Below are 56,627 nucleotides of genomic sequence, written 5' to 3' on the forward strand. Positions count from 1 at the left end.
GCCCGCCGATCCCGCCGCCCGGGCGACGCGGGGCCCACCGGGTAGCCGGCCGGACCCCGCGCCGAACCCGGTCAGCAGTCGCGCAGCTCCGGGGACTGGTTGCGGACCTGGGCGAGCGGCGAGACGAACGACCGGTACGTCGTCCCGCCCACCGCCCCCAGCCGGAACGCCGCCACCCGGTGGCAGTTCTGGAACGCGAGGCGTACCCCGAAGTGGCGTTCCAGCCCGCCCCGGATGGCGTCGCTGGCCAGTGCGCGGAGCAGTTGGCCCCGCTCCGCCTCACTCGGCGGCGGTACGGCGTGGTCGGCGTAGTCGGCCGTGGTCGCGTGGACCCGGGCCGAGACCTCGGCGACCACCGCCCAGGCGTACGGCAGGGACCGCCGGACACAGTCGACGAACTCCTCGTCGTCGACTCGGCCGGCCTCGGCCCGCTCCAGCAGTGCGGCGGGTACGTCCAGGGACATCTCTCTCCTCCTGTCGTGGATTCGATCCGGTCCGGGCCGAGCGACCCGGACCGGCGACACATCTCGACCGGCCCCGACGGCGGGACCGACCAGCGGACCAGCCAGCAGCGCAGTCAGCGGACCGGCGCCTGTGGACCGGGTACGAAGTCGGGGTCCACCTGCCCGGCCAGGTCCTCGCCGACCCGGTCGTTCGCCCAGGCGACCGCGTTGCGCAGGTGGAACTCCACCGCGTGCCGCTGGAAGGTCGCCCAGTCCTGCACCTGCTCGTCGACGGTGACCCGGAGCAGGTCGAGCGCGGCCCGGTTGCCCGGCTCCAGGGCGTGCGCCGGCCCCGGTACGCCCCGTTCGGCGCTCTTCACGTAGTCGGAGCGGGTCAGCCAGGTGAGCAGGTCGGCCCCGACGTGCTGGCGCAGGAACTCCACGTCACCGTGGTCGTCGACCTTGTTGCCGACCACGTGCACCCGGACGCCGTACTCCCGGGCGTAGCCGACGTACTGCCGGTAGACGCCCATGCTGCGCAGGGTCGGCTCGCAGACGAGGAAGGTGGCGTCGAACCGGGTGAACAGTCCGGAGGCGAACGAGTCGGCCCCGGCGGTCATGTCCACCACCACGTACTCCCCCGGGCCGTCGACCAGGTGGTTTAGCAGCAGTTCCACCGCACCGACCTTGGCGTGGTAGCAGGACACCCCGAGGTCGTCGGCGCCGAACGGCCCGGTCACCGCGAGCCGGACGCCGGCCACCTCGCGGACCACCGCCGGGTAGAGCGGGTTGTCGCCGTCGACCGGCAACAGCCGGGAGCCACGGCCCGGCGGGGTGGTCTTGACCATCGCCGCGGCCGAGGAGATCCGGGGGTTCTCGCCGCGCAGGTACTCCTTGATCTGCGGCAGGTGGTCGCCGAGCGTCGGCAGCCGGGCCGCCTCCTCCTCGGTGGCGCCGAGCGCGGTCCCGAGGTGCTGGTTGATGTCGGCGTCGATGGCGAGCAGCGGCGGCGGGCCGCCGTCGGCCGGGCCGGCGGCGGCGAGATGCCGGGCGAAGAGGGCTGCCAGCGTGGTCTTGCCACTGCCGCCCTTGCCGACGAACGAGATTTTCACTGTACGGGTCCTCCGGTGCAGTCTGCGACGTTAATCCAATTGGAAATCATTTCCATCAGATTCGTCAAGCTGCCCGCTTCCTCGGCGTGTCGGAGCGGGGTTGGTAACCTCCGGCCCGTGCCGCTCTCCCCGCCCGCGCTCGCCGGGCCGACCTCGCCGCCGCCCGCGCCCCCGGCCGCCCGACGGAGCCGCCGGACCGACCTGCTCGTCGCGCTGGTCGCGATCGTCGGAGCAGGCTGGGTCACCAGCGGACTCTGGCTCGACCCGGACGGGCGGGCGATCACCGTCAACTCCAGCGACCAGGCCCTCTTCGAGTGGCTGCTCGCGTACGGCGCGCACGCGCTCACCCACGGGCAGAACCCGTTCTTCACCGACCTGGTGAACGTGCCGGACGGGGTCAACCTCGCGGTCAACACCTCGGTCACGGTGTACGCCGTCGTCTTCGCCCCGCTCACCTACCTGATCGGCGCCCCGGCCACCTTCCTGGTGGTGCTCACCGGCAACATCGCCGGCACGGTCTTCGGCTGGTACTGGCTGCTCTCCCGGAAACTCGTCCGGAGCACCCCGGCCGCGGTCCTCGGCGGGCTCTTCATCGGCTTCGCGCCGGGCCTCGTCGCGCACGCCAACGCCCACCTGAACTGGAGCGCCGGCTGGGTGGTCCCGATGCTGCTCTGGGGGGTACTCCGGCTGCGCCAGCCCGGCCGCTGGCTGCGCAACGGGCTGCTGCTCGGGGTGCTGGTCGCGGTCGCCTTCTCGATCGCCGCCGAGGGGCTCTTCTTCACCGCGCTGGCCTGCGGCGTCTTCCTCGGCACCTGGGCACTGGACCGGGGCCGCCGAGCCGAGACGCGGGCCGCGCTGCCGGACTTCCTGCGCGGGCTCGGGGTCACCGCGCTGGTGGCGTTCGTACTGCTGGCGTACCCGCTGTGGCTGCACTTCCTGGGCCCGCAACGGTTCCACGGCACCGGCTTCGACCCGGTGATCCACGCCGAGGACATCGCCGCGTACGGGGCGTACCCGCAGCGGACCCTGGCCGGGGAGGCCGGGCTGGGCAGCTCGCTGGCACCGAACCCGACCGAGGAGAACTCCTTCCTCGGGCTGCCGCTGCTGGTGCTGGCCGTACTCTGCTTCGTCGTGCTGTGGCGGCGGGCCGCCCCGGAGCGCCGGGCCACCCTACGGGCGATCGGGGTGACCGCGCTGGTCTTCGCCGTACTCTCCTGGGGCCCCCGGGTGAAGATCTTCGGGATGCACACCGACATCCCGCTCCCGTACGCCCTGCTCGGCCACCTGCCGGTGTTCAACGCCGCCCTGCCGTCCCGGTTGGCCCTGGTGGTGGCGCCGCTGGTCGGGCTGCTGCTGGCGCACACCGTCGACCTGCTCCGGGCCAGTCCGCTCTCCCGACGGGCCAGGGCCGGCTGGACGGCCGGGTTCGCCGTGGCACTCCTGCCGCTGGTGCCGGTACCACTGCTCAGCACGGCTCGGGAACCGATCCCGGAGTTCGTCACCGCCGGCACCTGGCGGCAGTACGTCTCCCCCGGCGGGGTGCTGACCCCGCTGCCGCTCACCCTCGACCTGGCCCCGGACGGGCAACGCTGGCAGGCGTACGCGCTGAGCCACCGGCAGGGCGAGTTCCGGATCCCGTCCGGCTTCTTCCTCGGCCCCGGCGGCCCGGACGGACGGGGCCGGATCGGGCCGGTGCCCCGGGCCACCGACGCGCTGCTGATGCGGGTGGCCGAAACCGGCGAGCGGCCGGTGATCACCGACGCCGACCGGGCCGCCGCCCGGGCCGACCTGCGCTACTGGCGGGTCGAGGCGGTGGTACTGGCCGACCGGGCGCACGGGGCGAAGTTCCCGCTGCACATCGACGCGCTCCGCGAGGTCACCACCGCCCTCCTCGGACCACCGGAGCGGGTGTCCGACGTCTGGCTCTGGCGCCTCACCCCGTGACGCCTTCGTGATCCCGTGGCGTCCGGCTCGCCCCGACCGGCCGGACGCCACCGGATCATGTGGAGTCAGCGTGCGTGGTGAGGATGCCGAGCGCGTAGGCGGTGGCGACCAGGGCGAGCATCAGCACGGCGACGCGGCGGAACCTGCGGGTCAGCCCCGGCAACTCGGCCGGTAGGGCGAAGACCCGGCGCGGCCAGCCCCGCCAGGAGACCCAGCAGAACAGGCCGGTCGCGGCGGCCAGCAGCACCGCCTTGCCAGCGACCACCGCCCACCACCCGGCCGTCCGCTCGGGAGCCAGCAACACCAGGGCGAGCCCGGTCGCCCAGAGCACCCCGACCAGCCCCACCACCGGCCACCGGTTGCCGTGCGCCAGCACCCGCTGCGCGTCCTCCACCCGCTCGGGGTCGTCGAACATCCGGGTCAGCTTCGGTTGCACCACGAAGAGGCTGTACGCCATCGAGCCCAGCCAGAGGGCCGCGACCCCGGCGTGCACCAGGACGATCCCGATCGGCAGCGCATCCATCCGGGCATCATGCCCGCTCGCGCCCCCACCCGGCTGACCCGCGACTCCGACGGCCGCCCTGACGGTCTGACCCGCGACCCGGGCGGCCCGGCGGGGGCCGAGGCCGTCGCCCCGGTGCAGCGTGCCTTCGCCTGGTGACTCCGGCCACGAACCGGAGCGACTGGCCGGTAGCGCACTAGGCTGGAGCGGTGACCAGCACTGTTGCCGCGTTGACCAGCGTCCGGCTCGGGACGGTGGACTATCTGGCGGCCTGGGACGAACAGCGTCGGGTGCACGAGGCGGTGGTCGCCGGAGAGCTTCCGGACAGCGTGCTGCTGCTGGAACACCCGAGCGTCTACACGGCCGGCAAGCGCACCGAGCCCTGGGACCGGCCGATGGACGGTACGCCGGTGATCGACGTGGACCGGGGCGGCAAGATCACCTGGCACGGCCCCGGCCAGCTCGTCGGCTATCCGATCCTCACGCTCCCCGGGGCGGACACCGGACTGCCGGTGGACGTCGTCGCCTTCGTCCGGCGTACCGAGCAGTTGCTGCTCGACGTCTGCGCCGAACTGGGACTGGGCACGGTCATGCTGGTCGAGGGACGCAGCGGCGTCTGGGTACCAGCCGACGAGCGCGGGCCGGAACGCAAGGTGGCCGCGATCGGCATCCGGGTGGCCCGGGGCGTGACCCAACACGGCTTCTCGATCAACTGTGACTGCGACCTCGCCGCGTACGACCGGATCGTCGCCTGCGGGCTGCGCGACGTCGGCGTCACCTCACTCACCGCCGAACTGGCCCGCCCGGTCACCGTCGCCGAGGTCCTTCCGATCGTCGAACGCCACCTCCCAACCCTCCTCCCCTGACGCCACTCGCCGAGATCTTGACGACTTGGTGCGGTCGGGACTACTGCGGTCGGGACTACAAGACGTCGTCAAGGTCTGGCTTACCTCCGGCAGCGTAGGTGGCCGGGCGGGTGGTGTTCACGGGGTGAGGCGGTGCAGGTCGCGCGGGAACGCGGTGACCTCGCGGACGTTCGTCGCTCCGAGCAGCCTGGCCACCATCCGCTCCAGGCCGATGGCGAAACCGCCGTGCGGTGGCATGCCGTGCCGGAACGCGTCCAGATAGCCGGCGTACGGCTCGACCGGCTCGCCCCGCTGCGCGAGCGCGGCGAGGTAGTCGGCGTACCGGTGCAGCCGCTGGCCGCCGGTGACCAGCTCCACGCCCCGGAACAGCAGGTCGAACCCGTTCGAGTACGCCCGCGCCGGACCGCCCGACGGGGTGTCCTCGGTCGCCGGGTGGGTGTAGAAGGGGCGCTTGGCCAGCGGATAGCCGGTGACGAAGAGGAAGTCCGAGCCGTGCTCGGCCCGGGCCCAGTCGCCGAGCGCCCGCTCGTGTGCCGGGGCGAGGTCGGGCTCGTCCGGCGGTGCTCCGGCGATCGCCAACGCCTCGGTGAAGTGCACCGCCGGAATCTCCGGCGCCGGCAGGTCGAGCCGGCCCGCCCCGGCCCCGGTCACCCGGCCGGCGAGCCGCCCGAGCCGACCCTCGACCTCGCCGTGCCGACCCTCGACCTCGCCGAGCCGGCCCTCGACCTCGCCGAGCCGACCCTCGACCTCGCCGAGCATTCCGGCCAGCACGTCGCGGAGCAGCCGCATCACGTCCCGGTGGTCGGTGACGAAGCCGAACTCGACGTCCAGCGAGGTGTACTGGGCCAGGTGCCGGGTGGTGTCGTGCGGCTCGGCCCGGAACACCGGCCCCACCTCGTAGACCCGCTCCAGCACCCCGACCAGCATCTGCTTGTAGAACTGCGGCGACTGGGCCAGATAGCCGGGCCGGCCGAAGTAGTCGAGGGCGAAGACGTTCGCGCCGCTCTCGGTGGCGGCGGCGACGATCTTCGGGGTGTGCACCTCGACGAAGCCGAGCCGGTCGAGGGCGGCCCGGAAGCCGGCCACCAGGGCGGCCGAGATCCGCAGCGCGGCGGCCCGACCGGGGTGCCGCAACGCCACCGCCGCATGGTCGAGCTGGGTGGGTAGCGCCGCGGTCAGCTCCGGGCGGTACACGTCGAACGGTGGCGGCACGGCCGGGTCGCCGAGCGGTCGTACCGTCGGATCGACCAGCTCGACCCCGGCGGGCGCGGCGGGGTTGCCGACCACCCGGCCGGTCACCTCCAGCACCGACTCCTCGGGCAGGTCGGCCAGCCGGGCCCGCAGGTCGGCAGCGGTCACCACCACCTGGGCCAGCCCGGCGGCGTCCCGCAGGATCAGGAACGTCACCGACTTGAGTTGCCGGCGGCGGTGCACCCAGCCGGCGGTGGTCACGGTCGCGCCGACGTGCGCGGAGAGGGAGGCGGAGAGGACACGTGGCACCTGGACTGCTCCTCGGTGTGGTCGCGGCGCGCTCGACCCGAACGCGCCGGTGGCCCCGGGGAGTGTGGGCGAGCGGGTACTCGCGGTGCCACCACACCTTCACCGCCGACGCCACGGCCGGCGGCCTCGTTCGTGGCCCGTGACGCGGGCCGGGTCGGCGGGTTCTAATGGGCGCCGAGACGCCGTTCTTCCCGCAGCTCGGGAGGGTCTTCCCAGCCCGGCCGGAGATCACCTTCCAGCGACGGTGACTCTCTGGACTCCGGTTGTCGGGCTGGTACTCGGCTCCGTCCACGCTCTGCCCGGAGGGTAGCCGGGCCGGTCGGCGTTCTGACACCGAATATCCCATCCGGCGTGAGTGGTATCACCTGGTCCGGCACGTGAGGCCGGTCGCCTCCGGTCGATCGGCCGACCCGTGACGCGTAGGCTCGGATTCGTGACCATCGAGCAAGCCGCGCCATCCACCGCCGCCGAAGCCGGAGGGGTGAGCGTCGTGACCGCACCGGAGATCCGTACCGGCCATCCCGTCGCGCCGGAGGGGCGCCGGCTGCTGCGGGTCGAGGCCCGCAACGCGGCGACGCCGATCGAGCGCAAGCCGCCGTGGATCAAGGTCAAGGCGAAGATGGGTCCCGAATACACGCAGCTCCGTGGACTGGTCTCCCGGGAGGGTCTGCACACGGTCTGCCAGGAGGCCGGCTGTCCCAACATCTACGAATGCTGGGAAGACCGGGAGGCGACCTTCCTGATCGGCGGTGACCAGTGCACCCGCCGGTGCGACTTCTGCCAGATCGACACCGGCAAGCCGGCCGACTTCGACGCGGACGAGCCGCGCCGGGTCGCCGAGTCGGTGGTCGCGATGGGCCTGCGGTACGCCACCGTGACCGGCGTGGCCCGGGACGACCTGCCGGACGGCGGCGCCTGGCTCTACGCCGAGACGGTCCGGCAGATCCACGGGCTGACCCGCCGGGAGCAGCAGCCCGGTGCCGAGCAGGCCGGCGCCGCCGAGCGTGCCGGCGGTACTCGCGAGCGTGCCGGCGCTGCCGAGGAGGCCAGCGGGACCCTGGACGGCCTGCCGCACTGCGGGGTGGAGTTGCTGGTCCCCGACTTCAACGGCAACCCGGAGCAGCTCGCCGAGGTCTTCGGCGCCCGCCCCGAGGTGCTCGCGCACAACGTCGAGACGGTACCCCGGATCTTCAAGCGGATCCGGCCGGCGTTCCGCTACGAGCGCTCGCTCGACGTACTCACCCAGGCTCGGGCCGCCGGGCTGGTGACCAAGTCCAACCTGATCCTCGGGCTCGGCGAGGATCGTGCCGAGATCTCCCAGGCGCTACGCGACCTGCACGCGGCCGGCTGCGAGCTGGTCACCATCACGCAATACCTCCGCCCGACGCCCCGGCACCACCCCGTCGAGCGGTGGGTCCGGCCGGAGGAGTTCGTCGAGCTGCGCGAGGAGGCCGAGGAGATCGGCTTCGCCGGGGTACTGAGCGGGCCGCTGGTCCGCTCGTCCTACCGGGCCGGCCGGCTCTATCAGCAGGCCGTCGAGGCCCGGACGGCACCGACCGCCAGCTAACCCCGACGGCCACCGCGCGGTGACTCCGGTTGCCACCGCCCGATAACTCCAACGGCCACCGCCCGGCAACTCCAGTGGCCTTACTCCAGTGGCGGTTTCGGCCAGCTCTCTGCCACCTTCAGCCGGCTCGTCCACCCCCGAGGGCGAGCCGGATCGGACGTGTCGCACCGTGTTAGATTCCGGCCGCCAGCCGGGAGGTGCTTGCCGGCAACACGTCGAAGGTGATGAATAGAAGTATGACAGCACCCCACACCGTCATCATCGGCGCCGGCCCCGCCGGACTGACCGCGGCGTACGAGCTGACCAAGCGGAACGCCACCGTCGACGTGTTCGAGGCCGACGACGTGGTGGGCGGGATCAGCCGTACCGTCGAGCGCGACGGCTGGCGGTTCGACATCGGCGGGCACCGCTTCTTCACCAAGGTCCCCCAGGTCGAGGCGCTCTGGCATGAGATCCTGCCCGCCGAGGACTTCCTGCTCCGGCCCCGGATGAGCCGGATCTACTACCGGGGGAAGCTGTACGACTATCCACTCAAGGCCGGCAACGCGCTGCGCAACCTCGGCATCGTCGAGGCGCTGCGCTGCGTCGGCTCGTACCTCTGGGCCAAGGTGGTGCCGCCGAGGGACCAGTCCCACCTCGCCGGCTGGGTGACCGCCCGGTTCGGCCGGCGACTCTTCGCGCACTTCTTCAAGACGTACAACGAGAAGCTCTGGGGCGTACCGGCGACCGAACTCTCCGCCGACTGGGCGGCGCAGCGGATCAAGAACCTGTCGCTCTCCAACGCGGTCCTCAACGCGCTGCTGCCGAAACGCAACCAGAAGGACATCACCAGCCTGATCGAGGAGTTCAACTATCCGAAGCACGGCCCGGGGATGATGTGGGAACGCTGTGCCGAACTCGTCGAGAAGCGCGGTGGCCGGGTCACCCTGAACACCGGGGTCACCGCCGTGCATCGGGCCGGCGGCCGGGCGGTCGCGGTCACCGTGGACGGGCCGGACGGTCCGCGCCGCGTCGACGCCGACCACGTGGTGTCGTCGATGCCGATCTCGCACCTGGTACTGGCGATGGACCCGCCCGCCCCACCGGCCGTACGCGCCGCCGCGCAGGAGCTGTTCTACCGCGACTTCCTGACCGTCGCGCTGGTGGTACCGGCCGAGTTCAGCTTCCCGGACAACTGGATCTACATCCACGCCCCGGAGGTGCAGGTCGGCCGGATCCAGAACTTCGGCTCCTGGTCGCCATACCTGGTCAAGGACGGGCGGACCTGCCTCGGGCTCGAATACTTCCTCAGCATCGGCGACGAGTTGTGGAACAGCCCGGACGCCGACCTGGTCGCCCTCGGTACCGCCGAGTTGGAGCGGCTCGGCCTGGTCCGCCCCGGCTCGGTCGAGGCCGGCTACGTCGTCCGGATGCCCCGGGCCTATCCGTTCTACGACTTCGCCTACAAGGAGAACGTCGCGACGATCCGCGACTGGCTCGCCGCCGAGGTGCCGAACGTGCACCCGGTCGGCCGCAACGGGATGCACCGCTACAACAACGCGGACCACTCGATGATGACCGCGCTGCTCTCGGTGTCGAACATCCTGGACGGCACCGATCATGACGTGTGGACGGTCAACGTGGAAGAGGAATACCACGAGGAGAAGGGCCCGGGCGAGCACGGCACCGGCCGGGCCGCCCCGGTGCTGCCCCGCGACCCCGTCCCGAGCTGACCCCGTCCCAAGCTGCCCCGTCCCGAGCTGACCCCGCCCCGAGCTGACCCGCCCGATCAGCCGAAGCCGCTCGCGACACCGCCGCTCAGCCCGCTGCCGTCCCGCCGCCGTGCCGCCAGTCAGTCTGCAGGGACGCCGGTTCAGGTCGGAGGACGCCGGTCAGGGGTCGAGACGTCGCCGTCCCTCGGAGGACGCCGGTCAGGGGGTCGAGGCGTCGCCGTCCCGGGGCTGCCGGTCGAGCAGGCCCAGCCGGTGCGCGACCGCCGCCGCCTCGATCCGGTTCGCCACGTCCAGCTTGGCGATGATCCGGGACACGTGCACGCTCGCCGTCTTCGGCGAGATGTAGAGCCGCTCGGCGATCCGGCTGTTGCTGTGCCCCTCCGCGACCAGCCGCAGCACCTCCTGCTCCCGAGCGGTGAGCAGGTCGGTGCCGGGCGCCGCGCCGGGCCCGGCCCGCAACCCGAGCCGCCGGGCCAGCGTCGCCGCCTGCTCCCCCAGCGGTACGGCCGCCAGCTCACCCGCGATCGCCGCCGCCTCCTCGAGCGCGCTCGCCGCCAGCGTCCGGTCCCCGCTCGCTGCCGACGCCTCGGCCAGCCAGAACAGTGCCCGGCCGAGCGGATACCGCTGACCGTCCACCCGCCACGCCGCCACCGTCTCCTGCCAGCGCGACACCGCCTCGGCCGGGTCGGCGAGCGTCGCCGACACCTGGGCCGCGTACGCCAGCTCGGCCGGATAGCGGGCGGGGATCCCGTCGGCCGCCGACCGTACCCGCTCGGCGAGTTCCCGGTCTCCGGCCGCTCCGGCGGCCCGGGCGGCGGCGGCGAGCGCCGGCCAGGCGCACCGGGGGTCGGTGTCGAGCTGCCGGCCGAGCAGGGACCGGACGGTCTCCACCGCCACCGCGACGTCCCCGGCGACCAGCGCCGCCTCCAGCCGCAGCTCGTAGAGGGGCAACTCCAGCGGCAGGTACGGCCGGCGGAGGAAGCCCAGCGCCCGGGCGACCAGGTCGTCGGCACCCGCCTGGCCCCGGGCCAGCCGCAGCCCGGCCCGCAACTGCAACCAGTGGTAGCCGGTGATGCCGGGCAGGTCGAGCCGAGCCGCCTGGCCACACAGCTCGTCGGCCTCGTCCCAGCGACCGAGCGCGATCAGTGCCTCGGCCTGGTTGGAGAGCAGGAAGGCGCCGGTGGAGCGGCTGATCCCGACCCGCCTCGCCTCGGCGTACCCGGCGGCAGCCGCCTCGGCCGACTCGGCGTACCGGCCGACCTCGCAGAGCGCGTCGGAGCTGACCACCAGCGCGGTCACCAGCGCGGACGGGTCACCCGCGGCCCGGGCCAGGTCGACGGCGCGGCGCAGGTCGGCCAGCCCGGCGTCGGGCGAGACCTGGCGGCTGCACACCCAGCCGGTGGCGAGCGTCGCGCTCAGCATGGCGTCCTCGTCAGCCAACGCGGTCGCCGCGGCCAGCGCCTCGGTGGCCATCCGCCCTCCCTCGGCCCGGTCCACCCGGGCGACCTGGAAGGCGATGTCGGCGAGCAACCGCACCCGCTGCGGATCGCCGTTGATCTCGGCGACCAGCGCGTACGCCGCACGCAGATCCTCGGCGCCGTCGGACTTGCCGAGGATCCGGAGCAGCCGGCCGCGCAGCAGTCGAACCCGGGCTGTCCTGACCGGCTCGGCGGCACCGTCCAGTTCGGTCAGCATGGCGCGGGTCAGCGCCAGCGCCCGGCTGTAGTCGCCGGCGGTCGAGGTCGCCGAGAGGATCGCCTCCAGCAGGGCCAGATGGTCCCGGCCGAGCCGCTGCTCCGCGTCCGGCACCTGCTCCCAGAGTTCGAGGACCCGCTCCAGCAGCCGCGCCTGCTCGGCGTACGCGTACCGGGAACCGGCCGCCTCCGCGGCGGCCCAGGCCGCGGTGAGCGCCCGGGGATAGTCGTGTGCCGCGTACCAGTGGTGGGCCAGTTCGGCCGGGGCCCGACCGTCGGCGGCGAGCTGCGGCTGCGCCTCGATCGCGGCCGCGTACCGGGCGTGCAGCCGCGCGTGCTCGCCGGGCAGCAGATCCTCGTGTACGGCCTCCCGGACCAGCGCGTGCCGGAACTCGTAGCCGCCGTCCGGATCGGCGACCACGAGTTGGGCGGCGACGGCGGCCCGGAGCGCCTCCTCCAGCTCGGTCTCCGGCACCCCGGCAACCTCGGCGAGCAGTTCGTGGGCGATCCGGGTACCGCCGGCACCGGCGATCCGGAGCACCCGCTGGGCCGGCTCGGGCAGCCGGTCGACCCGGGCCAGCAGCAGATCGCGCAGCGTGTCCGGCAGGTCGGCACAGCCGCTCGGGTCGCTCGCCGCGGCGAGTTCCTCGACGAAGAACGGGTTGCCCTGGGTCCGGTCGTGGATGGTGTCGATGGCCCGGTCGCTGGGCTCGAAGCCGAACAGGTCGGCCAGCACCTGCCCGGTACCCTCCCGGTCCAGCCGGTCCAGTTCCAACCGCTCGACGCCCCGGGCCCGGTCCAGTTCGGCCAGGAACGGGCGGAGCGGATGCCCCCGGTGCAGCTCGTCCGAGCGGTAGGTGCAGATCAGCAGTACCCGGGCCGGCCGGACCGCGCGGGTCAGGAAGGCGATCAGGTCCCGGGTCGACCGGTCGGCCCAGTGCAGGTCCTCGATCACCAGCACCAGTGGGCACTGCGCGGCGAGCCGGGTGAAGAGCCCGGCGACCAGCTCGAAGAGGTAGCCCCGGTGCGGGTCCAGGGAGAGACCCGGACCGTCCGAGGCGGTCCGGGTGTCGGCGCCGGCCGGTACCGCCCCGAGTCGGTCCAGCTCCGGCAGCAGGCGGGCGAACTCCCGCTCGTACCCCTCGAAGGCCGCCGGCCCGTCGCGGCGCAGTACCTGGCGGAGCGCGGCGGCGAACGGTGCGAACGGCAGGCCCTGCTCACCGAGTTCCAGGCACTGGCCGACGAGGAGCTGGTTGCCGCCAGCGACGGCGTACCGGCCGAACTCCTCGATCAGCCGGCTCTTGCCGACGCCGGCCTCGCCGCCCACCAGCAGCGCGGCCGGCTCGTCGGCCCGGACCCGCTTGAGCGCGTCGCGCAGGACGGCGAGTTCGGACTGACGGCCGACGAGGACGCTGCTGGCGGCACGAGTGGTCACGGGATCGAGAATGCCACGTCGGGCGGGATCCTCGAAGATCCGAACTCCCGCCCCACCGCCGACCGGCGGCCCGGGGCGGCCGGCGGGTGGTGCTGCCGGCCGCCCGGGCGGCCCGGTGGGCCCGACGCCGCCGCCGGTCGTCGGGTCGGGGCCGCCCGTCGGGGTGCCGGTGACGCCGGTGGTCGGGGCTGCGGGCCGCCCGTCGACCCGGTCGGGTCGCGGGGTGGCGAGGGTCGTGCCCCGGCTCACTTGGCGGCCCGAACGCCGGAGGCGGCGGAGTCGTGCCGCCGTCCCCACGCGGCCCGGGTCCGGTTCCGGCGGGAACCGCGGCTCACCGAGCGGGCCAGCCGTGCCGAGTCGGCCTCGGCCCGGAGTTCGTCGGCGTGGTCACGGTGCAGGGCGAGCAGGAAGTGCGCGTCGGTGCTGAACATCACTGAGCTCCATTTCGATCCGGTTCTCGTTGCTGATGTCCACTCTTCGTCGGAAGGCACCCCGGGCACATTGGTGCGCCGCCTCATCTCCGCCCGCCCGGCCTCCTTAGTTCCGTCCTCCCCGGGGGTCCTACCCCGGTAAGGTCCTTACCCGCCCACCCGGGCTTCTGCTGGGGATCGGGCCGGCGGCCCCAGCCGAGGATCGGGCGGGCGGCCTCAGCCGGGGGGATGGGGCGGGCGCCCCCGGCCGGCGATCGACCATGCGGCGCCGGCCGGGGATCTGGCGGGCGGGGCCGGCCCACTAGACTCCGTTGCATGGCAAAGGCGCAGGAGAAGGTGTCGTTCGGCCAGCGGCTGAAGCAGATCGGGATGGTGTTCTCGTTCACCGCCAAACGCGACAAGTGGTTCGTGCCGCTCGCCGTCGTCGCGGTACTGGTCCCGATCGCGCTCACCGTGGTCGCGGTCCTGCGCTGGGGCTGGCTCTGGCTGCCGATCGGCATCCTGCTCGCCCTGCTCGGCCTGCTGATCGTGCTCAACCTGCGTTCCAACCGGGCGATGATGAACGCGGCCGAGGGGCAGCCGGGTGCGGCGGCCTCGATCCTGGAGAGCATGCGGGGTGACTGGCGGGTCACCCCGGCGGTCAGCTCCACCACCCAGATGGACATGGTGCACCTGGTCGTCGGCAAGCCCGGGGTGATCCTGCTCGGCGAGGGGAACCCGCAGCGGACCCGCAGCCTGCTCGGCCAGGAGAAGCGGCGGCTCGCCAAGGTGATCGGCACCGCCCCGCTCTACGACTACCTGATCGGCCAGGGCGACGACGAACTGTCGATCCGCAAGCTGCGTACGACTCTGCTGCGGCTGCCGCCGAACCTCAAGGGCAAGGACGTGAACGCCCTGGACAAGCGGCTCAAGGCGCTCTCCGCGGCCCGGCCGCAGCTGCCGAAGGGCGCGATTCCGAAGAACATGCGCCCGCCCAAGGGGGCCTTCCGGCAGATGCGCGGCCGGTAGTCCGCGTCACGAGGTGTCGTCCTAAGCCACGAGGTGCAGTCCTAAGTCACGACGTGCAGGTCCGGGTCACGAGGTGCAGGTCCGGGTGGTCGAGGACGGCAACACCGGCGGGGCCGGGGCGAGCCGGTCCGCGGCCTGCCGCAGCATCGCCGCGGTGCTCCGCCGGAGCCGGCCCGGCCCGGCGCCCGGAATCGACTCCCGGTCCGGCCGGACCGGTGCGTGTGGGCGGGCGGACCGGACGTGCCGCTCGGTCGCACCCAGCGCGAGGTGGTAACCCACGAGATCCATGGTCACTTCCTTTCGACGGGACCGGTCGAGGCGCGGACGACCAGGTCGGTGGGGAGTAGCACCTGACGGGCGGCGGGGTCCTCGGGTGGCTCCAACAGCAGCCGGCCGGCGATCGCGCCCTTCTCCACCGCCGGTTGCCGGATCGTGGTGAGCCCGGCGGCGGTGGCCTCCGGGATGTCGTCGAAGCCGGTGACCGAGACGTCCCGGCCGGGTCGCAGGCCCCGGGCGGCGAGCGCGTCGAGCACCCCGAGCGCCAGCAGGTCGGTCACGGCCAGCACCGCCGTGGGCCGGTCCACGCGATCCAGCGCGTACTCCGCCGCGCGCGCCCCCTCGGCCCGGCTGTTCGTACCCGCGTTGCACAGCAGCAGGTCGCTCCAGCCGACACCGCCCTCGGCCAGCCCCTCGGCGAAGCCGCGCAGCCGCTCGCGGGTGACGTCGTAGCGGATCTCGGCCGGGTCGGCGACGCTGACCGGACCGGTCCGGCGCTGGGCGACCAGGAAGTCGGAGACCACCGCGACCCGGCGGTGCCCCAGCCGGGCAAGGTGACCGCCGACGGTACGGGCGGCGGCGACCTCGTCGATCCCCACGTACATGGTCTCCGGTCCCACCTCGGCGGGCCGTTCGGCGGCGACCGTCGGCAGGCCACGGGACCGGGTCACGTCCAGCGCCCCGTGCCAGGCCGGTACGCAGTAGACGCAGAAACCGTCGACCGCCGCGTTCCGGACCGCCTGGATGCCGGCCTCCTCCTCCGACTCGGAGAGCGGGACCAGTAGCAGACCGCTGCCGTGCCGCTCGGCGGTCTCGGCGATGCCCCGGAGGAACTGCACCGCGTACGGGTCGGTGAAGGCGTAGGAGAGCGCCGAGGTGAAGAGCACGCCGATCGCACCCACCCGGCCCCGTCGCAGCGACCGCGCGGTCGGGTCCGGTCCCGGGTAGCCCAACCGGCGGGCCGCCTCGTGGATCTTCTCCCGCAACGCCGGTGACAACTGGTCCGGCCGGCTGTACGCGTTGGAGACCGTGCTGCGGGACACGCCCACGGCGTCGGCCACGGTCTGCAATGTCGGCTTCACCGATCCGCCTTCTGTATCGATCCAGTAGCCCTTCTGGATCGATACAGTACGCCGGTCCAGCGCGATGCGCCAGGGGAATCCGGGCGAGGGTCAGCGGGATCCGGGCGCGTGCGCCGGGGACACCCTCAGCGGGGCGGTTCGGAGCCCTCAGCGGGGCGGTTCGGAGCCTTCAGCGGGGCGGGTGAGCCCTCAGCGGGGCGATTCGGAGCCGGCGGGGCGGGTCGACGGCACCGACACCACGATCGAGCCGGCGGCCCGGTCGTGCAGGCCACGGTTGCGGTCGTCCATGATCAGTGCCGGGATCACCAGCCCGAGCAGGGCACCCCGGAGCAGCGCGCGAAGGACGCCGATCCGGCCGCCGTCGGCGTATCCGACACAGCTCAGTCGGCACACCCACATGCCGGGGGTCTGCGCGAAGAGGCCGATGAAGAAGCCGTACACGACGATCAGCGTGAGGACCGGCGCCCAACTGTCGGCGATCGGGTCGGCATAGAGGTTGGTGGCCAGCAGGCAGAGGATCCAGTCGATGCTCAGCGCACCGAACCGGCGCGCCAGACTCGGCGGCGGGCTGGTCGGGTCGGCCGCCGGTACGGGCGGAGCGGCGCCGTTCTGCTGTGCTGCCACAGTCGACCAGGGTATCCGCCGACGGCGATCGCGTCCTGGCCGGCTCCGCCGACCGGGACGCCGGTCACTCCGGACGCCGACCGGCGACGCCTCGCCCGCCTCGCCGCCATGTCTCGCCGGCACCCCTGCGAGCCGTACGACGGCACGCGAAAGAAGATCGAAACGCGGCAAACTCGGCTAACCGACCAAACCGGAGTATCATCCCGGAGTAGACCCGAGCCGACCACCTGCGGGGATCACGCTCCGCAGACGACGTAACACGGCAGAAACATCAGAGACATGCTCGGGCAATCGCATGGCCATAGCGTCGCCACCAGCCTAGCCATCAGTGGACGTGCCAGGAGGACGTGTGTTCGCCAACCCCGAGGAACTCCTGCGATACCTCAAGAACGAGGACGTAAGGTTCGTCGATGTTCGTTTTTGTGACCTGCCCGGCGTGATGCAGCACTTCAACCTGCCGGTCGAGTCGTTCGACGAATCGGTCTTCACCGACGGCCTCGCCTTCGACGGATCGTCGATCCGTGGCTTCCAGGCGATCCACGAGTCGGACATGCTGCTGCTCCCCGACGTCGCCAGCGCCTTCATCGACCCCTTCCGGGCACAGAAGACACTGGCACTGAACTTCTTCATCCACGACCCGTTCACCCGCGAGGCATACTCCCGGGACCCGCGGAACGTGGCGAAGAAGGCGGAGGCATACCTCGCCGCCAGCGGCATCGCCGACACGGCATACTTCGGCCCGGAGGCCGAGTTCTACATCTTCGACTCCGTCCGGCACGAGACCTCGGCACACCAGGCGTTCTACTACATCGACTCGATCGAGGGTGCCTGGAACACCGGCCGCGAGGAAGAGGGCGGCAACCGCGGTTACAAGACCCCGTACAAGGGTGGCTACTTCCCGGTCCCGCCGGTCGACCACTACGCCGACCTGCGCGACCAGATCGTCCAGCGGCTGCTCGGCGCCGGCTTCACCGTCGAGCGCTCGCACCACGAGGTGGGCACCGCCGGCCAGGCCGAGATCAACTACAAGTTCTCTACTTTGCTGCACGCGGGCGACCAGCTCCAGCTCTTCAAGTACATCGTGAAGAACACCGCCTGGGCGAACGGCAAGACCGCGACCTTCATGCCCAAGCCGCTCTTCGGCGACAACGGCTCCGGCATGCACACCCACCAGAGCCTCTGGCTGAACGGCGAGCCGCTGTTCTACGACGAGACCGGCTACGCCGGGCTCTCCGACACCGCCCGCTGGTACATCGGCGGTCTGCTGCACCACGCGCCGTCGCTGCTGGCGTTCACCAACCCGACGGTCAACTCGTACCGCCGACTGGTGCCGGGCTTCGAGGCCCCGGTCAACCTGGTCTACTCGCAGCGGAACCGGTCCGCCTGCACGCGTATCCCGGTCACCGGCAGCAACGCCAAGGCGAAGCGGGTCGAGTTCCGGGTGCCGGACCCGTCGGCCAACGTCTACCTGGCGTTCTCCGCGATGATGATGGCCGGTCTGGACGGCATCAAGAGCAAGATCGAGCCGCCGGAGCCGATCGACAAGGACCTCTACGACCTCCCGCCGGAGGAGTGGGGCTCGGTCAAGCAGGTGCCCGGCTCGCTGTCCGAGGTGCTCGACTCGCTGGAGGCCGACCACGACTTCCTGCTCGAAGGCGGCGTCTTCACCCCCGACCTGATCTCCACCTGGGTCGAGTGGAAGCGCACGAACGAGGTCGACCCGGTCCGGCTGCGGCCGACCCCGCACGAGTTCGCGATGTACTTCGACGTCTAGGACCAACCGCCGGCTCGGAGTCGTGCCACCCGCACGGCCCCAGGCACAGGCGACACAGGCACGTCGGGCGCGCCGTCGACCAACCCCACCAGGGGCTCGGTCGGCGGCGCGCCGCACTGTATCCAGGGCCGGGTTCAGATCACCTTGATCGACGCGATCGCCGGGGGCGGCGGAGTGCCGGACACAGTGGATGGGTCGGTACCAGCCCGGCCGGACACGATCCTTCGATAACTTTGTCACCGTTATAGCTTGGTCACCGATATACTCGCCGCATGACCACACCCGTTCCGCTGCGGGAACCCACGTTCCTGATCCTTACCGCCCTCGCCCGGGAGCCGATGCACGGCTACGGCATCGTCACCGAGGTCGCCGCACTCTCCGACGGCCGGCTGACGCTACGGCCCGGCACCCTCTACGGCGCACTCGACCGGCTCACCGACGAGGGCCTGGTCGAGCCGGACCGGGAGGAGATCGTCGGCGGGCGACTCCGCCGCTACTACCGGCTCACCGACACCGGCGGCAGCGTGCTTGCCGCCGAGACCGAGCGACTGCGCCGCAACGTCGAGGCGGCCAGCCAACGCCTGCGAGCCCGTACCGCCCGAGCGTCGGAGGGCTCAGCCGCCCGTCCGGCGCCGGCAGTCCGCCCCGCCGTCCGGCTCGCGGGAGGCCCGGCATGACTGACGAAGCTCGCCGAGGCGAAACGGGCGAGCAGCCCGGCATGACCGAACAACCCGACGGAACCGGCCAGGGCAGTCCGACCGCCGAGGTGGGTCCGCTGGAGCGGCGGTACCGGCGACTGCTGTACGCGTACCCGAATCGCTACCGGTCGAGCCGGGGCGACGAACTGGTCGGGACGTACCTCGATCTGGTGGAACAGGATCGGCGCTGGCCCTCCCGGCACGACGCCGTCGACGTGCTACGTGGCGGGCTGCGGCAACGGCTGCGCGAGCAGGGCGCGCTCGGGCTCGCCGCCGGCCTGCCGATCGCCGCGACAATCGCGGTGAGCACGCTGGCGGCGCTCGCGGCGTTCCTGCTCATCCAGGTCGAGTTCACAAAACTGCCGGCCGACGTGCTGCCGGCGCAGGTCGGCCCGGCGCAGACCCTCGGCGTGTTCCTCTGGGTCGGCTGGCTGTTGGCCGCGCTCGCCACGACGGTACTGCCGGCACACTGGGCACGCCGGAGCGTCGCCGCCGCGATCCTGCTGACGCTGATGGTGATCCCGGCTGCACCGCTGTCCGGGCTGGCCCGGCCCCCGCTCTACGTGCTCGTCCCGGTGTTGGCGTTCGGCCTGACGGCGCTGGCGCTGCCCACCCGTCCTGGCTGGGCTGGCCGGATCCCACCGTTGCTCGGGGCGCTCACCGGCACGGCCGTGGCCGCGCTCTTCGAGGTCGCCGAGGGCGGCGGGAACTGGTTCACCAGCTACGGCTCCACGATCGAGGTCCTGGGAATGGCGGGGGTGGGATTGGTCGGGCTGACTCTGACCCTCGGTCTCGTGCGCGCGGTCACCGGTGACAGCAGTGCACTGTGGTCGGTCGTACTGCTGGTGACCCCGGCCGGTCTGCTCGGGATCCGACCGATCGCCGACTGGTACTGGGGCGGCGCCTCGACCTGGCACGAACTCGCCGCCACCGCCGTCGTGCTCCCGCTGGTCGGCGCGGGCCTGCTCTTGGTCGTGGTCGCCTGGCACGGCGCCCGGTACCGGGCGATCCGGGCACGCTCGTCCGGCAACCCGTGCCCGACCTGCGGACACGTCTCCGCTGTCGCACAGCGGGCCGACGCCGGGAGAGGCCGGACAGCGCCCTGATCAGCCCGGCGGCCCTCGCCACTGCTGGCCTGCCTCATCACCCGCCGGGGCGGGGTGCCGGGGCGAGCTGGGCGAGGAGTTCGCGTACCACCTCGACCAGCAGGTCGATCTCCGCCTCGGTGGTCCGCCAGTTCACGATCGCCGGGCGGAGTGCGACCCGGCCGTCGTAGACGGTGGTGCCGACGAAGACCCTGCCGTCATCGAGCAGGGCCGCACCGAGCCGCCGGTTGAGGTCGTCGAGTTCGTCCGGCGGTACGTGCCCGGGAGCGGCCCGGAAGCAGACGATGCAGAGCGGTACCTCGGCCAGCCGCTCCAGGTCGGGCGCCTCGTCCACCAGCCGGGCGAGACGCTGGGCCAGGTCGAGCTGCCGCTCCACCATCGCCCGGTGGCCCTCCCGCCCGTACGCGGCCAGCGTCGCCCAGATCGGCATCGACCGCGCCCGGCGGGACGACTCCGGCCCGTACAGGGCGTAGTCGACCGGCCCCGGTTGTCCCGACCACAGTGGACTCCCCGGCCCCGGCAGGTACGCCGTGCCGGGCATCCCGAACGCGACCGGCAGCCGGGCCGGCTCGCGGAGGAACGCGAACCCGCTCTCGTACGGCACGTTGAGCCACTTGTGCCCGTCACAGGCGATCGAGTCGGCCCGCTCGATCCCGCGTAGCAGCCCGGCGGTCCGGGGCGAGAGCGCGGCGAAGATCCCGAACGCGGCGTCCACGTGCAGCCAGGCGCCGTACCGCTCGGCGAGGTCGGCGAGCGCCTCGATCGGGTCGAAGTCGCCCGCGTTCACCTCACCGGCGTTGGCGATCAGCACCGCCGGCCCGTCCAGCTCGGCGAGGCGCCGCTCGATCGCCGGCAGGTCGACCCGGCCCACCCGGTCCCGGGCGTACACCTCGACGGTGTCCCGGCCGTGGCCGAGCATCTGCAACGCCTTGCGGGCGCTGGCATGCACGTACCCGCCGGAGAGCACCGGCATCCGGGGCAGCGTGACCAGCCCGTCCGCCGCCACGTCCACGCCGTGCTGCTCGGCCCACCAGTGCGTGGCGACGGCCAGCGAGGTGAAGTTCGCGAAGGTGGCGCTGGCGACGAGCGCCCCGCCGTACCGGTCGGGGAGCCCGAACAGCTCGCGCAGCCAGCGCAGCGCGACCGCCTCCAGCTCGGCGGCGAGCGGCGAGGAGGCCCGGAAGGCGGCGTTCTGGTCCAGCAGCGCGGCGGTCCAGTCACCGGCGAGCGCGGCCGGGGTCGCGCCGCCGATGACGAAGTGGAAAAAGCGTGGCCCGCTGGAGTGGGTCGCGGCGGTGGTGCCGATCCGGAGCAGCCGGTCCACGGCCGCCACCGATCCGACGCCCCGCTCCGGCAGCCCACCTTCCAGGCCCGCACCGTCGGCCGGGCCGCCGTCACCCGGCCCGCCGCCGGGCGTCGTACCTCCAGGGAGCCCACCGTCGGCGGTCGGCTGGTCGGGCGCGCCCAGTTTGGAAAGCTCGGCCAGCAGCGCCTCGGTGGCCGCGTCGTGCACCGGACGGTCGGCGAGCGAATCCAGGTAGGGACCGGCCGCCGCGTACACCTGGCGCAGCACCGCCGCCGCAGAGTCCCGATCGTGCAACGGGTCGCCCACGCGCTCCTCCTCCGCTCCGGGCACGCCTGTCCTCCGGCGCGCCGTCCCCCGGGACGCCGCCCGGGACCGGTCCCACCCTGCCACCATCAGGTCCGGCGGTGGCAGGGCCAATCGCCCCGCAGTGGTCGCGCCCCGGCCGCTACGCCGGCATCTCCGGGTACGCCGCGACTCGATCAGTCGGCGGCGCAGACCGGGCCCGCGTCGGTCAGGCTGGAGGTGATCCGGTACCGGCCCGGCTGCGGTGCCCTGAGCACGGTCCAGTCGGCGTACGGAGCCAGGCAGGTGCCGGCGCCACCCTCGACCCGGAGCCACCTCGACCAGCGGAGCCGGACCAGGGTCTCCCCGGCGGCCGGTACGTCGACCGTCAACTCCGCCGAGGTCGCCCGCACCAGTTCCACACCCGGAGTCCCGGGCGCCGGCCCCTCGGCACCGTCCGGCGGATCGCCCCCACCCGGCGGCTGCCCCGACCCGATCGCCTCCACTATGGACGGCGAGCCGGTCACCGAATACAGGGTCCAGTCCGGGTGCTGCCAGATGGGTGTCAGGTACGTCAACCCGCCCCGGATCAGTTCCGCCTCCCGCCGGCCGACCCAGGACGGCTCCGCCCCGGCCAGCGCGACGTATCGCACGCCGTTCTCCCGCAACCAGTGGCCGTACGACTCCGCGTCGACGCTGCCGTCCAGGAAGAGCCGGTTGTGTGCCTGGTCGGCCTGGCGCAGCCAACCCCGGGCCAGCGGCGCGGCCTCCGGCACGTACGCCGCCTCCCAGTAGTTCGCCGTCGGCACCACCTCGATCCGGCCGGGTGGCCGGTGGGTCAGCTCGGTCAGCAGCGGCTGGAAGTAGCTCCGGGAGGCCGTCGGGTCCCCGGCCGCCCGCAGGTCCGCCACCGACACCGGCGGTTCCACGACGGCGACCAGCGCCACCACCGTCGCCAGCGCGAATCCACCCGCCCGGCGGGACCAGCGCCGGGCGAGTCCGGCCGGCAGTGCCCCGTAGCCCGCCAGCACCGGCAGCGCGAACATCACGGCCAGCCGGGTGGCGTTCAACCCGACCGGTGTCCGGACCGCGAACGCCGCCAGCACCCCGAGGGTGGCCAGCACGGCACCGATCCGCAGCACGCGCCCCGGCACCAGCAGAGCGACCAGCACACTCGCCAGCGCCGCCGTCAGCGTGTCGGTGAGGCTGATGTTCATCCAGCCACCCGCCCCGAACACCAGCCCCAGCCCGGCCACCGGCACCCCGGCGCCCACCGCCAGCACCGCCCCGTCGACCGTCCCCGGCCGCCACAGCCGCTCGCCCACGCCCTCCGCACCCCGCACCCCGCCCGGCTCCGGCACCACCGGGAGAACGCCATCCCGCTCCGGTGCCGCCGGCCGGACACCCTCCTGCTCAGGCACCGCCGGGAGGACACCGCCCCGCTCCGGTGCCGCCGGAGAGCGGGCCGCCACCACCAGGGCGACGCCGGCGAGCCCGACGAAGAGTCCGGCCACCGGGCTCGCCGCGCCGGCCAGCACGGCCGCGCTCCCGGCCGCCAGCCAGCGCAGCCCAGGCCGGACCAGGCTGGTCAGGAGCAGCAGGGCGAGCAGTCCGAATGCGACCCCGATCGCGTAGGTGATCCGGCCGGAGACGAGGTTGCCGGCGATGCAGGCGGCGCCGACCAGCCCGCCGAGCAGCGGCCGGCGGGCACCGGTCCGTACCATCAGCAGCGCCAGTGCCGCCGCCGAGCCGAGCAGCGCGAGCACACCGGCCAGCCGAGGGCCGAGCGCGTCGGCGCCGAGCCAGTGCATCAGCGGCGGGGTGAAGAGGCTGTAGCCGTACGGGGAGATGCCCGCGTACCAGCCGAGGTCCAGTGGGGCGAAGCCGTGCCGGTCGAAGAAGTTGGCCCGGGCGACCTGCGCGGAGAGGTCGGTGCCGAGCGGCGGGGCGAGCAGGAACGCGACCGCCAGCACGCCGGCCGGGCCGATCGCGCCGGACAGTACCCGGGTGACCCGACGCCGGTCAGGCATTCAGCACGCGCTCCGCCGCCGCCCGGGACCGCCGCGCCGTCCGCAGGTACTGGTCCAGGAACTCGCCCGGGTCGTGGCCGCCGAGCAGGCGTACCACGCCGGCCAGTTCCACGCCGTGCCGGGGCAACTGGTCGCCGGCCCGGCCGCGTACCAGCATCAACGCGTTGCGCACCTGGGCGGCCATGCTCCACCCGGCGGCCATCGCGGCGGCGTCGGCGCCGTCGATCAGCCCGGCCTCCCCGGCGGCGGCCAGCGCGTCGAGGGTACGCGTGCAGCGCAGCTCGGGAAGCCGGCCGGCGTGCCGGAGCTGGGTGAGCTGCACCGCCCACTCCACGTCGGCCAGCCCGCCCCGGCCCAGTTTGGTGTGCGTGGCCGGATCGGCACCCCGGGGCAGCCGTTCGGTCTCCACCCGGGCCTTGATCCGGCGGATCTCCACCACCTGTTCCCGGCTCAGCCCCTGCTCCGGGTAGCGCACCGGATCGGCGACCGCCTCGAACTCGCGCCCGAGGTCGGCGTCGCCGCAGACGTACCGGGCCCGCAGCAGTGCCTGCGCCTCCCAGACCTTCGACCAGCGGGCATAGTACTGCGCGTACGCGCCGAGGCTGCGGACCAGCGGCCCCTGCCGGCCCTCCGGGCGCAGGTCGGCGTCGACCCCGAGCGGTGGGTCGGCGGCCGGCATGCCGAGCAGCCGGCGCAGCTCCTCGGCGATCGCCCGGGCCGCCGCGCTGGCCGCGTCCTCGGCCACCCCGGTCGGCGGGTCGTAGACGAAGAGCACGTCGGCGTCGGAGAGGTAGTTCATCTCGTACCCGCCGAGCCGGCCCACGCCGATCACCGCGAACCGCAGTCCGGGCATTGCCGGCTGGGTCGCCCGGGCCACCCGCAGCGCCGCCCCCAGGGTGGCGTCGGTGACGGCGGAGAGCGCCGCGCCGACGGTGTGCACGTCGGAGTCGCCGATCACGCCGGCCGGGGCCGCCTCCGGCGCGACGGTCGCGGCCATCCCGGTCGGGCCGGCCGGGGCCAGCGAGCCCGCCCGGTAGAGCACGTCGGCGCAGGCGATCCGGACCAGTTCCCGGCCGCGCAGCGCCCGGACCGACCGGATCGCCTCGGTCGGGTCGGCCGGCCGCGGCCCCCGGCCGACGAGATAGCGGTCGGCGGCGGCCACGAACCCGTCCCGGAGTACCTCGGTGTCCCGGGGGGTCAGCTCGGCGTCGTCGGCGAGCAGCCGGAGCGCCTCCGGATCCCGGGCCAGCAGGTCCGCGACATAGCGGGAGACTGCCAGGGTACGGGCCAGCCGGCGGGCCACCGGCCCCTCGTCGCGGAGCAGCCGCAGATACCACGGGGTGCCGCCGAGCTTGTCGGAGACCTGCCGGTAGTTGAGCAGCCCCCGGTCCGGCTCGGGCGCGTCGGCGAACTCCTGGAGCAGTACCGGCAGCAGGGTGCGCTGGATCGCCGACGTCCGGGTCACCCCGCCGGTCAGCGCCTCCAGGTGCCGCAGCGCCCGGCTCGGGTCGGCGAAGCCGAGGATCTCCAGCCGGTTCCGGGCCGCCTCCGGGGTCAGCCGCAGCCCGTCGGCCGGTACCCGGGCAACCGCCTCCAGCAGCGGGCGGTAGAGCAGTTTGGCGTGCAGCCGGCGTACCTCGGTGGCGTGGCCGACCCAGTCGGCCCGGAACGACTCGACGGCGTCCCGGCCGGGCAGCGCGGTGTAGCCGAGCGCGTGGGCCAGCCAGCGCAGCACCGACCGCTCCGCCGGCACGGTGTGGGTACGCCGGAGCCCCTGCAACTGGAGCCGGTGCTCGACACCCCGCAGGAAGCGGTACCCGCGCAGCAGCGCCTCGCCGTCCGCCCGCCCGACGTAGCCGCCGGCGACCAGGGCACGCAGCGCCGGGATGGTGCCCCGGGCCCGAAGCGACTCGTCGACCCGGCCGTGCACGAGTTGGAGGAGCTGCACCGCGAACTCGATGTCCCGCAGCCCGCCCGGCCCTCGCTTGATCTCCCGCTCCAGCTCGCGCGGCGGTACGTTGTCGATGATCTTCCGGCGCATCGCCCGGACGTCCTCGACCGCCTCCGGCCGTTCGGCCGCCCGCCACACCAGCGGGGCGAGCGCGTCGATCCACTCCTGGGCCAGCGCGCCGTCTCCGGTCGCCGGGCGGGCCTTGAGCAGCGCCTGGAACTCCCAGGTCCGGGCCCAGCGGCGGTAGTAGGCGAGGTGGCTGGCGAGGGTACGCACCAGCGGCCCCCGGTTGCCCTCCGGCCGCAGCGCCGCGTCCACCGGCCAGGCCACCAGTCCACAGATATGGATCAGCCGGGTCGCCACCTGGGTTGCCGCCGGCAGGTCCTCGTCGGTGGCGGCCACGAAGATGACGTCGACGTCGGAGACGTAGTTCAGCTCGTTGCCGCCGCACTTGCCCATCGCCACCACCGCCAGCCGGGGTTCCGGGGTCCCCTCGGGCAACTCGCCGACCGCGATGGCGTACGCGTCGGCCAGGGTGGCGTCGGCCAGCGCGGAGAGCGCCGCCATGGTCTGCTCCAGGCCGCGCCCGCCGGTCAGGTCGGCCGCCGCGATCCGCAGCAGGGCCAGCCGGTACGCCTGGCGCAGCGCCGCCACCACCGACGGCGAGCCGAAGCCGGCCTCCGGTCCGGTGGAGTCCGGGTGCAGCAGCCCTTCGGCGTTCGGCGGCAGCCCGTCGACCCCGGTACGCAGCGCCCGCCACTGCTCCGGGTTGGCCACCAAGTGGTCGCCGAGCGCCGACGAAGCGCCCAGGACGGCGATCATCCGCCGACGCAGCCCCGGATCGGCGTGCAGGGCGGCGAGCAGCGTCTCCCCGCCGTCGTCGGCCTCCCCACCGTCGCCCGTCGCCGGCACGGCATCCACCGCTGCCGTCGAGCCGGCCAGGGCTGCCGACGAGCCGGCCGGGGTGGCTGAGCGGCGTTCCGCCTCGACGATCCGGTGCAGTTGGCGCAGCGCCAGGTCCGGATCGGCGGCCCGGGATAGCGCGGTGAGCAGTTCGCCGGCCGGCTCGTCGACCGGCTCCTGGGTGTCGGTGTCCCAGAGCCCGAGCCCGTCCGGCCCGAGCAGGTCGGCGGCCCGGCCCACCCCGTTGCCGCCGGCCCGCTCGCCGTCGCCGACGCCGAAGCCGTACCGGGCGAGCCGGCCGGGTGCGCTGGTCGGTCTGCTCATCGGCGGCGGCCCCCGGTGTCTCTCATCGGCGGCAGCTCCCGCTCTCCGTCATCGACTGCGACTCCCGGTCTCCGTCATCCGTGCCGGCCCTAGTGTCCGAGCAGGGGCAGCGTCGGTCGGGGCGGGATGTCGTCGAGCCGGCCCTGGGCCAGAGCCGCGAACCGGGCCGCGAACGGCTGCCAGACCTCTTCGACGTCGGCAAGTACCTCGGCGCAGGCCGCCACCACCAGCTCCGGGTCGTAGTCCAGATCGGTCAGCGTCGCCGAGTCGGTCGCCCAGTCGGCGATCATCGCGGCGTCGCACTCGATGTGGAACTGGAGGCCCCAGGCCCGGTCGCCGAGCCGGAACGCCTGGTGCGGATAGCGGGTCGAGGCGGCCAGCAGGGTCGCGCCCTGCGGCAACTCGGTGATCTCGTCGACGTGCCACTGGAGCACGTCCGGGATCATCGGCACGTACCGGAACAGCGGGTCGGTGTCGGCGGCGTCCCGCTTGCCGACCACGCTGGGGCCGATCTCCGGCCCGGCCGCGCTCCGCTCGACCGTCCCGGCGTGCGCGGTGGCCAGCAGTTGGGCGCCGAGGCAGATCGCCAGGGTCGGCACCCGGTGCCGGACCGCCTTGCGGAGCAGCCCCTCCAGCGCCGCGAACCAGGGTGCCCCGGGGGTACCGTCGGGTGCCGGGTACGGATGCTGGTAGCCGCCGAGCACCACGAGCGCGGCGTACCCGGTGAGGTCGTCGGGCAGCGCGTCCCCGGCGTACGGCCGGAGCACCGCCAGGTCGAGTCCGGCCTCGGCGAGCCACTCCCCCAGCCGCCGGGCGTCGTCCGTCGGGTCGTTCTCGATCACCAGTGCGGTCGCGGCGCCGCCCGCGCTGCCGGTGTCGCTCTCGGTTCCGGTCTCGGTTGCCACGGTGTCGAGGCTATCCGGTGTGCCCGACGCCCACCGATAGGCTCGGGGCCGAGTGGAACGAGGAGGCGGAGTGTCCGACGATCAGGCGGTACGACCCCCGGCACTGCGGCCCGGCGACACGGTGCTGCTGGTGTCGCCGTCCGGGCCGACCCGGCCGGAACGGGTCGCCCGGGGCGTGGAACTGCTCACCGGTTGGGGCCTTCGTCCGGTCCTCGCCCCGAACGCGTACGCCCGGCGCGGCTACCTCGCCGGCGATGACGCACTGCGCACCGCCGACCTGAACGCGGCCTTCGCCGACCCGGCGGTACGCGGCGTGCTCTGCACCCGGGGCGGCTACGGCGCGCAGCGGGTGGTCGACGCGATCGACATGTCGGCGGTGCGTCGGGACCCGAAGGTGGTGGCCGGGTTCTCCGACATCACGGCGCTGCAGCTCGCGCTCTGGCGCGGCGCCCGGCTGGCCACCGTGCACGGCCCGGGAGCGGCCTGGCTGGACGAGCGCACCCCACCGGGCTCGGCCGAGTCGCTGCGCGCCGCGCTGATGTGCCCCGAGCCGGTGGTGGTGCACCGGCTGCCGACCGAGGAGACGGCTGCGGTACTGGTCCCGGGCACCGCCACCGGCCCGCTGATCGGCGGCAACCTCTGCCTGATCGTCTCGTCGCTCGGCACCCCGGACATGCCGGACCTGACCGGCGCGATCCTGCTGGTCGAGGATGTCGGGGAGCCGCCGTACAAGGTCGACCGGATGCTCACCCACCTGCGCCGGTCCGGGGTGTTGGCCGGGGTCGCCGGGGTGGCGGTCGGGCAGTTCACCAACTGCGCCGACGACTGGGCGGTCGGGGTGGCCGAGGTGCTGGCCGAGCGGCTCGGCGACCTGGGAGTACCGGTGCTCGGCGGGCTGCCGATCGGGCACGGGGTCGGGCAGTTGACCGTGCCGGTTGGCGTACCGGCAACGCTGGACGCGGACGCCGGCACCCTGACGGTCTCCCCCGCCGTACGCTGACCTCCCGCAGCTCCGGGCGCTCCCGGGGACGCCGCTGGGGCCGGCCCGCAGATCGTCGTCACTCGGCGACGTCGGGTCGGCGGCTACGCCACGGCCGCCGGCTACTCGACCGGGTCGTTCTCGGGCGGCTCGGTGGTGGCCGACCTCAGCGCCCGTTCGAACCGAACGCGCAGCGCCGGCCAGCCCTCGAGGAGTCCGGCCGTCTCCAGCGGAGTCAGCGCGGTCCTCACCTCGCGCGTCATCCCCGCTTCGACGAGTCGTACGAGCACCTCGGCCGCGAGCTTCTCGTCGCCGCTGCCGTACTTCCGCAGCGCCTTCGCGAGCAGCCCACCGAGTCGACGGTCGACTCCCCTGGATCCGGCCAGCAGCGTGAGCCCGCACCGCAGCAGCCGATCGCGGTGCTCGCGATGTACGCCCCTACCCACCATCTCCTCGAGCACGTTAACGGCCAGGTGCGGCGGTAGTTCGACGTCACCGGCCAGTCGGTCGAGCAGAAGCCCGAATACCCAGCCCCGATGCTCCTCGTCGATCACGTCCAGCAGCCCGGCGAGCCGGAGGTAGCAGTCCCGGCGCTCCGTCGCCTCGCCGACCGCGACCGGTGCGGCGAGGAAGGTCAGGAGTTCGTACACCAGCGAGGTGGCCGCCGAGGCGGGTCCCACCAGGAAGCCGTTGATCCCGTGGCCCAGCGACGCCGCCGGTTCGAGCGCGTGCACCAGCACGTCGTCGTCGATCCCGCACCGGAAGTACGCCCGCCGCGCCACCAGCTCCCAGGACTGTCCGCCCCGGTTGAACGTCGCCAAGGCCACTTCCCCGGGCAGCACGATGTCGTACGTCCAGAGCGGATCGACGGACGGTACGCCCGCCTCGGCCGGATCGGCCACCAGGTGCAGCGAGATGTCCCGGCTGCCGTCCCCGGCCCGGACCCGGTCGAGCGCCAGCGCGCCCACCAGGCTGCTCCAGTCCTCGGAGCCGAGCTGCGACTGCCAGAGCAGGGTCTCCCGATGCCAGACCGGCACCACGTTCCGGTCCGGATAGAGGCGGCTGACCCGCAACGTGCCGGCAGCGCAGACGGTCAGCAGCAGCAGGTTGGCGCTGTACGCGGCATGCCGCGCCGGCACCGGCAGCCCGCGCGGCTGGTACGAGTCGAACTGCCGGGCCAGCCGGGTGTGGTGGGCGGCCCGGAACAGCCGGACCAGCAGGTCCACCAGGGCCTCCCGGCGCTGCGCGGCGGCCGTCGACATGAGGCCACGGAGGAAGCCCAGGATCGGCGCCCGCCCGCTCAGCGCCGCATAGGAGAGCAGCGCGTGCAGCAGGTCGTCGTCGGCCGGCCCGCCCCGCAGCGGCATCATCGTGGCTGCCTCCCGGGCCGCGATGTCGGTCAACACCTGCCAGGTGAACCGGGCGACCAGGAATTCGCCGAAGGTGGCGTGCAGGAACTCGTACGTCTCCAGTTGCTGGTCGTCGCGGAGCGCACGCGACCGGTGGACGAAGAAGAACCGGCCGATCACGATCTCGGCCTGCCGAAGCGGAGCCCGCAGTTCGGCGTCGACGCCGGGTGCGGGAACGGGGCCGAAGAGGGCCAGCAGATCGTTGTCCAGTTCGGCTTCGCTGACCCATTGGGCATTCCGGTTGAACATCGCGAAGGCGACCACCGACAGCCGGCGCAACTCCGCCTCGACGGCATGCTCCAAATCGTGCTCAGGCAGCCCGCGGCGGTGCTTGACCACCTCACGGCGGGCGAACCTGCGCAGCAGCCGCTCGTAGAGTTCGTCCTGCCGCAACACGCCCGCCGAGCGCAGGGCGTTGTCGTCCGCGTCGTAGAGGGCCAGCATCAGCAGCAGCAACGGCTGCTCGGCCAGTTCACCGTGGGCGAGCACGGTCGACAGGTCCAACGGGGCAACGCCCCGAGCGGCGAACTCCTGCGCGTTGACCCTGTTCCAGTTGGCCAGCCAGACGGCCACCCGGGGCTCGTCGAACGGCTCCAGCCGGAGCGCGACGGTCCCCTCGGGCGCACGGGCCCGATCGGCCACGCTGGTCCGGCTCGTCACCACGACCACCAGCGGCCGGTCCTGGTCGGCCTCCCGGCGCTGGAACGCCGCCACCTTGACCAGGTAGTCGGTCTGAGCGACCCCGGTCGCCTGGAGCAGTTCGTCGAAGCCGTCGAGCACGATCACCGGCAGGGCGTCGCCGGCCGAGCGGACCAGCGCGGGCCAGTCCAGCCGCTCGCCGGTGGCCTTGCGGACCGCGTACTCGATCTGGTCCTGTAGGTCGGCCGTGGACGGCATGTCCCGGACCACCAGCCGGACCGGCAGGAAGTCGGCGGCCGGCAGCCGGGCGGCGAGCACCCGGGTGAGGACGGACTTCCCGGAGCCGGGCTGACCGAGCACCAGCAACGGCGCCTCGACCGCCCGGGGATTGGTGAGATATCCGGTGAGGAACTCGGACAGGTCGTCCCGTACGGGTTGCTCGGCCCACCAGGACTCCTCGCTGGGCCGGGCCGCCGGACCGAGTTCGGCGATCCGGTACAGCGGGGGCACGTAACCCGCACCGAGGGTCGGTACCCGGATGCCGGCCGGCACGTCGCCGGACTCGACGACCGGGCGAGCCAACTCGGCCGCGTACGCCCGGGTCAGCCCGGAGCGCCGCTCGGACGGCAGCCGCCCGGCGGTGGCCTCCGTGAGCAGCCGTTCCAGGTCGGCCAACGCGGCGGCCACCTCCCGTACCTCGGCCCGGGTGCCGGCGTGCTCGCGCAGTACGGCCCAGAACGACACCTCTGGAAACTCGGCGGCGAGCCGGCCGAACAGTTCCTGGTGCCGCTCCTGGGCCCGGCCCGGCAGCGCGCGCAGGGCCTCCTCGAACGCCCCCCGCTGGGACCAGACGAGCCCATCCCAGACGGCAAGCCCGTTGACGAACCTCTGCATCCCGTCCGCGGTCGTGGCGTAGTACTCACCGAGCATCGCCTGGAACAGGTCGTACGGCTGGTGTGGTCCGGGCACCGGCACCCCGTCCGCGAAGAGGCTGCCCAGCAGGGACTCGTCCGTCCGGCCCGCCCCGACGATCGCCTTCTGCTCCCACTTCGTCAGTTTCAGATCCTGGAACCGGAACGGCAGGTCCGCCTCCGCGAACGCCTCGAAGAAGGCCGTGACCACGAGTACCCGGTGTGCCGCGGCGAGCCGCTCCGTCCGGCCGTACCGGGACAGCCCGGAGCGTCGCTCGACGAGTCCGCCGACGAGTTCGTGGCTGAGCCGGATGAACTCGGCCTTGGCGTCGAAGAGCGAGAGTACGGCCGGCGCCGCCACCGCCGCGCCGAGCAGCGCACCCCCGGTGACCTTGTCCAGCGCGGTCACCACCGGGCTGCGCGCGCCACCGAGCAACCGGGCGGCGTCGGCGTAACTCAGCGTCCGGGGCATTCGGCAGCTCCTGTCCGTCGGGATCTCACCGGGTACAAGCTTGGCGGTAGCGGACAACCGGCGGTAGTGGGCACGGACTGTCGGGAACGAGCGCGAAGCAGCAGGAAAGATGGTCGATCCCGGGGACGACTCTCAGTCGACTGCCAGCCGGGCTGGCGATTCCCAGCCGGCTGACAGCCGCGTCGCAAGGACCGCACAGCGTGGTGCCGCATGGTGGGGCGGGCCGACAGGCAGCACGCGCCGTAGCGGCGTACACACCCAGGGAGGGACATCAGCATGAGCAGTCTGTTTTCGCGGAAGCGGGTCGTCGGTGGCCTGGTGGCCGCCGGAGTACTCACGGTGGGTCTCGCGGCTCCGGCCGTCGCGTTCGCCGAGGACGGGACCACGCCGGCGCCGACCCCGTCGACCTCGTCGGACAGCGGCACGACCGCTCCCGAGCAGGACAAGCGCGGGGCCGAACAGCGCGGCAAGCTGGCCGAGCAACTCGCCGAGGAACTGGGCGTGCCGCAGGACAAGGTCGAGGCGGCACTGGCGAAGATCAAGGAGCAGCACCGGGCCGAGTGGAAGGAAAGGGCCGAACAGCGGGGTGAACAGAGAGGCGGGCAGCGGGGTGAGGGCAAGCCCGACGCGCAGTCGAAGGCCGACCGGGAGGCCATGCTGAAGGAGCGGCTCGACAAGGCGGTCTCGGACGGCAAGCTGACCCAGGAGCAGGCCGACGCCATCCTCGCGGCGGTCAAGGCGGGCGTCTTCCCGGCCTTCGGCGGCGGGCACGGTTGGGGTGGCCCGAAGCACGGCGGCCCGGCCGGTGCGCCGGCGGACGGCGGCGAGTCGGACATGCCGGCCACGAAGTAGTACTCCGGCCACCCGGGTCGCGCGCACCGTGTGGGCGCGCGGCCCGGACCGCCGGTCCGGTCAGGCGATGCAGGCGCAGACGATGAGCGCGGCCCCGAAGTGGGTGGCGGCGCTGACCCGGGCGGCAGGGTGCGGCTCGTCGGCGCAGATCACCTCGCCGAGCCTGCCGGGGGTGAGCCAGTCGAGCACCAGGAAGCCGAGCGCCATGACGCCGAGGCCGATCACTCCGAACAGGACGGTCGAGGCGAGACCCTTGGTGAAGTCGGTGTAGCTGGTCAGGATCGCCGTGAAGACGATGGCGGCGATGCCGAGTTGGTTGGCGAGCAGCAGCAACGCGGCGTTGGCGTTGCGGCGTACCCAGATCAGCTCGCGCAGCCGGCCCGGGGTGAGAAGGTCGACCAGCCCGAAGCCCGCGGCCATCAAGGCGATGCCGACCGCGCCGAACACGATGCTCTGCCAGGCTCCCACGAGCAGGTCCTCGACCACCGACTGTCTCCCATCGGGTGTGGGCGGCCGTACGAGGGGGGCCGCGTCGTCAGGGACGATAACGCGGCCCGACAACAGCGGCTGATAACGCGGCCCGACAACAGCGGCTGACCCCTGCCCCGGAGCGCCTGCCGACTAGAGCAGACCCAGGTAGCGCTGCCGCTCGTAGGGGGTGACCTCGCGGCGGTACTGCTCCCACTCGGCGCGCTTGTTGCGCAGGAAGAAGTCGAAGACGTGCTCGCCGAGCACCTCGGCGACCAGTTCCGAGCCGGCCATCACATCGATCGCCTCGGCGAGGTTCTCCGGGAGCGACTCGTACCCCATCGCCTTGCGCTCGGCGTTGGAGAGCGACCAGACGTCGTCCTCGGCACCCGGCGGCAGCTCGTAGCCCTCCTCGATGCCCTTGAGTCCGGCACCGAGCAGCACCGCGAACGCCAGGTAGGGGTTGGTCGCCGAGTCCGGCGAGCGGACCTCGACCCGGGCCGAGTTCGGCTTGCCGTACGCGGGCACCCGGACCAGCGCCGAGCGGTTCAGGTGCCCCCAGCAGACGTACGCCGGGGACTCGGTGATCCGGTCCGGCAGCGCCTGCGGGAAGAGCCGCTTGTAGGAGTTGACCCACTGGTTGGTGACCGCCGTGTATTCCCGGGCGTGCGTGAGCAGCCCGGCGATGAAGGCGCGGCCGACCTTGGAGAGCTTCATCGGGTCGCCGGCGTCGTGGAACGCGTTCCGCTCCCCCTCGAACAGCGACAGGTGGGTGTGCATCCCGCTGCCCGGCTGGTCGGTGAAGGGCTTCGGCATGAAGCTGGCGCGTACCCCGGTGGAGAGCGCCACCTCCTTGACCATGTGCCGGAAGGTCATGATGTTGTCGGCCGTGGTGAGCGCGTCGGCGTAGCGCAGGTCGATCTCCTGCTGGCCGGGCGCGACCTCGTGGTGGCTGAACTCCACCGAGATGCCGATCCGCTCCAGCGCCAGCACGGCCTGCCGGCGGAAGTCCCGGGCGACCGCGTGGGTGGTGTGCTCGAAGTAGCCGCCGTCGTCGACCGGGACCGGCACCGAGCCGTCGTTGGGGCCGTTCTCCAGCAGGAAGAACTCGATCTCCGGGTGGGTGTAGAAGGTGAAGCCCTTCTCGGCGGCCCGGGACAGCGCCCGGCGCAGCACGTGCCGCGGGTCGGCCCAGGACGGGCTGCCGTCGGGGAGCAGGATGTCGCAGAACATCCGGGCGCTCTCGCCGGAGACCCCGCCCTCGAACGGGAAGACCTGGAAGGTGGTGGGGTCGGGCATCGCCACCATGTCCGACTCGAAGACCCGGGCGAAGCCCTCGATGGCGGAGCCGTCGAAGCCGATCCCCTCGTCGAAGGCCGCCTCCAGCTCGGCGGGGGCCACCGAGACGCTCTTCAGCGTGCCGAGCACGTCGGTGAACCACAGCCGGACGAATCGGATGTCACGCTCTTCCAGCGTGCGGAGCACGAACTCCTGCTGACGGTCCACCTCAACCCCTCGCACACTCTGTTCGGACCGGCCCAGCCGGCGCGCGGCCTAGCGGTCCAGTCTTCACCGGTTCCGTTACGCAGACGTTACGTGAACTAGACCGCAACCAATGCGCGGGGTGGCACAGCCAACGTGCTTACTGGGCGTTCGTCCCGAAGATAGCTCCGAGACCGGCTTCGGCGCCCGCCGGGCAGCCGCGGACCGACCACACGGCGGAGTACCGGTGGTACGAGCATCGCCCGGATCCGGACCGGTCGGCGCCGGTCGGCGGTGCCCGCCCGTACCGGACCAGGGGTGAGCGCCACCACGGTCGGCGCCTCCCGGCGCACCGGGCCGGACGGGACCGGCTGCGGCAAGATGGAGTCATGCCGACCTTGCGCATCGCCCTGGCCCAGGTCAACCCCACCGTCGGCGACGTCGCCGGCAACGCGGCCCTGATCCGGGAGCGGTCCCGGGAGGCCGCCGGAGCCGGCGCGCACCTCGCGGTCTTCCCGGAGATGGTGCTGACCGGATATCCGGTCGAGGACCTGGTCTTCCGGGACTCCTTCGTCGCCGCCTCCCGGGCCACCCTCGACCAGCTCGCCGCCGACCTCTCCGCCGACGGGCTCGGCGGGCTCCCGGTGCTGGTCGGCTACCTCGACGCCGACGGCCCGGCCAGCGCCAACGCCGAGGCCACCCCGAGCCGGGGCCCCCGCAACGCGCTCGCCGTCCTGCACGGCGGGCGGGTGGTGGCCCGCTACTTCAAGCACCACCTGCCCAACTACGGGGTCTTCGACGAGGACCGCTACTTCGTGCCGGGCGACACCCTGACGGTGGTCCGGATCGGCGGGGTCGACGTCGCGCTGACCATCTGCGAGGACCTGTGGCAGGCCGGCGGTCCGTTCACGGCCGCCCGCCGCGCCGGGGTCGGGCTGGTCGTCAACATCAACGGCTCGCCGTACGAGTTGAACAAGGACGACGTACGCCTGCCGCTGGTCCGCCGCCGGGCCGCCGAGGCCGAGGCGACGGTGGCGTACGTCAACACGGTCGGCGGGCAGGACGAGCTGGTCTTCGACGGCGACTCGATGATCGTGGCCGCCGACGGCACCCTGCTGGCCCGCGCCCCGCAGTTCGTCGAGTACCTGCTGCTGCACGACCTCGACCTGCCCGAGGGCCGCGCCGACGCGTCCACCGGCACCGAGCCGGCGCGACCGGTGCCGGCCGGTTCCCCGGAGGACCTGGCCATCACCCGGGTCCGGGTCAGCGACGGACTGCCCGCCCCGGCCGGCCCCCGGGCCACCGGCGGGGTCACCGAGCCGGTGGTCGACGAGGGCGAGGTCTGGCAGGCCCTGGTGCTGGGGCTGCGCGACTACGTCGACAAGAACGGCTTCCGCTCGGTGGTGCTCGGCCTCTCCGGCGGCATCGACTCCTCGCTGGTCGCCGCGATCGCGGTGGACGCGCTCGGCCCGGAGCGGGTGGTCGGGGTCTCGATGCCGAGCCAGCACTCCTCGGAGCACTCCCGGGACGATGCCGCCGACCTGGCCAAGCGGACCGGCCTGGACTACCGGGTCGAGCCGATCCAGCCGATGGTCGACGGCTTCCTGGCCAACCTGTCGCTCTCCGGCATGTCGGTGGAGAACCTCCAGGCCCGGGTACGCGGGGTGCTGCTGATGGCACTCTCGAACCAGGAGAGCCACCTCGTGCTCACCACCGGCAACAAGAGTGAACTCGCGGTCGGCTACTCGACCCTCTACGGCGACTCGGTCGGCGGCTTCAACCCGCTCAAGGACGTCTGGAAGAGCCTGGTCTGGAAGCTGGCGAACTGGCGCAACACGGAGGCGGCCCGGCGCGGCGAGACGCCGCCGATCCCGGAGAACTCGATCCGGAAGCCGCCGAGCGCCGAACTGAGCCCCGGTCAGCTCGACAGCGACACCCTGCCGGACTACTCGGTCCTCGACGCGATCCTGGTCGGCTACGTCGACGGCGACCAGGGCCGGGACGACCTGGTCGCGGCCGGGCACGACCCGGAGGTGGTGGACCGGGTGCTCCGGATGGTGGACCTCGCCGAATACAAGCGCCGGCAGTCCGCACCCGGCCCGAAGATCTCGATCAAGGCGTTCGGCCGGGACCGCCGACTGCCGATCACCAACCGCTGGCGGGAGCGGAGCTGACCCGCCCGGAGGGTGTGAAAACCTGCACTCTTCCCTGCCGGAGCCGCCCCGGGCGGTGGGACTATCGGCAGTGCACCTGTTCGACCTGAACCGCGCGGCGCTCACACATCGCGTCCGGCCTTGCGGTCCGACGGACCGCAAGGGGAGGTGGAAGAGGTTCGGTGACCCGGGGACCGCGGACGCGGCCTCGAGGCGAGAGGAGACAACCATGTCCGAGCAGCATCTGGCGTCCGCCCCGGCCGAGGTGGCGACGCTGTACGGCGGTCCGGCCACCCGACGGGTACGCGCCCGCGACCTGGTCGCCGCCAAGGAGCGCGGCGAGCGGTGGCCGATGCTCACCTCGTACGACCAGTACACTGCCGCGATCTTCGAGCAGGCCGGAATTCCGGTACTGCTGGTCGGCGACTCGGCGTCGAACAACGTCTTCGGGCACGAGACGACCCTGCCGGTGACCGTCGACAACCTGCTCCCGCTGGTCCGCGCGGTGGTACGCGCCACCAGCTACCCGCTGGTCGTCGGCGACCTCCCGTTCGGCTCGTACGAGGAGGGACCGGCCCAGGCGCTCCGCACCGCCGTACGGTTCATGAAGGAGGGCGGCTGCCACGCGGTGAAGCTGGAAGGCGGCCGGCAGGTGGCGGAGCAGATCCGGGCGATCAACGGGGCCGGCATCCCGGTGATGGCGCACATCGGCTTCACCCCGCAGCGGGAGCACACCCTCGGCGGCTACCGGGTACAGGGCCGGGGCGACGACGCCGAGGAGGTGATGGCGGACGCGCTCGCGGTCGCCGAGGCGGGAGCCTTCTCGGTCGTCCTGGAGATGGTGCCGGGCGAGGTGGCCAAGCGGGTCACGCACGAGCTGGCGATCCCCACCATCGGAATCGGGGCCGGCCCGGACACCGACGCCCAGGTGCTGGTCTGGCAGGACATGGCCGGGCTGCGGTCCGGCCGGATGCCCCGGTTCGTGAAGCGCTACGCCGACCTGCACGGCACGCTCACCGAGGCGACCCAGCGGTTCGTCGCCGAGGTCCGGGGCGGCGAGTTCCCCACCGCCGAACACACCTTCTGATCCCGTCCTGATCCCCGACCGGTCGTCGGGCGGGCCCGCTGCATCGGCGGCCGCCCGGCGGGCCGGGGAGGCGGGTTCAGACGTCGGTGATCCGGATTCCGGAGTGCGCCTTGTAGCGCTTGTTGATCGCGATCAGGTTGGCGGTGAACGCCTCGATCTGGTGCGCGTTGCGCAGCCGCCCGGCGTAGACGCCGCGCATTCCGGGGATCCGCGCGGCGAGCGCGGCGACGATACCGACCAGCTCGCGCTCCTCGGTGCAGATCAGCACGTCCAGCTCGATCCGGTCGACCTCCGGGTCGGCCAGCAGCGGCGCGCTGACGTGGTTGAAGGCCGCGCAGACCCGGGAGTCCGGCAACAGCGCCGCCGCCTGCTGCACGGCGCTGCCCTCCTCGACCCGCAACGGGTACGGCCCCTGCTTGTCGAAGCCGAGTGGGTTGACGCAGTCGACGACCACCTTGCCGGCCAGCGGCTCGCGCAGCGCGGCGACGGTGTCCCGGTGCCCGTCCCAGGGCACCGCGATGACGACCAGGTCCGACCGGCTCGCCACCTCGACGTTGTCGCCGCCGGAGATCGCCGCGTCGGCCGGCATCCCGGGCAGGGTACGCAGTTCCGCCGCCGCTTGCTCCGCCCGGGCCGCCGAGCGGGAGCCGATCAGTATCGACTGACCCGCCCGGGCCAGCCGGTAGGCCAGGCCCCGCCCCTGGTCGCCCGTGCCGCCGATGATCCCGACAGTGAGTCCGGTGACGTCCGGCAGCACGCTCGCGTCATATGCCATGCCGGAATCCTCGCAGACCGCCCGACCCATCGGCGTGGATGGGCCGGGCGGGTGGCGTACCCCGAGGGGTTGTCACCGCACCGGAACGCCCCGGCGGGGCGTTCCGGTGGGACCTCAACCCATCATCTTCCGCGCGGTCGCCCTGGTGGCCTTCCGCGCCGGCGCCTTGGCCGGAGCCTTCCGCGCCGCGGCCTGCTTGCCGGGCGCCTTCCGGGCGCTGACCTTCTTCGCCGCCGTGGCCGTCGTCCGCTTCGTCGCGGTCCGCTTCGTCGCCGCGGTCGCCCGCTTCGCCGGAGCCTTCTTGGCCGTCGCCCGCTTGGCCGGGGCCCGCTTGGCCGGTGCCTTCGTCGCGGTCGTCCGCTTGGCCGGCGCCTTCTTCGCGGTCACCCGCTTGGCGGGCGCCTTCTTCGCCGCCGTGGTGGTCCGCTTCGCCGCCGTGGTCGTCTTCCGGGCCGCGGCGGTGGTCTTCTTGCCGGCCGTGGTCCGCTTCGCCGCGGCGGTGGTCTTCTTGGCCGCCGCGGTGGTGCGCTTCGCCGTGCCGGCGCGGCCTGCCGCCGCCCGCGTGGTGGTCTTCGCGGTGGCCTTCTTCGCCGGAGCCCGCTTTGCCGGTGCCTTCCTCGCCGGCGCCTTCTTCGCCGCCGTCGCGCGCTTGGCCGGGGCCTTCTTCGCGGGTGCCTGCTTGGCCACCGACGAACTGGCGGCCTTGCGGGCCGGAGTGCCCTTGCTGGCACCGACGGTCCGGCTACGCGCCGCGGTCTTCTTGCCGGCAGCACTTCTCGCTACCGAACGGGTGGCCCTGGTTGCTTCGGCCATCTGTGTTCCTCCTTGCGGGACATGCTCTCGGGGGTCTCCTCGCGGAGCACCACGGAGTTTCTCGACGCGGGCTGTCGCCGCGCCGGTCTAGCGCTCCTCCCCGGCCCAGCGGGCATCCTCGGCGTCCCACGCTTCGTTGCGCTGCTGCACCCGCTGCAACGCCTGCTCCGCGTCGGCTCCCGAGGCATAGGGACCGAGCACGTACCTCGCCGGGCAGACGTCGGCACCGGTCTCGACCTGGTGATGACGGATGCACCAGAAGTACTGCACATCACTCCCGCTGTCGCTCATGGGGTAACTGTGCACGGCAAACCGACCAAGCGCTACCGTTTCGCGCAAAATGACAGAGTGACTTCCACAGTAGACCCCATCGGATAACCGTCACCGACTAAACGGCAAAGTGCCGTCGTACGGGGGAAAGGCATTCTGCGGCAAGGGATTCACCGCCGTCAGCGGCCCGGGAAGGCGGCTCGGACCGGCCGCGCGAGCGCGGGAAAAATTTCCCCGGCCGGGTGACTCCTACTCCCCGCTCATCGCCGTGACCTGCCACTTCGCGGCGCGGAATGGAGCACAATTCGCGGTGTGGGCGGCATGCGGCAGGCGGGTGGGACGGGGCGGCTCGGCCGGCTCCTGTCAATCGTCGCGCTGGCTATTCTGCTGCTGCTCGTCGGCAGCGCCGCGCACACCATTACGAGTATCGCGACCGAGCCCTCGATCGAGGAACGGGCCCGACAGGAAGCGGTACGCCAGGCCGCCGTGATCGGTGACGCACTCGTACACGGTGTCGGCGACAGCGCCGCCGAACTCGGGCAGACCGCCACCCGGAACGGACGGGTCGAGGTACTCAGCGTCGACGGCACCGACCGGCGCCGCTCCCCCGGGGTACGGATGGTGTTCCGGGTACACGTGGCGATGTCCCGGCCCGCGATGGCCGGCCGGAAGCAGGCCGAGGTGCGGATCTGTTTCCGCCAGGTCGTCGACCAGGAGCGGGCGGACTTCTCCCGGATCGAGGTGCCCTGCCCGGACAGCCTGCTGCCCGGGATGACGCCGACGGCGGCACCGACCCACCCGGCCGGCCACCCGGCACCGACGCCCGGCACCAACCCGGCCGACGCGCCCAGCCCGGCCGCCGGATCGGGCGGCTGAAACCCGGGCGGCTGAAACCGGGACTGCTGGAGCCGCGTCGTCGGAACCGGGGTGGTCGGTCCAGCGGGGCGGCGGGTGGTTATGGTCCTCGGCATGGCCGTCCCCGAGTACGTCGCACGGATCCGCAAACTCGTCGGGCACGACCTGCTCTGGCTGCCCAGCGTGAGCGCCGTGGTCTGCAACGACGCCGGGGAGCTGCTCCTCGGCCAGCGGGCCGACGACGGGCGCTGGTCGGTCGTCAGCGGCTTCGTCGAGCCCGACGAGCAGCCCGCCGAGGCGCTGGCCCGGGAGGTCTTCGAGGAAACCGGCGTACGGGTGCTGCCGGAGCGGGTGACGAGCGTACTGGCACACCCGCACACCTATCCCAACGGCGACCAGTGCCAGTTCCTCAACATCGGCTTCCGGTGCCGGCTGCTCGACGGCGTCGCCCGGGTCAACGACGACGAGTCGGTCGCGGTCGGCTGGTTCGCCCCCGACCGGCTGCCCCCGCTCGACGAGCACGCCCGGACCACGATCACACATGCGCTCGCCCCGGCCACCGCCGCAAGCTGGTTCGCCCCGGACTCCTCCGCCTTCTCCTGGGGCGCCCGGGCCTGACCCCCGCCGGCCACCGTCCCGGGTCTGGCACACCGGCGCCCGCAGTCGGGTCCACTCCAGATCACGACCGCCGGAGCACCCCGGCCGCCAGCCGACGCCTGGTTGCCGACCGTGCCCGGCCCGCGCAGGGTGAGTCCGGACAGTCGACAGCACGGCCGACCAGGCAGTGCCACGGACCAGGCAGCGCGGCGGACCCGGTCCCGTCCTCGAGAACTACCGATGGAGGCGCGCTGGACCGTGCCGGATCCCCGGATCTCCGGACCGACCCGGTCCAGAGGGGTGTCCCGGTGGTCGCCGCCGGTCAGTCGCGCCGGGCAGCCGCTCCCGACCGCTCCGCCCAGTAGGCGTCGAGACGGTCGGCCAACTCGATCGGGTGACCGAGCATCCCGAGGTGGTCGCCAGGCATCTCGTCCGGCTCGATGCCGAGCCGCTCCCGGGCGACGCGGCGGACGAAGTCGGCCGGGAGGAAGCGGTCGTCGCGGTGCAGCAGCACCCGGGTGGGCACGTCGGGCCACTCCGCCACCGGCACCGGGTCACCGAACGGCTTGTCGGCCTGGTGCCTGCTCCGGCGGAAGACCTCGGTCACCAGGGCCGGCGGCAGGTCGTTGGTGAACAGACCCACCATGTCGTCCTCGGCCCGACCGTCACGCACGTCCTGCTCCTGCCGGGCCTGCGGGTAACCGGTGTTGGCCCACCAGTCACCCGGCGCCTCACCGGGCAGTGGTATCTGCGGTCCCAACAGCACCAGCAGTTCCACCGGCATCCGGTCGCAGACCACCGGGGCGGTGAAGGCACCGAACGAGTGCGCGACCACGGCCAGCCCGCCCGGGTCGGCCGATCCGGCCCGGTCGCCGACCGCCGCGAGCACCGCGTCGGCGTAGTCGGAGAGCCCGGCGGAGTCGTCGTCGCAAGGCAGGTCGACGGCCACCACGCCATGTCCCCGGGCACGCAACTCGGCGGCCACCAGGTGCCAGCACCAGGAGTCGGCGGCGGCACCGTGGATGAGCACGTAGGTCGGCGGGGTCGTCCCGGCCACCGCGCCCGCTCCGGTCACCGGTTGCCTGCCAGACCCGGCCGGCCGGCGAGCACGCCGGCCAGCACCGACGACACGATCTGCTTCACGGCACGGAGTCTAGGAGGTACCCCCGACACCCGGGACCGCCTCGCACCCGAAGCGACCGGCGGAGTCGACGGGACCGTCGGAGTCGGCAGGACTGGTGGGACCGGCGAAGTCGGCAGGACCGGTGGGACCGGCGGAGTCGGCAGGACCGGTGGGACCGGCGGAGTCGGCAGGACTGGTGGGACCGGCGGAGTCGACGAAAAATTCGGTGGCGGTGGGTGGGGCGGTGTCGTAACCTCGCGATGCCCGACTCTTCGAGGAGGTCGATGACATGGCATGCACTGCCATTGGCGCGATAGCCACCACCGCCACGACGCGCGGTCGCACCGCGAGCTGACCTCCGGACACTCGCCCCAGCGGCTCCCACCGGCCTCTTCCCGCCGGCTGAGCCGCCGACTCCTCGCATCGTAGCGGTCCCGCTGGCCGCGGAAGCCCTCCGCGCCGCCAGCCGTTGGCGCCGGCGATCCGGCGCCGTTTCTCACCGCTCATTGCGCTGAACCGAGGAGTTATCCGTGGATTCCGCGACATCCTTCGAGCCGCTGACGGCGGCCGAGGGCGGACCAAGTCACGTCATCCGTACCGGCCAGATCGTGCGACGGGCCGCCAAGCCCTGGACCGGTACGGTGCACGCCCTGCTGCACCACCTGGAAGATGTCGGGTTCCCCGGCTCGCCCTGGGTGGTCGGTACCGGCATCGACGGCAACGGCAACGAGATGCTGACGTACGTCGAGGGCGACACCATGCACCCCCGGGCCTGGACGGACGAGGGGATCTGGCAGGTCGGCAGGCTGCTGCGCGAGCTGCACACCGCCACCGCGAGCTTCCGGCCACCGCCGGACGCGCGGTGGCAGCCGTGGTGGATGCACCGGGAGGGGCCCGACTCGGTGATCGGGCACTGCGACGCCGGGCCGTGGCACACCGTTGCCCGGGCCGGCCGACCGGTGGCGTTCATCGACTGGACCCTGGCCGGGCCGGTCGACCGGCTCGACGAGGTGGTCGGCACCGCGTGGTGGAACGCCCAGTTGCACGACGACGACATCGCCGAACGCCACCACCTGCCGGACCTGGCGGGTCGGGCCCGGCAGCTACGGCTGTTCCTGGACGGCTACGAGTTGCCGGCGGCTGACCGGCCCGGGCTGGTCAGCCGGATGATCGAGTTCGCGATCCGGGACTGTGCCGCCGAGGCGACCCGGGCCGGGATCACGCCGGAGTCGACCGACCCGGCGCCGCTCTGGGCCGTCGCGTGGCGGGCACGGGCCGCCGGATGGATGATCCGGCACCGTACCCTGCTCGAACGCGCCGTCTCCGCCGGCTGAACGACCCGGAGGCCGTCGGCGCGTCCCGCGCGTCGGCGGCCTCCGGCCCAGCGCCAGGTCCGGATCGGCGGCCGGGAGAGCGCCGCCAGGTCGTCAGTGTGCCGCCGCCGCGATCGGCTTGCGCATCCGAACCAGTCGCACGGGTACGCCGCCAGCCGGGTCCTCGACCTGCTCGACCGGTACGAACCCGGCCGCCTCGTAGAGTGGCCGGCCGGCAAGCGTCGACATCAGTTCGAGCGTGCGGAAGCCGTCGGCAGCGGCTGCTTCCTCGCAGCGCGCGAGGATCAGCCGGCCGACACCCCGCCGGGTGCAGTCCGGGTGGGTGTACATCGCGCGGACCTTGGCCGGATCCCGGGCCGGGTCGAGCATCGCCGGGTCGCGGCCCTGGGAGTGGTCGCCGCCGTAGAGGGTGGCCCGGCGACTCCACCCGCCGCAGCCGGCGAGCTGGCCGGCCAGTTCGACCACGAAGTAGGTCCCGTCGTCGATGAGCTGGGTGTCGATGCCCATGATCGAGCGACTGGACGCGATCTGCGCCTCGTCGAGGAAACCCTTCTGCAATTCATCGATCGCGGCGTCGATCAGCGGCAGCAGCGCCGGTACGTCCGTACGCCGGGCGAGACGACTGGTCAGCGTCATGCCCCTCCTCGCAGTTGACCTCGTCAGGCCGTCATTCAAGCAGACCGGCCGAGCCGGTGGCTCGAACAGCCGGTCCACCGGGCCGGGACTCGACCTGGTGGGGAAGGCATGAGCCCGCTGTGGCCAGTGCACGGAGGCGCATCAGGATGTACGGCACCGCCGAGCCAGGGCGCTCGGCATCGGGCTGCCGGGCTCGCACCGCGTGGTCACTCCCTCTCGACGGGCGGGCGTACACCTCGTCCGACGACTGTCGAGTTGCCCCGGTTGTGCGCCCAGCGTGTGCTGCTCGGCAGCGCTGTCCTTGGGATGGTCACGAGTGAGATGGCCACGCTTAGCCGTGCCGGAGTAGTTCAGCACTCGTCCCTTCCGAGGCGGGCGAACTCGTCAAGGGAGATGCCTTTCTGCACCTCTTCGTTCGACTCGACGGTCGTGATCAGGACCGATCCGGGTTGCAGGCCGGACAGTTCAGGGAGCCGGAAGGTCACCGAGTGGGTGGTGAAGCTGCTGTTGCCGGCGACTCCGTACATTCGGAAGCTGTCGTGCGGGTCAGGGGCCGGTTCAGGCGGGAAGCCCGCAAGATGGACGGTGGCCGGCGAGGTCACGTCGGGCGGTACGTCATACTTTCGTCCCGGCCACTCCGGCCAGTTCGCGGACGGTGTCGGCACACTGGACGGGGAGGGCGAGACCAGGTCTCTTGCGGCGTGGAGAACGACGACGTCCCGCGGCCGGTCCGCGCACCAGGCCAGCGCTGCGAGCGGCCGGCCGTTGGCGTCCACGGTTAGACCGGTGATGCCTTTCCTTACCGGCGTGCAGGAGGCCAACCCGGTCAATGTGAGCACGGCGGCGGTCAGCGAAGCGGCGATCCGCCGCACCCTCGTCAGCGTCTGAACGGCCACGCTCCGATGGTCGCAGCGCCACGTCGACCCAGCGCCTCGGTCCGGTCTCAGGTCGATGACGACCTGTTCGCCTCAGGACGCAACGTCACCCGTCGACCCGTCCGATGCGCCAACCACGGCCAAGGCGCCGAACACGCGAGTACGGAAGCCGACGGAGTTGGCCGTCGTCGAGGTCAGGGCTTCCGGCTCGCGCCAGTCCAACCCGAGACTGGCTTGCCACCGCGCCGCCCGGGTCACCGAAAGCCCGGGCGGCGGCTCAAGCGTCGGAGGGAGTCGGCACACTGCCGGCATGACTTACGACCTTGCCGTCTGGGAGGGCGACCAGCCGACCGACGATGTCGTGGGCGCTGCCGCCTTCGTGCAGCTCTACGGGAAGTACATCGGAGCGGATGAGGATGTTCCACCGACCCCGCGTATCCGCGCCTACGTTGAGGCCCTACTTGATCGCTGGATCGACATGACCGAGGACGAGGATGACGTGAGTCCCTGGTCTGACGGGCCGCTGATCAACAACGCGTCGGGCCCGATCGTCTACTTCGCTATGCGGTACAGCATGGCTGAGGAGGTGTCGGCCGAGGCCGCGCGGATGGCGGCCGAGCGTGGTCTTGTCTGCTTCGACGTGCAGTGGGAACGCCTTCGGCCGGCGTCCGAGGAGCAGCAGGCCGGGCCATCCACGGGCCATAAGCCGGTGTAGCTACAGGCCAAACCAGGCCAGCCCAGACCGCGTCGACCAGGCGAAACGCCGTACCAGGAACCGTCTCGGTCCAATTCCCAAACTGACAGTGCGGGTTCGATGCCCGTCACCCGCTCCAAACCGAAGGCCCGGGTAGCCGGTAAGCTGACCACGGCTTTCGCTTATGACTATCAACTCCTACGGCGGCGTGCCCGTTACGTGCCCGATCCCGTTCCTTGGTGATCTGGGCGCCGAGCGCGTCGGCGATGGACAAGACAGCGACGGGGCCCCTGGCCAGGCTTCGTTCGAGGTCACAACCGCCACGTCCGGTGAGTGTGCACGTGAGTCCCATGCCGGCACAGCCGACAGATCCCGTTAACGACCCGAAGCCAGCCAGGCGAAGGGGCAGACCGGCCGGTAGGAACTCACGTACGTCCTCACTGTCAGGCGAGCGGCTTGGCCCGGGTGGTGGTTACCGTTGCGGTACCGCCGGTGGACAGGCCGGAGATCAAGTACGCCCGGTAGGTGCCGTTCGGCAGCACGGTCCACAGGTCCGGCGTGCCGTCGGTGTTGATGTCGGCGGCCCACAGCGTGCTGATCGCGACGCCGGTGTTCCAGTTCGCCGCCACCTGATACTGAATGTGGGTGAGCGTGCCGGTGCTGTCGCCGTTGTCGACCATGGTGACCCCAGTCCACAGGTACAGGTCACCGGTGGTGGCGTTGCGTAGGAAGAGCGCGAGGCCGGAGGCGGTCTCGGTGCTGGCGATGCTCCAGTTTTGCCAGTCGTAGCCGCCCGTCGGGGTTGGGTTGGTCAGCGTGGTGGTGCTGAAGTAACCATTTGGAATGCCCCAGTTGGGGTGGTAGTCGAGGCGGTAACCGTTGGTGGCGTCACCGGAGATGCCGATCAGGTCCGGGAGGCCGTTGTCGAGTCCATCAGCGACGTATCCGTTGACCAGCGTCAGCGGTGAGTTGCCGTTGGCGTCCAGGAGTTGGTCCCGGATGATGGTCTGCACGTTGCCGCTGCGGTACGGGTCGGGCATCGTGCCGTCGCCGGCGCCCCTGATGACCAGGCCGCCGCCGGCGTGGACCCCGCCCGGGTAGTAGACGAGGAAGTCCTCTTCGGTCTCGCCGAAGAAGCGGCCGGTGATGATCTGCGCGCCGTCGAACTCGGCCGGGGACGCGGTGCCGCCGGCGCCGTTGCCGTGTAGACCGATGTTGACGGCCGCCTGTACCTGGCCGGTGCCGACGCCGGTCTTACGGGACGTCACGCCAAGCGCGGACCAGACGCCGGACCCGAGTCCGGTGTCCGGACCTCCGACAGTGACCAGGTCAGCGACGCCATCGCCGTTTAGGTCCTTGTCGACCGGGCCGACGGTGATAGTGGGAGGAGTGGGCTTGGCAGCGGCCTGGGTGGGTAGGGCCGGGGCGAGCGCGGTCAGCGTGAGCGCCACGGGCGCGGTCCAGGCGAGCATGCGACGGGAGTTGAAGGAAGCTTTCATGGGTTCCCTCGTGCTGTGAGGAGTTGGGCGATCGGACAGTACTTGAGGTTGGCAATCGCCGCCCCTGCCTTGTCGCCGAGTCCGAGGAGCTCGCCAACACTCACTCCCCGTAACGCCGAGCCCACCTGCCGTCACGACCCACCGCAACAGGAGCGGCGGAGAGCGATCCGCTAGTCCCAGCGGTGAACCATTCCGAGACGAATGCCAGGACGACTGCCACAACACCCGCAACGACCCCGCGAACCGGCAGCACCCTGGAAACGCTATCAGCTGCGCTTTCCACAGTGGCCGCCGTTCGTGCCCCCTACGGCCCCGTAGCGCCGGGAAGCCACGGGGAAGGGCGGTCAACCACGGGCACCGTGACCAGGAACGCAGCCCGTTGATCTCGGCCCAGACCGATGCCCCAGCGAGTTCCCAAACTGACAGTGCGGGTTCGATTTCCGCCACCCGCTCGGAACCGAAGGCCCTGGTCAGGACGTGAATCCGAGCCAGGGCCTCCGATGTTCCGAGATCCGTGATCATGTCGCGCGCCATTAGCTCCGGTGCACCAGGGCACCGGCCCCGCCGTCGTCCGGGTCGCTGGGCCGCGTGCCATCCGGCTTGCACGCCTTCTTCTTGGCCTTCTTGCCGTCGGACTTCTTGTCCGCCTTCCGGGCGCCCACCCTCGCCTTCTTAATCTCGGCCTTCTCCTCGCCCCGTACGGCGGCATCAAGGGCGCCGCTTCGCGGCGGGGCACGCAGGCGGCAGGCCGACCGGCTGAGCACCGCCCCGGACCGCTGAGCGGCCAGGCGGAAAGCGGCCGACCCCGACGAGAACCGCCCTCGCGCCCCTGACCGGTACTCCATGCGATCACCACAACTCGTCTATCTTGGCGACCTCCACCCGAAACCGACGGGCATCCCGTGCTGGCAGCACGTGACCCGCAGCTTCAAGGATCTGACGAACCTCTCCCAGGTCCGGGCAACACTCCATGACGCCACAGCCGCACCGGGGGTCCCACAGCCGGTGCCACGGGTCCTGCACGAAGTTCGCCCACGCCCGAAGCGCCCGCGCAACGGCGCCTTCCGTGAAGCGGGAGCGTTCCAGGTACGCGATGGCCTGGAGCCCTCGGAACGAGAGGCCGGCTACGGGAGACGTACGGCTGTCCAGCGGCCGGGCACGGAGTTCGGAGGCCCGCACTTGCCTCGGGCGCCTACGCGGCACGGTCCCTTCGAAGGCTCTGCATACCCTCAGGATCTCACAACCCCCTCGCGGCGGTACGGAAGCCGACAGGGCCGGTCGCCGTTATGCTTCCGGCCACGCCAGCGCAGAGCCCACCAAGATCGCCGCAGACGAGATCAACCGAGCGGCAAGCAGAGTCTCCCGGGCCGCCCTGGGCCGTCCGGGCCGTCCGGGCCGTCAGACGCCGCCCAACGGTGACCAAGGTCAGCCAACGGCACCAGACAAAGAAGCAGGTCACGGCCTTGATCAGGACCGTGACCTGTAGTACGACGGACGAGTCGACCTGTACGCCGGATTTTGTGCCCGGCACGCACCGTTGCCGGTGGTGCCGGCGGCGGTCATCCATCTCGGCCTACCGTTGCCGGCAGGCTCCAGCGGCCTACCCGCAGGCATCGGGCGGGCAGCCCTCGAACGCCTGCGCGGGCCCTTGCCTTTCGGCGATGGCCCTCTCTTGGCCTTGCTCCGGGTGGGGTTTACCGAGCCATCCCGGTCACCCGGGACGCTGGTGGGCTCTTACCCCACCGTTTCACCCTTACCGAACCGGTCGGTCCGCGCGTTTCCGCGTAAACCACCCGTACGGCGGTCTGTTTTCTGTGGCACTTTCCCGCGGGTCACCCCGGGTTGCCGTTAGCAACCACCCTGCCCTGTGGAGTCCGGACGTTCCTCGGCGGCGGGCTCGCGCTCGCCGACGCGACCGCCCGGTCGACTCGTCCGTCGCGTACCCAATGTTAGCCATGATCCCGAAGAGCGATCCACCGGGCCGCCCAGGTGCAGTTGGCCGAGGGGGAACCCCGGCAGGCCAGCGAGAAGGCGGGAGGGGCGCCGATTAGCCTCGACAGGCTATGGATTTTCCCGAGGCGCTGCTACTGCTCGCTGCCGGGCTCGCCGCGGGGATGGTCAACGCGGTGGCCGGCGGCGGCTCGCTGATCACCTTTCCCGCCATGATCGCGGTGGGGCTGCCGCCGATCGCCGCGAACGTGAGCAACTCGATGTCGGTCTGCCCCGGCTACCTGGCCAGCGTCTGGGGCAGCCGGGTCGACCTGCCGGACCGCCGGTGGCTGCTCCGGCTGATCCCTGGGACCGTGCTGGCACGGCCGCCGGCTGCGCGCTGCTGCTCTCCACCCCGGCCCGGGCGTTCGAGCTGGCCGTACCGTTCCTGGTGCTGGGTGCGACCGCCGTGCTGGCGTTCCAGGACCAGCTTCGCCGCCTGATCGGGCAGGACCGCGGCCAACCCGTCCCGGCCGGTTCCGGCTTCGGCGCCTCCGGCAGGACGGCGGTGCGGAGCGCCGCACGCCAGGGTCTCACCCTGCACACCATGGTCGTGGTCGGCGCGGTCTACGGCGGATATTTCGGTGCCGCGCTCGGGGTCATGCTGGTGGCCGGGCTGGCGCTGGTGCTGGACGAGACGCTGATCCGGGTCAGCGCGATCAAGAACCTGCTCTCCGCGGTGGTCGGGCTGACCACGATCGTCGCCTTCGCCGCGTTCGGCCCGGTGAACTGGACGGCCGTCGCGGTGGTCGCCCCCGCGACCATTTTCGGCGGGTACGCGGGCGCGCGGCTCGTCCGCCGGCTGCCGCCCGAGGTGCTCAGGACCCTGATCGTGCTCTTCGGTACGGCGATCGGCCTGCTGCTGCTCTACCGCTCCTGGACCTGACCCCGCCCACCCGTCCGACACAAGAGATCCCCGTGACCAGGTCGGCGTACCCGAATCTCGGGTTGCCTGCGCTGGCCACGGGGATCTCCCCGGGGGCGGGGGTGGTTGGGGTCGGTGTGGTGTTGTCGGGTCGGTCAGACCTTCGGGGCGGGTTCGACGGACTCGCCGGCCGCCTCCCCCTCGGCCGACTCCCCCTCGGTCGACTCCCTCGGGTCGGGTACGAGCCGCGGGTCGCCCTCGTCGGCGAAGTAGTCGTCCTGCGTGGTCCCGTCGACTCCCTCCGCCACCTTGGCGGCCCGGAGGATCAGCGTGACGATCGCCGCGACCAGCAGGTTGACCGCGACCGCGACCAGGCCGACGTAGATCGTCTTGGTGGAGCCGTCGAAGCCGAGCTTCTCCAGCGGGAACGCGGACCCACCGAAGTGCGCCCGCTTGGTCGCCGGGTTGGGAATCTGGTAGAGCATCCACATTCCCAGGCCCATTCCGGCCACCCAGCCGGCGACCAGCGCGCCCCGGTGGAACCACCGGGTGTAGAGGCCGAGGGCGACCGCCGGCAGCGTCTGGAGGATGATGACTCCGCCGATGAGCTGGAGGTCGATCGAGAACTGCGGGTCGAGGAAGACGATGCAGGCGACCGCACCGATCTTCACCACCAGCGACGTGATCTTGGAGACGTTCGCCTCCTGGGCCGCGGTGGCGTCCTTGCGCAGGTACTCCTTGTAGATGTTCCGGGTGAAGAGGTTTGCCGCCGCGATCGACATGATGGCGGCCGGCACCAGCGCGCCGATCCCGATCGCGGCGAACGCGATCCCGGCGAACCAGCTCGGGAACTGCTGCTCGAACAGCAGCGGCACCACCGTGTTGTTGTCCACGGTGCCCTCGGTGGCACCGGGCAGCGGGGTCACTCCGGCGGCGATGGCTGCGTACCCGAGCAGGGCGATCAGGCCGAGCAGCAGGCTGTACGCCGGCAGCGCCGACATGTTCCGCTTGATCACGTCCCGGCTGCGGCTGGCCAGTACGCCGGTGAGGCTGTGCGGGTAGAGGAAGAGCGCCAGCGCCGAGCCGAGCGCCAGGGTGATGTACTGCAACTGGTTGTTGGCGTTGAGCGTGATGCCGTCGTTCGGTGACGGACTCGCGTCGAACTTCGCGTCCGCCGCGTCGAAGATGCTCCCCCAGCCACCCAGCTTGTACGGCAGGTAGACGATCGCCACCAGGATCACGACGTAGATCAGCGAGTCCTTGACGAACGCGATCAGCGCTGGCGCCCGCAGCCCGGACTGGTAGGTGTAGGCGGCCAGGATGGCGAAGGCGATGATGATCGGCAGGTGCCGGGCGATGGCGCTCTCCCCACTGACCCCCATCGTCTTGAGTACCGCCTCGATGCCGACGAGTTGGAGCGCGATGTAGGGCATCGTGGCGACGATGCCGGTGATCGCGATGATCAGCGCCAGGGTCGGCGAGTCGAACCGCTTCCGGACGAAGTCGGCCGGGGTGACGAAGCCGTGCCGGTGCGACACCGACCAGAGCCGGACCAGCACCAGGAAGACCAGCGGATAGATGATGATCGTGTACGGCACCGCGAAGAACCCGGCCGCCCCGGCCCCGAACAGCAGCGCCGGTACGGCCACGAAGGTGTACGCGGTGTAGAGGTCGCCGCCGACCAGGAACCAGGTGATCCAGCCGCCGAAGCTGCGCCCGCCGAGGCCCCACTCGTCGAGGTGGTTGATGTCCTTCGGCGCCCGCCACCGGGCCGCGACGAAGCCCATCCCGCTGACCAGCAGGAACAGCAGGGTGAAGATGATGATCTCAGTGAGATGGTCCCGCCACACCGTCGGTCACCCCCGCTTCTTCGTCATCTGGTACACGACGGTCGTGGTGCCGACCCCGAGCAGGATGAAGGCCAGTTGGAGCCAGTAGAAGACCGGGAAGCCGAACAGCCGGGGTGAGTCGGCGTTGAACAACGGAGTGATCAACGGCACCACGATGGGCAGGAAGAGCAGCCAGTTCCAGGGGCTGTGGTCCTTCGCCCGCGCTCTCGACACCACCTCGCCGGCCGGCGCCGCCGGCGTCTCAGATTCGCTCATGCCGGCACTCCGCTCGGCTCCGTGCCGCCCTGAGGCTCGTCGGCGCTGAGTTCGATGATTCGCTCGCTGCACTCGCTCATGCCGTCTCCTCGCTGCGCTCGGCCTGGTGACCCGCCTGGTTGCGCTTGGCCGTCGGTTGAACTCCGGGTGACGTGTCGTCGTTGACCTACGTGTGACGCCGGAGGTTAGGGCAGAGTGACAACGGTCACCTCGACGAAACCGGACCGGTGCGCCCAACGGCGACCACGCTGCGCCGAATGGTGATCAACGACCAGAATAGGGTCACGCCAAACGGCCCTATCGGGGCAAAAAATACATCGAAGTACGACGATTGCTCTTGATCGCGGGACGGCCGGTTGCCATGCTGGCCGGGTGCCGCGATTTCCCTCGTACGACAGCACCGCACTCGCCTACCACGTGCTCGGTTCCGGGCCACCGATCGTCTGCCTGCCCGGCGGGGCAGCACGGGCGTCGAGCTACCTCGGTGACCTCGGTGGGCTGAGTCGGGACCGCACCCTGCTCAAGCTCGACTCCCGGGGCAGCGGCGAGTCGGCGGTCCCCGAGGACCCGGCGAGCTACCGGTGCGAACGGCTGGTCGACGACGTCGAGGCGTTCCGGGTCCACCTCGGACTGGACCGGATGGACCTGCTCGCCCACTCGGCCGCCGGCAACCTCGCCGAACTGTACGCGGCCCGGCATCCGCACCGGCTGTCCCGGCTGGTACTCGTCACCCCGGGCCTGCGCTCGGTCGGGGTCGAGACGGTCGGCTTCGCCGAGGCGGTCACCGCCCGCTCCGCACAGTGGTGGTATCCGGAGGCGAAGGCGGCAATGGACGCCTGGCAGGAGGCGGCGGACCGGGGTGCCGGGCCGGACGAGGTGAACCCACTGCGCAGCGGCGCCGCGCCGTTCGCGTACGGGCGGTGGGACGAGCGGGCCCGGGCACACGCCGAGGCCGAACCGGAGGAGCGACCGGACGCGCCGTCCGCCGGGTTCTACGACGGCTTCGCCCCGGACACCGCCGCGATCCGGGCCGCACTGGCCGGACTCGACGCCCCGGTACTGGTGGTGGCCGGCGAACTGGACCCGGCGCCCACCCCGGAGGCGGCCCGGGCGCTCGCCGCGCTCTTCCCGAACGCCGAGACCGTGGTGCAGGACGGCGCCAGCCACTTCCCCTGGCTCGACGACCCGGCCCGGTTCGTCAAGACCGTGCTCACCTTCCTCACCGACGAGCCCCGGACCCTCGCCGCCCCGCACTGACCAGCCGCCCAGGCCGCCCAGTCCCGGACAGACAGTCAGATGCCGGTCAGGTGGGCGGTGTCGTTGACGGTCCGCACCGCCATCCCGCCGTCCGGCCAGATGTCCAAGATGGACAGGCCGGCCGGGTCGAGATAGAGCCGGTGCAGGAAGGCGTCGGTCGCGGCGAGCGCGTCGCGGAGCGCGATCTTCACCGGCGAGACGTGCGAGACCACCACCAGGGTCTCCCCGGGGTACCCGGCCAGCAGCTTCGCCATCGCCCGGCTGACCCGGGTACCGACCTGGACGAAGGACTCTCCGCCGGGCGGGGCCACGGCCGGCGAGGCCAGCCAGGCGTCCAGTTCGGCGGGCCAGCGCTCGCGTACCTCGGCGAAGGTGCGACCCTCCCACTCGCCGAAGTCGCACTCGATCAGGTCCGGCTCGACCACCACCGGAACCCCGCCGAGCCCACCGGCGACGATGCCGGCCATCGACGTACACCGGGACAGGGGTGAGCTGACGACGGCCGCGACCGAGTCGACCAGCCCGGCCACCCGGCGGGCCGTCGCACCGGCCTGGGCCAGGCCCCGGTCGGAGAGCGGCACGTCGCCCCGGCCCGAGTAGCGGCCCCGCGCGGTGTATTCCGTCTCGCCGTGCCGGAGCAGCAGCAGCCGGGTGGCGGTCTCCGCCGGGCGCGGCTCCCAGGAACTCTTCGCGGTCGAGCCCTGTGCGGCGACCTCGTGCGCCTCCGCCCGCCCGGTCGCGCCGGCCGGCGTCGCCGCGATCGGCTCGGCCGCGCTGTCCCGGGCGGCCTGCGGCACCTTGCCGGCGGCCAGGTCCATCGCCGCGTTCGCCAGCGCGTCCGCGTGCCGATTGCGCTCCCGGGGAATCCAGGTGTACGTCACCGAGTCGAACTTCCGGACCAGCCCGGCCGCCTGGGCGGCGAGCGGACGCAGCCCCGGGTTCTTGATCTGCCAGCGGCCGGCCATCTGCTCGACGACCAGCTTGGAGTCCATCCGCACCTCGACCCCGGCCGCCCCCGTCTCACGGGCGGCCTCCAGCCCGGCGATCAGGCCACGGTATTCCGCGACGTTGTTGGTGGCGACACCGATCGACTCGGACCGCTCGGCCAGCACCTCGCCGCTGACGGCGTCCCGGACCACCGCGCCGTAGCCGGCCGGGCCAGGGTTGCCCCGGGCGCCGCCGTCCGCCTCCACCACGACCTTACGACCCGGCACGGGTCCACCCCCCGATCCCGCCACCACCGACCCGGGTCACAGCCCGGACTCGGCGGTACGCACCATGATGCGGCGGCACTCCTCGCAGCGCACCACCTCGTCCGGCGCGGCGGCCTTGATCCGGGCCCGGTCCGCACCGTACAGCTCCAGCCGGCAGCCGCCGCAGCGACCACCGGCGACCAGGGCCGCGCCGAGCCCGCCCGACGACTCCCGGATCTTGTCGTAGAGCGCCACCAGGTCGGCCGGGAGGTCGGCCGCGAGCGGCTGCCGCGAGCCGGCCTTGAACTCCTCCTCCTTGCCGATCTCGGCAAGGGCCTGCTCCCGCCGCTCCTCGGTCTCCGCGCGCCGCTGCCGGGCCGCCGTCAACCGCTGCTCGATCCCGTCGAGTACGCCCTGCGCGGTCTCCCGCTGCTCCATCAGCTCCAGCTCGGCGTCCTCCAGCTCGGTCTGCCGTCGGTTGAGCGAGGTCATCTCGTGCTGCAACGCCTCCAGCTCGCGGGCCGGCCCCGAGCCGACGGTCAGCCGGGCCTGGTCGCGGTCCTTGCGGATCCGCACCTGCTCGACGTCCCGCTCCAGCCGGGCGATGTCCCGGTCCAGGTCGTCCACTGCCACCTGGGCCCGGACCCGCTCGTCCTCCAGCGCGGACAGCTCCCGGGCCAGCGCCTCCAGCTCGGCGTGCTCCGGCAGCGTACGGCGCCGGTGGGCGAGCTGGGCGAGCCCGGTGTCGATCGCCTGGAGGTCGAGCAGGCGACGCTGGTCTTTCGGGTCGGCCTTCATCGCTGGGACTCCTTGTCCACGGAGGATGCGGGGGTTAGCACGGGTGGTACGGGAGACGCCGCCTGCACCGTCCACGGATCGGTGTCCAGATCGGACACCATGGTCTCGACGGGCAGCCGCTCGCGCAGGTGTGCGGCGAGTTCGTCGAGCCAGGGCCGCTCGGTCGCCCAGTGTGCGGCGTCCAGCAGCGCCGGACCCTCCTCGGCCAGGTATTCGCTGACCGGATGGTGCCGCAAATCGGCGGCAAGGAACACGTCGACACCGGCCCGCAGGGCGTCGCCGAGGAAGGAGTCGCCGGCTCCGCCGCTGACCGCCACGGTCGAGATCGTCCGCCCCGGGTCGCCTGCGGCGCGTACGCCCCAGGCGGTCGGCGGGAGCGCCCGGGCCACGTACCCGGTGAACTCGGCCAGGGTCGTCGGCTCCGGCAGCCGGCCGATCCGCCCGAAGCCCCGCCCCTGGCCGGCGGCTGGACCGGAGGGGTCGGCCGGGCGCAGCGGGCGCAGGTCGGTCAGGCCGAGCCGGGTGGCGAGCGCGTCGGAGACACCCGGACTGGCCACGTCGGCGTTGGTGTGCGCCACGTACAGGGCCACGTCATTCTTGATCAACTGGTGCACGATCCGGCCCTTGTACGTCGTCGCGGCCACCGACGAGACCCCGCGCAGCAGCAGCGGATGGTGCGCGACGATCAGGTCGGCACCGTACCCGAGCGCCTCGGCGACCGTTTCCGGCACCACGTCCACGACGCAGCAGACCCGGCGTACCGGTGCGGACGGCTCACCGACCACCAGTCCCACCCGGTCCCACCCTTCGGCCCAGGCCGGCGGATAACGCTGGTCCAGCGCTGCCACGACGTCGGCCACGCTGACCGCTTGAGATCCGGATGCACCCACGGCGGCCCAGCTTACCGGCGTCCGGCCGACCACGGAGCCGAGCGTCGCCCCCGACCCCCGCCGGACCCACGGCAACCAAGCTTCCACCCCCGCCTCCCGACCGACGTGGAACCCCGGCCGGACGCCCCCGGG

General features: G+C 72.3%; 48 protein-coding genes, 1 other RNA gene and 1 pseudogene (1 of these 50 cut by a window edge). 20 read left to right on the forward strand and 30 right to left on the reverse strand.

What is annotated here, in order from left to right:
* Positions 1 to 45 carry the end of a hypothetical protein gene (locus Pma05_RS10830; RefSeq protein ID WP_203857209.1) on the forward strand. It extends 372 nt beyond the left edge of the window, so only the last 45 of its 417 coding nucleotides appear in the window; the start codon falls outside the window, past its left edge; the stop codon is at positions 43 to 45.
* A gap of 26 nt (positions 46 to 71) precedes the next feature.
* On the opposite strand, the gene Pma05_RS10835 is transcribed toward Pma05_RS10830, so the two are convergent.
* Together Pma05_RS10835 and Pma05_RS10840 are read right to left on the reverse strand one after the other, a co-directional pair.
* Positions 72 to 464, reverse strand: a complete 393-nt coding sequence (locus Pma05_RS10835) for an SCO5389 family protein (protein WP_203857210.1) — start codon at positions 462 to 464, stop codon at positions 72 to 74.
* 113 nt (positions 465 to 577) lie between these two features.
* Positions 578 to 1,555, reverse strand: a complete 978-nt coding sequence (locus Pma05_RS10840) for an ATP-binding protein (protein WP_203857211.1) — start codon at positions 1,553 to 1,555, stop codon at positions 578 to 580.
* A 117-nt stretch (positions 1,556 to 1,672) separates the two neighbouring features.
* Here Pma05_RS10840 and Pma05_RS10845 point away from each other — a divergent pair, with 117 nt between their 5' ends.
* A complete protein-coding gene (locus tag Pma05_RS10845) occupies positions 1,673 to 3,499 on the forward strand; it encodes a DUF6311 domain-containing protein (protein WP_203857212.1) in 1,827 nt (608 codons plus the stop codon).
* Between the two features lie 55 nt (positions 3,500 to 3,554).
* Here Pma05_RS10845 and Pma05_RS10850 read toward each other — a convergent pair whose 3' ends face one another.
* Positions 3,555 to 4,022 carry a hypothetical protein gene (locus Pma05_RS10850; protein ID WP_203857213.1) on the reverse strand — a complete coding sequence of 156 codons (468 nt, stop codon included), beginning with the start codon at positions 4,020 to 4,022 and terminating at the stop codon, positions 3,555 to 3,557.
* Between the two features lie 9 nt (positions 4,023 to 4,031).
* On the opposite strand from Pma05_RS10850, the gene Pma05_RS43435 reads away from it, so the two are divergent.
* On the forward strand, positions 4,032 to 4,160 hold the full coding sequence (locus tag Pma05_RS43435; RefSeq protein ID WP_275414674.1) for a hypothetical protein: 129 nt from the start codon (positions 4,032 to 4,034) through the stop codon (positions 4,158 to 4,160).
* 50 nt (positions 4,161 to 4,210) lie between these two features.
* A complete protein-coding gene (lipB, locus tag Pma05_RS10855) occupies positions 4,211 to 4,867 on the forward strand; it encodes a lipoyl(octanoyl) transferase LipB (protein ID WP_203857214.1) in 657 nt (218 codons plus the stop codon).
* Positions 4,868 to 4,984: 117 nt separating this feature from the next.
* Here the strand turns inward: lipB and Pma05_RS10860 are convergent, their stop codons facing one another.
* Positions 4,985 to 6,367, reverse strand: a complete 1,383-nt coding sequence (locus Pma05_RS10860) for an aspartate--tRNA ligase (protein ID WP_203857215.1) — start codon at positions 6,365 to 6,367, stop codon at positions 4,985 to 4,987.
* A gap of 433 nt (positions 6,368 to 6,800) precedes the next feature.
* Here Pma05_RS10860 and Pma05_RS10865 point away from each other — a divergent pair, with 433 nt between their 5' ends.
* Positions 6,801 to 7,934: a lipoyl synthase gene (locus Pma05_RS10865; RefSeq protein ID WP_372441451.1), complete on the forward strand. Its 1,134-nt coding sequence runs from the start codon at positions 6,801 to 6,803 to the stop codon at positions 7,932 to 7,934.
* A 236-nt stretch (positions 7,935 to 8,170) separates the two neighbouring features.
* Positions 8,171 to 9,646, forward strand: coding sequence for an NAD(P)/FAD-dependent oxidoreductase (locus Pma05_RS10870; RefSeq protein ID WP_203857217.1), 1,476 nt, complete (start codon positions 8,171 to 8,173; stop codon positions 9,644 to 9,646).
* Between the two features lie 198 nt (positions 9,647 to 9,844).
* Here Pma05_RS10870 and Pma05_RS43440 read toward each other — a convergent pair whose 3' ends face one another.
* Both Pma05_RS43440 and Pma05_RS10880 read right to left on the reverse strand, forming a co-directional pair.
* The gene (locus tag Pma05_RS43440) at positions 9,845 to 12,775 is read right to left on the reverse strand and encodes an ATP-binding protein (protein ID WP_275414675.1); all 2,931 of its coding nucleotides are present in this window, start codon (positions 12,773 to 12,775) and stop codon (positions 9,845 to 9,847) included.
* A 245-nt stretch (positions 12,776 to 13,020) separates the two neighbouring features.
* Positions 13,021 to 13,206: a hypothetical protein gene (locus Pma05_RS10880; protein WP_203857218.1), complete on the reverse strand. Its 186-nt coding sequence runs from the start codon at positions 13,204 to 13,206 to the stop codon at positions 13,021 to 13,023.
* Between the two features lie 315 nt (positions 13,207 to 13,521).
* Here Pma05_RS10880 and Pma05_RS10885 point away from each other — a divergent pair, with 315 nt between their 5' ends.
* Positions 13,522 to 14,214: a DUF4191 domain-containing protein gene (locus Pma05_RS10885; RefSeq protein ID WP_203857219.1), complete on the forward strand. Its 693-nt coding sequence runs from the start codon at positions 13,522 to 13,524 to the stop codon at positions 14,212 to 14,214.
* A 66-nt stretch (positions 14,215 to 14,280) separates the two neighbouring features.
* Here Pma05_RS10885 and Pma05_RS10890 read toward each other — a convergent pair whose 3' ends face one another.
* From Pma05_RS10890 to Pma05_RS10900, 3 genes are all read right to left on the reverse strand, one after another.
* Positions 14,281 to 14,502 carry a hypothetical protein gene (locus Pma05_RS10890; RefSeq protein WP_239312159.1) on the reverse strand — a complete coding sequence of 74 codons (222 nt, stop codon included), beginning with the start codon at positions 14,500 to 14,502 and terminating at the stop codon, positions 14,281 to 14,283.
* Between the two features lie 2 nt (positions 14,503 to 14,504).
* Positions 14,505 to 15,572 (reverse strand): LacI family DNA-binding transcriptional regulator, encoded by a 1,068-nt coding sequence (locus Pma05_RS10895; RefSeq protein ID WP_203857221.1) that lies wholly within the window; start codon positions 15,570 to 15,572, stop codon positions 14,505 to 14,507.
* 189 nt (positions 15,573 to 15,761) lie between these two features.
* Positions 15,762 to 16,196, reverse strand: a complete 435-nt coding sequence (locus tag Pma05_RS10900; protein WP_372441452.1) for an RDD family protein — start codon at positions 16,194 to 16,196, stop codon at positions 15,762 to 15,764.
* Positions 16,197 to 16,545: 349 nt separating this feature from the next.
* Here Pma05_RS10900 and glnA (Pma05_RS10905) point away from each other — a divergent pair, with 349 nt between their 5' ends.
* The 3 genes from glnA (Pma05_RS10905) (at position 16,546) to Pma05_RS10915 (ending at position 19,774) form a co-directional block, all read left to right on the forward strand.
* A complete protein-coding gene (glnA, locus tag Pma05_RS10905; RefSeq protein WP_203857222.1) occupies positions 16,546 to 17,970 on the forward strand; it encodes a type I glutamate--ammonia ligase in 1,425 nt (474 codons plus the stop codon).
* A gap of 272 nt (positions 17,971 to 18,242) precedes the next feature.
* Positions 18,243 to 18,647 carry a PadR family transcriptional regulator gene (locus Pma05_RS10910; protein WP_203857223.1) on the forward strand — a complete coding sequence of 135 codons (405 nt, stop codon included), beginning with the start codon at positions 18,243 to 18,245 and terminating at the stop codon, positions 18,645 to 18,647.
* A 41-nt stretch (positions 18,648 to 18,688) separates the two neighbouring features.
* Complete coding sequence (locus Pma05_RS10915; RefSeq protein WP_203857224.1) at positions 18,689 to 19,774, forward strand: GlsB/YeaQ/YmgE family stress response membrane protein; 1,086 nt, start codon at positions 18,689 to 18,691, stop codon at positions 19,772 to 19,774.
* A gap of 37 nt (positions 19,775 to 19,811) precedes the next feature.
* Here the strand turns inward: Pma05_RS10915 and Pma05_RS10920 are convergent, their stop codons facing one another.
* The 4 genes from Pma05_RS10920 to Pma05_RS10935 form a co-directional block, all read right to left on the reverse strand.
* Positions 19,812 to 21,386, reverse strand: a complete 1,575-nt coding sequence (locus tag Pma05_RS10920) for a pyridoxal phosphate-dependent decarboxylase family protein (protein ID WP_203857225.1) — start codon at positions 21,384 to 21,386, stop codon at positions 19,812 to 19,814.
* 173 nt (positions 21,387 to 21,559) lie between these two features.
* Positions 21,560 to 23,392: a DUF8823 domain-containing protein gene (locus Pma05_RS10925; protein WP_203857226.1), complete on the reverse strand. Its 1,833-nt coding sequence runs from the start codon at positions 23,390 to 23,392 to the stop codon at positions 21,560 to 21,562.
* On the reverse strand, positions 23,385 to 26,570 hold the full coding sequence (locus Pma05_RS10930) for a bifunctional [glutamine synthetase] adenylyltransferase/[glutamine synthetase]-adenylyl-L-tyrosine phosphorylase (RefSeq protein ID WP_203857227.1): 3,186 nt from the start codon (positions 26,568 to 26,570) through the stop codon (positions 23,385 to 23,387). The genes Pma05_RS10925 and Pma05_RS10930 overlap by 8 nt, the downstream gene beginning before the upstream one ends.
* An 89-nt stretch (positions 26,571 to 26,659) precedes the next feature.
* Positions 26,660 to 27,475 (reverse strand): type 1 glutamine amidotransferase, encoded by an 816-nt coding sequence (locus Pma05_RS10935; RefSeq protein ID WP_239312161.1) that lies wholly within the window; start codon positions 27,473 to 27,475, stop codon positions 26,660 to 26,662.
* A gap of 70 nt (positions 27,476 to 27,545) precedes the next feature.
* On the opposite strand from Pma05_RS10935, the gene Pma05_RS10940 reads away from it, so the two are divergent.
* Positions 27,546 to 28,475, forward strand: coding sequence for a S66 peptidase family protein (locus tag Pma05_RS10940; protein WP_203857228.1), 930 nt, complete (start codon positions 27,546 to 27,548; stop codon positions 28,473 to 28,475).
* A 101-nt stretch (positions 28,476 to 28,576) separates the two neighbouring features.
* Here Pma05_RS10940 and Pma05_RS10945 read toward each other — a convergent pair whose 3' ends face one another.
* A complete protein-coding gene (locus tag Pma05_RS10945; RefSeq protein ID WP_203857229.1) occupies positions 28,577 to 31,885 on the reverse strand; it encodes an NACHT domain-containing protein in 3,309 nt (1,102 codons plus the stop codon).
* A 276-nt stretch (positions 31,886 to 32,161) separates the two neighbouring features.
* On the opposite strand from Pma05_RS10945, the gene Pma05_RS10950 reads away from it, so the two are divergent.
* Complete coding sequence (locus Pma05_RS10950; RefSeq protein WP_203857230.1) at positions 32,162 to 32,737, forward strand: hypothetical protein; 576 nt, start codon at positions 32,162 to 32,164, stop codon at positions 32,735 to 32,737.
* Positions 32,738 to 32,797: 60 nt separating this feature from the next.
* On the opposite strand, the gene Pma05_RS10955 is transcribed toward Pma05_RS10950, so the two are convergent.
* Both Pma05_RS10955 and glnA (Pma05_RS10960) read right to left on the reverse strand, forming a co-directional pair.
* A complete protein-coding gene (locus Pma05_RS10955) occupies positions 32,798 to 33,223 on the reverse strand; it encodes a DUF350 domain-containing protein (protein ID WP_203857231.1) in 426 nt (141 codons plus the stop codon).
* A gap of 135 nt (positions 33,224 to 33,358) precedes the next feature.
* Positions 33,359 to 34,711, reverse strand: coding sequence for a type I glutamate--ammonia ligase (glnA, locus tag Pma05_RS10960; protein WP_203857232.1), 1,353 nt, complete (start codon positions 34,709 to 34,711; stop codon positions 33,359 to 33,361).
* A gap of 365 nt (positions 34,712 to 35,076) precedes the next feature.
* Here glnA (Pma05_RS10960) and Pma05_RS10965 point away from each other — a divergent pair, with 365 nt between their 5' ends.
* Both Pma05_RS10965 and panB read left to right on the forward strand, forming a co-directional pair.
* Positions 35,077 to 36,861 (forward strand): NAD+ synthase, encoded by a 1,785-nt coding sequence (locus tag Pma05_RS10965; RefSeq protein WP_203857233.1) that lies wholly within the window; start codon positions 35,077 to 35,079, stop codon positions 36,859 to 36,861.
* A gap of 208 nt (positions 36,862 to 37,069) precedes the next feature.
* A complete protein-coding gene (panB, locus tag Pma05_RS10970; RefSeq protein ID WP_203857234.1) occupies positions 37,070 to 37,927 on the forward strand; it encodes a 3-methyl-2-oxobutanoate hydroxymethyltransferase in 858 nt (285 codons plus the stop codon).
* Positions 37,928 to 38,003: 76 nt separating this feature from the next.
* On the opposite strand, the gene npdG is transcribed toward panB, so the two are convergent.
* The 3 genes from npdG to Pma05_RS10985 form a co-directional block, all read right to left on the reverse strand.
* Complete coding sequence (npdG, locus tag Pma05_RS10975; RefSeq protein WP_203857235.1) at positions 38,004 to 38,702, reverse strand: NADPH-dependent F420 reductase; 699 nt, start codon at positions 38,700 to 38,702, stop codon at positions 38,004 to 38,006.
* 114 nt (positions 38,703 to 38,816) lie between these two features.
* Positions 38,817 to 39,515, reverse strand: a complete 699-nt coding sequence (locus tag Pma05_RS10980; RefSeq protein ID WP_203857236.1) for a histone — start codon at positions 39,513 to 39,515, stop codon at positions 38,817 to 38,819.
* 87 nt (positions 39,516 to 39,602) lie between these two features.
* Positions 39,603 to 39,806, reverse strand: a complete 204-nt coding sequence (locus Pma05_RS10985) for a hypothetical protein (RefSeq protein ID WP_203857237.1) — start codon at positions 39,804 to 39,806, stop codon at positions 39,603 to 39,605.
* A gap of 291 nt (positions 39,807 to 40,097) precedes the next feature.
* Here Pma05_RS10985 and Pma05_RS10990 point away from each other — a divergent pair, with 291 nt between their 5' ends.
* Together Pma05_RS10990 and Pma05_RS10995 are read left to right on the forward strand one after the other, a co-directional pair.
* A complete protein-coding gene (locus Pma05_RS10990) occupies positions 40,098 to 40,661 on the forward strand; it encodes a hypothetical protein (protein WP_203857238.1) in 564 nt (187 codons plus the stop codon).
* Between the two features lie 93 nt (positions 40,662 to 40,754).
* Positions 40,755 to 41,258 carry an NUDIX hydrolase gene (locus tag Pma05_RS10995; RefSeq protein WP_203857239.1) on the forward strand — a complete coding sequence of 168 codons (504 nt, stop codon included), beginning with the start codon at positions 40,755 to 40,757 and terminating at the stop codon, positions 41,256 to 41,258.
* A 301-nt stretch (positions 41,259 to 41,559) separates the two neighbouring features.
* On the opposite strand, the gene Pma05_RS11000 is transcribed toward Pma05_RS10995, so the two are convergent.
* Positions 41,560 to 42,312, reverse strand: coding sequence for an alpha/beta fold hydrolase (locus Pma05_RS11000; protein ID WP_239312164.1), 753 nt, complete (start codon positions 42,310 to 42,312; stop codon positions 41,560 to 41,562).
* Between the two features lie 578 nt (positions 42,313 to 42,890).
* Here Pma05_RS11000 and Pma05_RS11005 point away from each other — a divergent pair.
* The gene (locus Pma05_RS11005) at positions 42,891 to 43,694 is read left to right on the forward strand and encodes an aminoglycoside phosphotransferase/kinase family protein (protein WP_203857240.1); all 804 of its coding nucleotides are present in this window, start codon (positions 42,891 to 42,893) and stop codon (positions 43,692 to 43,694) included.
* A gap of 93 nt (positions 43,695 to 43,787) precedes the next feature.
* Here Pma05_RS11005 and Pma05_RS11010 read toward each other — a convergent pair whose 3' ends face one another.
* Positions 43,788 to 44,330, reverse strand: a complete 543-nt coding sequence (locus tag Pma05_RS11010; protein ID WP_203857241.1) for a GNAT family N-acetyltransferase — start codon at positions 44,328 to 44,330, stop codon at positions 43,788 to 43,790.
* Between the two features lie 350 nt (positions 44,331 to 44,680).
* Entirely contained in the window at positions 44,681 to 45,226 is a 546-nt protein-coding gene (locus Pma05_RS11015) for a hypothetical protein (protein ID WP_203857242.1), read from the reverse strand.
* Positions 45,227 to 45,515: 289 nt separating this feature from the next.
* On the opposite strand from Pma05_RS11015, the gene Pma05_RS11020 reads away from it, so the two are divergent.
* The gene (locus tag Pma05_RS11020; protein WP_203857243.1) at positions 45,516 to 45,920 is read left to right on the forward strand and encodes a hypothetical protein; all 405 of its coding nucleotides are present in this window, start codon (positions 45,516 to 45,518) and stop codon (positions 45,918 to 45,920) included.
* A 422-nt stretch (positions 45,921 to 46,342) separates the two neighbouring features.
* On the opposite strand, the gene Pma05_RS11025 is transcribed toward Pma05_RS11020, so the two are convergent.
* The 3 genes from Pma05_RS11025 to rnpB form a co-directional block, all read right to left on the reverse strand.
* Entirely contained in the window at positions 46,343 to 47,398 is a 1,056-nt protein-coding gene (locus tag Pma05_RS11025; protein WP_203857244.1) for a hypothetical protein, read from the reverse strand.
* Positions 47,399 to 47,931: 533 nt separating this feature from the next.
* Positions 47,932 to 48,060: a hypothetical protein gene (locus tag Pma05_RS43445; protein WP_275414676.1), complete on the reverse strand. Its 129-nt coding sequence runs from the start codon at positions 48,058 to 48,060 to the stop codon at positions 47,932 to 47,934.
* Positions 48,061 to 48,889: 829 nt separating this feature from the next.
* An RNA gene (gene rnpB, locus Pma05_RS11030) (RNase P RNA component class A) lies at positions 48,890 to 49,329 on the reverse strand.
* A gap of 132 nt (positions 49,330 to 49,461) precedes the next feature.
* On the opposite strand from rnpB, the pseudogene Pma05_RS11035 reads away from it, so the two are divergent.
* Positions 49,462 to 50,273 (forward strand): annotated as a pseudogene (locus tag Pma05_RS11035) (sulfite exporter TauE/SafE family protein).
* Positions 50,274 to 50,407: 134 nt separating this feature from the next.
* Here Pma05_RS11035 and mctP read toward each other — a convergent pair.
* The gene (gene mctP, locus Pma05_RS11040) at positions 50,408 to 52,102 is read right to left on the reverse strand and encodes a monocarboxylate uptake permease MctP (protein ID WP_203857245.1); all 1,695 of its coding nucleotides are present in this window, start codon (positions 52,100 to 52,102) and stop codon (positions 50,408 to 50,410) included.
* 6 nt (positions 52,103 to 52,108) lie between these two features.
* Positions 52,109 to 52,357, reverse strand: a complete 249-nt coding sequence (locus Pma05_RS11045; RefSeq protein ID WP_203857246.1) for a DUF3311 domain-containing protein — start codon at positions 52,355 to 52,357, stop codon at positions 52,109 to 52,111.
* Positions 52,358 to 52,729: 372 nt separating this feature from the next.
* On the opposite strand from Pma05_RS11045, the gene Pma05_RS11050 reads away from it, so the two are divergent.
* A complete protein-coding gene (locus Pma05_RS11050; RefSeq protein WP_203857247.1) occupies positions 52,730 to 53,614 on the forward strand; it encodes an alpha/beta fold hydrolase in 885 nt (294 codons plus the stop codon).
* A gap of 35 nt (positions 53,615 to 53,649) precedes the next feature.
* Here Pma05_RS11050 and Pma05_RS11055 read toward each other — a convergent pair whose 3' ends face one another.
* The 3 genes from Pma05_RS11055 to Pma05_RS11065 are packed head-to-tail and all read right to left on the reverse strand — an operon-like array spanning position 53,650 to position 56,453.
* The gene (locus tag Pma05_RS11055) at positions 53,650 to 54,828 is read right to left on the reverse strand and encodes a bifunctional RNase H/acid phosphatase (protein WP_203857248.1); all 1,179 of its coding nucleotides are present in this window, start codon (positions 54,826 to 54,828) and stop codon (positions 53,650 to 53,652) included.
* A 36-nt stretch (positions 54,829 to 54,864) separates the two neighbouring features.
* Positions 54,865 to 55,605 (reverse strand): zinc ribbon domain-containing protein, encoded by a 741-nt coding sequence (locus Pma05_RS11060; RefSeq protein WP_203857249.1) that lies wholly within the window; start codon positions 55,603 to 55,605, stop codon positions 54,865 to 54,867.
* Positions 55,602 to 56,453 carry a Nif3-like dinuclear metal center hexameric protein gene (locus Pma05_RS11065; RefSeq protein ID WP_203857250.1) on the reverse strand — a complete coding sequence of 284 codons (852 nt, stop codon included), beginning with the start codon at positions 56,451 to 56,453 and terminating at the stop codon, positions 55,602 to 55,604. Before Pma05_RS11065 ends, Pma05_RS11060 begins: the two co-directional genes overlap by 4 nt.
* Between the last annotated feature and the right edge of the window lie 174 nt (positions 56,454 to 56,627).

Origin of the sequence: Plantactinospora mayteni (genome assembly GCF_016862935.1) — a bacterium.
Taxonomy (GTDB): domain Bacteria; phylum Actinomycetota; class Actinomycetes; order Mycobacteriales; family Micromonosporaceae; genus Plantactinospora; species Plantactinospora mayteni.

Excerpts from the sequence above, each read along its gene's own strand:
- Pma05_RS11010 (WP_203857241.1), bottom strand. The coding sequence starts at position 44,330 with ATGACGCTGACCAGTCGTCTCGCCCGGCGTACGGACGTACCGGCGCTG.
- Pma05_RS10925 (WP_203857226.1), bottom strand. The coding sequence starts at position 23,392 with ATGCCTGACCGGCGTCGGGTCACCCGGGTACTGTCCGGCGCGATCGGC.
- Pma05_RS11045 (WP_203857246.1), bottom strand. The coding sequence starts at position 52,357 with ATGAGCGAATCTGAGACGCCGGCGGCGCCGGCCGGCGAGGTGGTGTCG.
- Pma05_RS10985 (WP_203857237.1), bottom strand. The coding sequence starts at position 39,806 with ATGAGCGACAGCGGGAGTGATGTGCAGTACTTCTGGTGCATCCGTCAT.
- Pma05_RS11025 (WP_203857244.1), bottom strand. The coding sequence starts at position 47,398 with ATGAAAGCTTCCTTCAACTCCCGTCGCATGCTCGCCTGGACCGCGCCC.
- Pma05_RS10945 (WP_203857229.1), bottom strand. The coding sequence starts at position 31,885 with ATGCCCCGGACGCTGAGTTACGCCGACGCCGCCCGGTTGCTCGGTGGC.
- Pma05_RS10910 (WP_203857223.1), top strand. The coding sequence starts at position 18,243 with ATGACCACACCCGTTCCGCTGCGGGAACCCACGTTCCTGATCCTTACC.
- Pma05_RS10995 (WP_203857239.1), top strand. The coding sequence starts at position 40,755 with ATGGCCGTCCCCGAGTACGTCGCACGGATCCGCAAACTCGTCGGGCAC.
- Pma05_RS10965 (WP_203857233.1), top strand. The coding sequence starts at position 35,077 with ATGCCGACCTTGCGCATCGCCCTGGCCCAGGTCAACCCCACCGTCGGC.
- Pma05_RS10850 (WP_203857213.1), bottom strand. The coding sequence starts at position 4,022 with ATGGATGCGCTGCCGATCGGGATCGTCCTGGTGCACGCCGGGGTCGCG.
- Pma05_RS10880 (WP_203857218.1), bottom strand. The coding sequence starts at position 13,206 with ATGTTCAGCACCGACGCGCACTTCCTGCTCGCCCTGCACCGTGACCAC.
- npdG (WP_203857235.1), bottom strand. The coding sequence starts at position 38,702 with ATGGCATATGACGCGAGCGTGCTGCCGGACGTCACCGGACTCACTGTC.
- Pma05_RS10915 (WP_203857224.1), top strand. The coding sequence starts at position 18,689 with ATGACCGAACAACCCGACGGAACCGGCCAGGGCAGTCCGACCGCCGAG.
- Pma05_RS10885 (WP_203857219.1), top strand. The coding sequence starts at position 13,522 with ATGGCAAAGGCGCAGGAGAAGGTGTCGTTCGGCCAGCGGCTGAAGCAG.
- Pma05_RS10930 (WP_203857227.1), bottom strand. The coding sequence starts at position 26,570 with ATGAGCAGACCGACCAGCGCACCCGGCCGGCTCGCCCGGTACGGCTTC.
- Pma05_RS10950 (WP_203857230.1), top strand. The coding sequence starts at position 32,162 with ATGAGCAGTCTGTTTTCGCGGAAGCGGGTCGTCGGTGGCCTGGTGGCC.
- Pma05_RS10890 (WP_239312159.1), bottom strand. The coding sequence starts at position 14,502 with ATGGATCTCGTGGGTTACCACCTCGCGCTGGGTGCGACCGAGCGGCAC.
- Pma05_RS10835 (WP_203857210.1), bottom strand. The coding sequence starts at position 464 with ATGTCCCTGGACGTACCCGCCGCACTGCTGGAGCGGGCCGAGGCCGGC.
- Pma05_RS10870 (WP_203857217.1), top strand. The coding sequence starts at position 8,171 with ATGACAGCACCCCACACCGTCATCATCGGCGCCGGCCCCGCCGGACTG.
- Pma05_RS10980 (WP_203857236.1), bottom strand. The coding sequence starts at position 39,515 with ATGGCCGAAGCAACCAGGGCCACCCGTTCGGTAGCGAGAAGTGCTGCC.
- panB (WP_203857234.1), top strand. The coding sequence starts at position 37,070 with ATGTCCGAGCAGCATCTGGCGTCCGCCCCGGCCGAGGTGGCGACGCTG.
- Pma05_RS11060 (WP_203857249.1), bottom strand. The coding sequence starts at position 55,605 with ATGAAGGCCGACCCGAAAGACCAGCGTCGCCTGCTCGACCTCCAGGCG.
- Pma05_RS11020 (WP_203857243.1), top strand. The coding sequence starts at position 45,516 with ATGACTTACGACCTTGCCGTCTGGGAGGGCGACCAGCCGACCGACGAT.
- Pma05_RS43435 (WP_275414674.1), top strand. The coding sequence starts at position 4,032 with ATGCCCGCTCGCGCCCCCACCCGGCTGACCCGCGACTCCGACGGCCGC.